Source organism: Streptomyces sp. cmx-18-6 (genome assembly GCF_046548915.1).
In the GTDB taxonomy this organism is placed as follows: Bacteria; Actinomycetota; Actinomycetes; order Streptomycetales; family Streptomycetaceae; genus Streptomyces.
Window position 1 is genome coordinate 172399 of the sequence record NZ_JAEBEP010000010.1, and the last position, 57671, is coordinate 230069.

44 protein-coding genes and 1 pseudogene (1 of these 45 running past the window's edge) are annotated in these 57671 nt (G+C 72.8%); 31 read left to right on the forward strand and 14 right to left on the reverse strand.

Features of this window, described 5'->3' with window-relative positions; all coding sequences use genetic code 11:
* The first annotated feature begins 76 nt into the window (after positions 1 to 76).
* Positions 77 to 676, forward strand: coding sequence for a DUF6328 family protein (locus ACLJPL_RS23580; protein ID WP_411082898.1), 600 nt, complete (start codon positions 77 to 79; stop codon positions 674 to 676).
* A 5-nt stretch (positions 677 to 681) separates the two neighbouring features.
* On the opposite strand, the gene ACLJPL_RS23585 is transcribed toward ACLJPL_RS23580, so the two are convergent.
* The 3 genes from ACLJPL_RS23585 to ACLJPL_RS23595 all read right to left on the reverse strand — a co-directional run bounded on the left by ACLJPL_RS23585 (position 682) and on the right by ACLJPL_RS23595 (position 2946).
* Positions 682 to 1509, reverse strand: coding sequence for a VOC family protein (locus ACLJPL_RS23585; protein WP_411082899.1), 828 nt, complete (start codon positions 1507 to 1509; stop codon positions 682 to 684).
* A 117-nt stretch (positions 1510 to 1626) separates the two neighbouring features.
* Positions 1627 to 2541: a cation diffusion facilitator family transporter gene (locus ACLJPL_RS23590; protein WP_411082900.1), complete on the reverse strand. Its 915-nt coding sequence runs from the start codon at positions 2539 to 2541 to the stop codon at positions 1627 to 1629.
* Positions 2542 to 2592: 51 nt separating this feature from the next.
* Complete coding sequence (locus ACLJPL_RS23595) at positions 2593 to 2946, reverse strand: DUF6479 family protein (RefSeq protein ID WP_411082901.1); 354 nt, start codon at positions 2944 to 2946, stop codon at positions 2593 to 2595.
* 88 nt (positions 2947 to 3034) lie between these two features.
* Here ACLJPL_RS23595 and ACLJPL_RS23600 point away from each other — a divergent pair, with 88 nt between their 5' ends.
* From ACLJPL_RS23600 to ACLJPL_RS23640, 9 genes and pseudogenes are all read left to right on the forward strand, one after another.
* On the forward strand, positions 3035 to 4000 hold the full coding sequence (locus ACLJPL_RS23600; protein ID WP_411082902.1) for an LLM class F420-dependent oxidoreductase: 966 nt from the start codon (positions 3035 to 3037) through the stop codon (positions 3998 to 4000).
* 119 nt (positions 4001 to 4119) lie between these two features.
* Positions 4120 to 4509, forward strand: a complete 390-nt coding sequence (locus ACLJPL_RS23605) for a hypothetical protein (RefSeq protein WP_411082903.1) — start codon at positions 4120 to 4122, stop codon at positions 4507 to 4509.
* An 87-nt stretch (positions 4510 to 4596) separates the two neighbouring features.
* Positions 4597 to 5160 (forward strand): 2Fe-2S iron-sulfur cluster-binding protein, encoded by a 564-nt coding sequence (locus ACLJPL_RS23610; protein ID WP_411082904.1) that lies wholly within the window; start codon positions 4597 to 4599, stop codon positions 5158 to 5160.
* Entirely contained in the window at positions 5157 to 6167 is a 1011-nt protein-coding gene (locus ACLJPL_RS23615; RefSeq protein WP_411082905.1) for an FAD binding domain-containing protein, read from the forward strand. The genes ACLJPL_RS23610 and ACLJPL_RS23615 overlap by 4 nt, the downstream gene beginning before the upstream one ends.
* 51 nt (positions 6168 to 6218) lie before the next feature.
* Positions 6219 to 8315 (forward strand): xanthine dehydrogenase family protein molybdopterin-binding subunit, encoded by a 2097-nt coding sequence (locus ACLJPL_RS23620; protein WP_411082906.1) that lies wholly within the window; start codon positions 6219 to 6221, stop codon positions 8313 to 8315.
* A 173-nt stretch (positions 8316 to 8488) separates the two neighbouring features.
* Positions 8489 to 8950 carry an ATP-binding protein gene (locus tag ACLJPL_RS23625; RefSeq protein ID WP_411082907.1) on the forward strand — a complete coding sequence of 154 codons (462 nt, stop codon included), beginning with the start codon at positions 8489 to 8491 and terminating at the stop codon, positions 8948 to 8950.
* 152 nt (positions 8951 to 9102) lie between these two features.
* The gene (locus ACLJPL_RS23630; RefSeq protein ID WP_411082908.1) at positions 9103 to 10515 is read left to right on the forward strand and encodes an NADP-dependent succinic semialdehyde dehydrogenase; all 1413 of its coding nucleotides are present in this window, start codon (positions 9103 to 9105) and stop codon (positions 10513 to 10515) included.
* Between the two features lie 57 nt (positions 10516 to 10572).
* Entirely contained in the window at positions 10573 to 12951 is a 2379-nt protein-coding gene (locus ACLJPL_RS23635; protein ID WP_411082909.1) for a phosphoketolase, read from the forward strand.
* A 98-nt stretch (positions 12952 to 13049) separates the two neighbouring features.
* Positions 13050 to 13408, forward strand: a pseudogene (locus ACLJPL_RS23640) (hypothetical protein); the annotation flags it as partial.
* A gap of 53 nt (positions 13409 to 13461) precedes the next feature.
* On the opposite strand, the gene ACLJPL_RS23645 reads toward ACLJPL_RS23640, so the two are convergent.
* On the reverse strand, positions 13462 to 14577 hold the full coding sequence (locus tag ACLJPL_RS23645; RefSeq protein WP_411082910.1) for a chemotaxis protein: 1116 nt from the start codon (positions 14575 to 14577) through the stop codon (positions 13462 to 13464).
* A 141-nt stretch (positions 14578 to 14718) separates the two neighbouring features.
* On the opposite strand from ACLJPL_RS23645, the gene ACLJPL_RS23650 reads away from it, so the two are divergent.
* On the forward strand, positions 14719 to 15306 hold the full coding sequence (locus tag ACLJPL_RS23650) for a hypothetical protein (protein ID WP_411082911.1): 588 nt from the start codon (positions 14719 to 14721) through the stop codon (positions 15304 to 15306).
* 12 nt (positions 15307 to 15318) lie between these two features.
* On the forward strand, positions 15319 to 16671 hold the full coding sequence (glsA, locus tag ACLJPL_RS23655; protein ID WP_411082912.1) for a glutaminase A: 1353 nt from the start codon (positions 15319 to 15321) through the stop codon (positions 16669 to 16671).
* 10 nt (positions 16672 to 16681) lie between these two features.
* Here glsA and ACLJPL_RS23660 read toward each other — a convergent pair whose 3' ends face one another.
* Positions 16682 to 17503: an endonuclease I family protein gene (locus ACLJPL_RS23660; protein WP_411082913.1), complete on the reverse strand. Its 822-nt coding sequence runs from the start codon at positions 17501 to 17503 to the stop codon at positions 16682 to 16684.
* 282 nt (positions 17504 to 17785) lie between these two features.
* Here ACLJPL_RS23660 and ACLJPL_RS23665 point away from each other — a divergent pair, with 282 nt between their 5' ends.
* Entirely contained in the window at positions 17786 to 18496 is a 711-nt protein-coding gene (locus ACLJPL_RS23665) for a hypothetical protein (RefSeq protein ID WP_411082914.1), read from the forward strand.
* A 36-nt stretch (positions 18497 to 18532) separates the two neighbouring features.
* Here ACLJPL_RS23665 and ACLJPL_RS23670 read toward each other — a convergent pair whose 3' ends face one another.
* Complete coding sequence (locus tag ACLJPL_RS23670) at positions 18533 to 19084, reverse strand: GH25 family lysozyme (protein ID WP_411082915.1); 552 nt, start codon at positions 19082 to 19084, stop codon at positions 18533 to 18535.
* A gap of 185 nt (positions 19085 to 19269) precedes the next feature.
* On the opposite strand from ACLJPL_RS23670, the gene ACLJPL_RS23675 reads away from it, so the two are divergent.
* From ACLJPL_RS23675 to ACLJPL_RS23725, 11 genes are all read left to right on the forward strand, one after another.
* Positions 19270 to 19482, forward strand: coding sequence for a hypothetical protein (locus tag ACLJPL_RS23675; protein WP_411082916.1), 213 nt, complete (start codon positions 19270 to 19272; stop codon positions 19480 to 19482).
* Positions 19483 to 19645: 163 nt separating this feature from the next.
* Positions 19646 to 20800, forward strand: a complete 1155-nt coding sequence (locus tag ACLJPL_RS23680; protein WP_411082917.1) for a methyltransferase — start codon at positions 19646 to 19648, stop codon at positions 20798 to 20800.
* 102 nt (positions 20801 to 20902) lie between these two features.
* Entirely contained in the window at positions 20903 to 22081 is a 1179-nt protein-coding gene (locus tag ACLJPL_RS23685; protein ID WP_411082918.1) for an acyl-CoA dehydrogenase family protein, read from the forward strand.
* Positions 22082 to 22411: 330 nt separating this feature from the next.
* A complete protein-coding gene (locus tag ACLJPL_RS23690) occupies positions 22412 to 24325 on the forward strand; it encodes an ATP-binding cassette domain-containing protein (RefSeq protein ID WP_411083019.1) in 1914 nt (637 codons plus the stop codon).
* 1103 nt (positions 24326 to 25428) lie between these two features.
* On the forward strand, positions 25429 to 26925 hold the full coding sequence (locus ACLJPL_RS23695) for an ATP-binding protein (RefSeq protein ID WP_411082919.1): 1497 nt from the start codon (positions 25429 to 25431) through the stop codon (positions 26923 to 26925).
* Entirely contained in the window at positions 26922 to 27359 is a 438-nt protein-coding gene (locus ACLJPL_RS23700) for a roadblock/LC7 domain-containing protein (protein ID WP_411082920.1), read from the forward strand. The genes ACLJPL_RS23695 and ACLJPL_RS23700 overlap by 4 nt, the downstream gene beginning before the upstream one ends.
* On the forward strand, positions 27346 to 27699 hold the full coding sequence (locus ACLJPL_RS23705) for a DUF742 domain-containing protein (RefSeq protein ID WP_411082921.1): 354 nt from the start codon (positions 27346 to 27348) through the stop codon (positions 27697 to 27699). Before ACLJPL_RS23700 ends, ACLJPL_RS23705 begins: the two co-directional genes overlap by 14 nt.
* A complete protein-coding gene (locus ACLJPL_RS23710; protein WP_411082922.1) occupies positions 27668 to 28288 on the forward strand; it encodes a GTP-binding protein in 621 nt (206 codons plus the stop codon). Before ACLJPL_RS23705 ends, ACLJPL_RS23710 begins: the two co-directional genes overlap by 32 nt.
* On the forward strand, positions 28288 to 29622 hold the full coding sequence (locus ACLJPL_RS23715; protein WP_411082923.1) for a cytochrome P450: 1335 nt from the start codon (positions 28288 to 28290) through the stop codon (positions 29620 to 29622). The genes ACLJPL_RS23710 and ACLJPL_RS23715 overlap by 1 nt, the downstream gene beginning before the upstream one ends.
* A gap of 54 nt (positions 29623 to 29676) precedes the next feature.
* Positions 29677 to 30915 carry a cytochrome P450 family protein gene (locus tag ACLJPL_RS23720; protein WP_411082924.1) on the forward strand — a complete coding sequence of 413 codons (1239 nt, stop codon included), beginning with the start codon at positions 29677 to 29679 and terminating at the stop codon, positions 30913 to 30915.
* A gap of 291 nt (positions 30916 to 31206) precedes the next feature.
* Positions 31207 to 33600: an ATP-binding cassette domain-containing protein gene (locus ACLJPL_RS23725; protein WP_411082925.1), complete on the forward strand. Its 2394-nt coding sequence runs from the start codon at positions 31207 to 31209 to the stop codon at positions 33598 to 33600.
* 102 nt (positions 33601 to 33702) lie between these two features.
* Here the strand turns inward: ACLJPL_RS23725 and ACLJPL_RS23730 are convergent, their stop codons facing one another.
* The 3 genes from ACLJPL_RS23730 to ACLJPL_RS23740 are packed head-to-tail and all read right to left on the reverse strand — an operon-like array spanning position 33703 to position 38135.
* Positions 33703 to 35397 (reverse strand): alpha-amylase family protein, encoded by a 1695-nt coding sequence (locus ACLJPL_RS23730; protein WP_411082926.1) that lies wholly within the window; start codon positions 35395 to 35397, stop codon positions 33703 to 33705.
* Positions 35394 to 36392, reverse strand: a complete 999-nt coding sequence (locus ACLJPL_RS23735) for a TIGR03885 family FMN-dependent LLM class oxidoreductase (protein WP_411082927.1) — start codon at positions 36390 to 36392, stop codon at positions 35394 to 35396. The genes ACLJPL_RS23730 and ACLJPL_RS23735 overlap by 4 nt, the downstream gene beginning before the upstream one ends.
* 42 nt (positions 36393 to 36434) lie before the next feature.
* Entirely contained in the window at positions 36435 to 38135 is a 1701-nt protein-coding gene (locus ACLJPL_RS23740) for a glycoside hydrolase family 13 protein (RefSeq protein WP_411082928.1), read from the reverse strand.
* 215 nt (positions 38136 to 38350) lie between these two features.
* Here ACLJPL_RS23740 and ACLJPL_RS23745 point away from each other — a divergent pair, with 215 nt between their 5' ends.
* Positions 38351 to 40678 (forward strand): tetratricopeptide repeat protein, encoded by a 2328-nt coding sequence (locus ACLJPL_RS23745; RefSeq protein WP_411082929.1) that lies wholly within the window; start codon positions 38351 to 38353, stop codon positions 40676 to 40678.
* 168 nt (positions 40679 to 40846) lie between these two features.
* Positions 40847 to 42439 (forward strand): phytoene desaturase family protein, encoded by a 1593-nt coding sequence (locus ACLJPL_RS23750; RefSeq protein WP_411082930.1) that lies wholly within the window; start codon positions 40847 to 40849, stop codon positions 42437 to 42439.
* 3 nt (positions 42440 to 42442) lie between these two features.
* Here ACLJPL_RS23750 and ACLJPL_RS23755 read toward each other — a convergent pair whose 3' ends face one another.
* Positions 42443 to 43600: an SGNH/GDSL hydrolase family protein gene (locus ACLJPL_RS23755; RefSeq protein ID WP_411083020.1), complete on the reverse strand. Its 1158-nt coding sequence runs from the start codon at positions 43598 to 43600 to the stop codon at positions 42443 to 42445.
* Positions 43601 to 43915: 315 nt separating this feature from the next.
* Positions 43916 to 45787, reverse strand: a complete 1872-nt coding sequence (locus ACLJPL_RS23760) for a serine hydrolase (RefSeq protein WP_411082931.1) — start codon at positions 45785 to 45787, stop codon at positions 43916 to 43918.
* Between the two features lie 223 nt (positions 45788 to 46010).
* On the opposite strand from ACLJPL_RS23760, the gene ACLJPL_RS23765 reads away from it, so the two are divergent.
* Together ACLJPL_RS23765 and ACLJPL_RS23770 are read left to right on the forward strand one after the other, a co-directional pair.
* The gene (locus ACLJPL_RS23765; protein WP_411082932.1) at positions 46011 to 47120 is read left to right on the forward strand and encodes an NAD(P)H-dependent flavin oxidoreductase; all 1110 of its coding nucleotides are present in this window, start codon (positions 46011 to 46013) and stop codon (positions 47118 to 47120) included.
* Positions 47117 to 48712 carry an acyl-CoA synthetase gene (locus tag ACLJPL_RS23770; protein ID WP_411082933.1) on the forward strand — a complete coding sequence of 532 codons (1596 nt, stop codon included), beginning with the start codon at positions 47117 to 47119 and terminating at the stop codon, positions 48710 to 48712. Before ACLJPL_RS23765 ends, ACLJPL_RS23770 begins: the two co-directional genes overlap by 4 nt.
* 60 nt (positions 48713 to 48772) lie before the next feature.
* Here the strand turns inward: ACLJPL_RS23770 and ACLJPL_RS23775 are convergent, their stop codons facing one another.
* Positions 48773 to 51208 (reverse strand): acylase, encoded by a 2436-nt coding sequence (locus ACLJPL_RS23775; RefSeq protein WP_411082934.1) that lies wholly within the window; start codon positions 51206 to 51208, stop codon positions 48773 to 48775.
* A 195-nt stretch (positions 51209 to 51403) separates the two neighbouring features.
* On the opposite strand from ACLJPL_RS23775, the gene ACLJPL_RS23780 reads away from it, so the two are divergent.
* Positions 51404 to 52903, forward strand: a complete 1500-nt coding sequence (locus tag ACLJPL_RS23780) for an acyl-CoA synthetase (RefSeq protein WP_411082935.1) — start codon at positions 51404 to 51406, stop codon at positions 52901 to 52903.
* 13 nt (positions 52904 to 52916) lie between these two features.
* Here the strand turns inward: ACLJPL_RS23780 and ACLJPL_RS23785 are convergent, their stop codons facing one another.
* On the reverse strand, positions 52917 to 55265 hold the full coding sequence (locus tag ACLJPL_RS23785; protein WP_411082936.1) for an ABC transporter permease: 2349 nt from the start codon (positions 55263 to 55265) through the stop codon (positions 52917 to 52919).
* A complete protein-coding gene (locus tag ACLJPL_RS23790; RefSeq protein WP_411082937.1) occupies positions 55262 to 55969 on the reverse strand; it encodes an ABC transporter ATP-binding protein in 708 nt (235 codons plus the stop codon). The genes ACLJPL_RS23785 and ACLJPL_RS23790 overlap by 4 nt, the downstream gene beginning before the upstream one ends.
* Before the next feature lie 233 nt (positions 55970 to 56202).
* On the opposite strand from ACLJPL_RS23790, the gene ACLJPL_RS23795 reads away from it, so the two are divergent.
* Together ACLJPL_RS23795 and ACLJPL_RS23800 are read left to right on the forward strand one after the other, a co-directional pair.
* A complete protein-coding gene (locus ACLJPL_RS23795) occupies positions 56203 to 57486 on the forward strand; it encodes a sensor histidine kinase (protein ID WP_411083021.1) in 1284 nt (427 codons plus the stop codon).
* On the forward strand, positions 57483 to 57671 hold the 5' portion of the coding sequence (locus tag ACLJPL_RS23800) for a response regulator (protein ID WP_411082938.1). Its footprint extends 552 nt past the window's final position; 189 of the gene's 741 nt are visible here — the first part of the coding sequence; its start codon is at positions 57483 to 57485; its stop codon lies off the right edge, out of view. The genes ACLJPL_RS23795 and ACLJPL_RS23800 overlap by 4 nt, the downstream gene beginning before the upstream one ends.

Here is a 57671-nt window from a genome sequence, read left to right on the forward strand (position 1 = left end):
GGGCCGGGGCACCAGTAGTCCCGGATCGAACGGGTGCGCCAGTGCGCCCGGTCATGTCGAGAAGAGGATGGCGCCCATGTCGGAGACCAACGGCAGAGGCCGCGAGGAGACCGCGGACGAGCGGGCGGACCGCCAGTGGGGGGAACTCCTCCAGGAACTGCGCGTCGCCCAGACCGGGGTGCAGATCCTCTTCGGCTTCCTCCTCGCCGTGGTGTTCCAGCCCAGGTTCGTCGACCTGCCCGACGTGGACCGCGACATCTACGTGATCACGGTCGTACTCGGCTCCGCCACCGCCGCCGCGCTGATCGGCCCCGTCTCGTACCACCGGCTGCTCACCGGCCGGCGGATGAAGCCGGAGACGGTCATCTGGGCCTCGCGCATGACCGTCTTGGGGCTGGGGCTGCTCTTCCTCACGATGTGCTCGACCCTGCTGCTGATCATGCGGGTCGCCCTCCACAACACGTTCGCCCTGTGGCTGGTCGCCGGGATAGCGCTGTGGTTCCTGGCCTGCTGGTTCATCTTCCCCCTCTGGGCGCTGGCCCGCGGCCGCTCCGGGCCGCGCACGGACGAGCCGCGCGAGGGGGAGTCGTCCAGCGGCGCGAAGGACCGCGAGGGAGAGTCGTCCGCCGGTGCCGAGGACCGCGACGGGAAGTCGTCCGCCGGCGCGAAGGACTGAACCGCTCAGCCCGCCGGAGGACCGACCGGACCGCGCACGTCGGTCACCGTGAACAGTGCGCCGTCCGGGTCCCGCAGGGTGACCTCCTTGCCGCCCAGCACCGACAGCTCCTCGACGTGGGCGCCGCCGTGCCGCTCGGCCGCCGCGACCGTTCCCGCGAGGTCCTCCACCGGGAACTGCACCTGCCAGCGCGGGCGCACCACCGGATCGACGGCGGCCTCCACCGCTCCGGAGCTGATCCGGGCCAGCGGGTGCCCCTCGCACCGCACGATGACCTCGTCACCCTCGTACGCGACGTCACAGGCTCCGGGGAGGCCGCTCGCCCAGTCGAGTACCTCCCCGTAGAAGATCGCCGCGTCGAAGGCGTCCCGGGTCCGCAGCCGCAGCCACGCGTGCGCGTGGTCGTCGGGGGCCGGCGGCGAGGCGGAGGGCTCGGTGCGCTCCCAGAGCCCGAAGGCGGCCCCGTCCCGGTCCGAGGCCAGCACACCGCGCCCCTTGCCCAGGGTCAGCGGCCCCACCGCCACCGTTCCGCTGCGCTCGCGCACCCGGGCCGCGGCCCGGTCCGCGTCCGACACCGAGAAGTACGGCGTCCAGGCCACCACGACCTGGTACGCGGACGACACGGCGAAGATCCCGGCGACCGGCACCTCGCCCCGGCGCGCCACGGAGAACTCCGCGCCCAGCCGGCCAGGGCGGAACGACCAGCCCAGGACCTCGGCGTAGAACCGTTGAGCGGCCTTGAGGTCCCGGGTCATCAGGGTGACCCAGCACGGTGCCGCCGGGCCGGTCAGAGGCGCCGCGGAGGGGGCCGTACGGGGCTCGCTTCCGGTCATGGTCCACTGCCTTCTCACGGGTGTGCGGCGCACGGGATCGGCTGCCGCGGTCCAGCACCCACCCTCGACCGGCCCGGCCCGTCCCGCAACGCGGGCCCGCTCGCCGTCCCCCCCCGCTCACAGTCCCCCGCGCAGCGGGGCGTTCGTGATGTCGAGGAAGACCTGGTCCGCCTGCGGCCACCGGTCGCACATGGCTTCCCTGATGCGCATCGAGACCTCCTCCACCCGCTCGCTGTCGATGCCGGGAGCGAGGTCGACGCGGGCCGCCACCAGCACGGAGTCCATGCCCAGGCGCATGGTGAGGAGTTCGGCCACGTTGTCGATCTCGTTCTGGCGCATGAGGAAGCCCACGAGATCGCGTTGCATGTCCGGATCGACCGACTCCCCGATGAGCTGGTCCCGGGCGTCCCGGCCGAGCCGGAAGGCGACGTACACCAGGAGCAGCCCGATGCCCAGGGAGGCGGCCGCCTCCCAGACCACGCTGCCCGTGGCCAGGTGCAGGGACATGCCCGCGATGGCCAGGCTGACGCCGAGCACGGCGGTGCTGTCCTCCGCGATGACCGTACGCAGCGCCGGGTCCAGGGCCGCGCCCTTCTCACCGCGCGCCTGGTGCAGGGCCCGGGCCAGTGAGGTGCTCTCCGCGACGAGGGCGACACCGAGCACGACCAGCCCGGCGGTGTAGCCGGTGGGCGACTCGTGGTCGTCCCGGCGCAACGCCGAAAGCCCCTGGTAGAACGAGAAGCAGCCGCCCATCACGAAGATGCCGACCGCGGCGAGCAGCGCCCAGAAGAAGCGCTCCTTGCCGTAGCCGAACGGGTGACGGGCATCGGCGGGGCGGCGGCTGCGCCGCAGGGCCGCGAGCAGGAAGATCTCATTGAGGCTGTCGGCGACCGAGTGGGCCGCCTCGGACAGCAGAGCGGGCGAGCCGGAGATCAGCCCGCCCACGGTCTTGGCTGCCGCGATCACGAGGTTGGCCGCGAGCGCGACCAGGACCGTGACGCGTGTTCGTCGGTCGGCGGCCGACCGGCTCATCACTACCTCCGGTGACGAGGGGGCCGCGGACCCGCCCCCGATGGGGGACGGTCAGCTGCGAGGGGGATCCGTGTCGGTGCGCGGACCGTCCTGATGGGGCGGCAACGGCGCGTTGCCGTGATCGTCCAGCTGATGCGGGTTGAGGGCACGGCCGTCGTCGGGGAAGCGGTCGGACGCGTGCGGGTCGTGGGCGTCGATGTGCGTGCGCCCCTCCGGCTTCCTCGGCTGTTCGTCGGGGCGCGGGGGCGGCGGTTCGGCGTCCTTCTTGCGCTTGCCCAGCAGGAATCCGCCGATCAGCAGACCCACCACGGCGAGCGCGGCGACGGGGAAGACGATGGCCAGCGCGCCCGTGCCGTCGGCGAGAGTGGCGGCCAGTGACTGCGTGGCTGCGTTCGTTACATCCATGCTTGCCGCATACCCCGGGGGAAGGCTGTCAGTCGGCTGTTCACATCAATTCATGTTTTATGAGTAGGTAACGGGAAAAGCGTTTCGCATGGTGCGAATCGGCTACACGATGATGACCGAGCAGACCGGGCCGCGAGAACTCGTGCGGGACGTGGTGGCGGCGGAGGCGGCGGGTTTCGACTTCTCCGTCACCTCCGACCACTACTTCCCCTGGCTGCGGGAGCAGGGGCACGCCCCGTACGCCTGGGCCGTCCTCGGCGCGGCGGCACAGGCCACCGAGCGCATCGGCCTGATGACGTACGTGACCTGTCCGACCACCCGGTACCACCCGGCGGTCGTCGCCCAGAAGGCCGCCACGCTCCAGATCCTCGCCGAGGGCCGGTTCCGGCTCGGCCTCGGCTCCGGCGAGAACCTCAACGAACACGTCGTCGGCGCGGGCTGGCCGGCCGCCCACGTACGGCTGGAGATGCTGGACGAGGCCATCGAGATCATCGGGGCGCTCTTCGACGGCGGTGACGTCAGCCACCACGGCGCCCACTACGACGTCGAGAACGCCCGGCTCTGGGACCTGCCCGAGCGCCGGGTGCCCATCGGCGTCGCGGTGTCCGGCCCGTCCTCCTGCGAGCTCGCCGGCCGCACTGCCGACCTGGTGATCGCCACCGAGGCCAAGAGCGGCCTGCTGGACGACTTCGACCGGCACGGAGGCGCGGGAAAGCCCCGGGTGGGCCAGCTCCCCGTCTGCTACGACACCGACCGGGACGCCGCGCTCGCCCGCGCCCACGAGCAGTTCCGCTGGTCGGTCGGCGGCTGGAAGGTCAACTCGGAGCTTCCCGGGCCCGCCGCCTTCGCCCAGGCCACCGAACTCGTCCGCCCCGAGGACGTCGCGGCGTCCATCCCGTGCGGACAGGACGTGGACGAGTTCGTCGACGCCGTACGCGCCTACAGCGACGCGGGCTTCACCGAGATCGCACTGGTCCAGGTGGGCGGCGAACATCAGCAGTCCTTCATCTCATGGGCGGAGAAGTCCCTCCTGCCCGCTCTCCGCGAGCTCTAGCCCTCCGGGCGGCGCCGGGCCCGGGCGACGCACCCCCGGCCCTTCCCGTGTCGCCGCCGGCCCGGCGCGGGGTCAGCCTGGAGAAGACCCGAAGGCCGGCACTCGATGGAAGGAACCCCGTGAACAGCACCCCGGAACGAAGCGGCGACGACTCCACAGCCGACCAGGAGGTGCTGGTGTCGCTGAGCCGGTGCGACCTCGCGGACGCGCGAACCGTGTTCCACGTCCTCGGCAGCGCCTTCGACTCCGACCGCGCCGCCGACGACGAACCCGAGCGGACTAGCGGCCCCCGCCCGACCGTCTGGGTCACCACCGTCGACGTGTCCGAACCGAAGGCCGCCGTCGAGCCCGCGACGCTCTCCGCACCGGTCACCGTGGACGCCCAGGGCGGCTACTGGGCCGTCGACCGGCTCCGCGACCACCTCACCGGCGCGTTCGCCGTACGCATCGTCGGCACCGCGGCGGGGGACCAGGAGCAGGAAGTCAGGCTGCGCCTGGAGAACCGCTGACACCCTCGTCGTCCCGGCCGCGCGCCGCAGACGACGAAACGGCTGTGAACAGGGTCAACACAGGCCCGTAGTGAAAGGTGTTCGAGCATGGATTCCCTCGCCCTGGGAGCGGTCACCGCGCCGGAGCCGGTCACCGTCGAACGTTCGAGCGTGACCCTGCACATCAACGGGGAGGAGACCCGGCTGACGCTCGACCACCGCACCACGGTCCTGGACCTGCTGCGGGAACAGCTGGGCCTGACCGGTGCGAAGAAGGGCTGCGACCACGGCCAGTGCGGAGCCTGCACCGTGCTCGTGGACGGCCGCCGCGCCAACAGCTGCCTGCTGCTCGCCGTCGCCCAGGACGGCTCGGCGATCACCACGGTGGAAGGGCTCGCGGACGGCGACACCCTGCACCCCGTGCAGGAGGCGTTCGTCGAGCGCGACGCCCTCCAGTGCGGCTACTGCACCCCCGGGCAGATCTGTTCGGCCGTCGGGATGCTGGCGGAGGCCGCGGACGGCTTCCCCTCCCACGCCACCCCGCCGGACGCCCTGACCGAGGAACCCGCCCCCCTCGGCCCGGACGAGATCCGCGAGCGGATGAGCGGCAACCTGTGCCGGTGCGGGGCCTACCCCCGGATCGTCGAAGCCATCGAGGACGTGACCCCGTGAAACCGTTCGGCTATGAGCGCCCCACCTCCACCGCCGAAGCCGTACGGCTCTGCGCGGCCGGCCCCGGAGCCCGGTTCCTGGGCGGCGGGACCAACCTCGTCGACCTGATGAAACTGGGCGTCGAGGAGCCCGGCCTCCTCATCGACGTCACCCGGCTGCCGCTGGACCGGGTGGCCCGGACCCCGGACGGCGGCCTGCGCATCGGCTCCACCGTCCGCAACAGCGACCTCGCCGCCCACCCCGACGTACGCCGTGACCATCCGGCGCTCTCCCAGGCGCTGCTGGCCGGGGCGTCGGGGCAGCTCCGCAACACCGCCACCACCGGCGGCAACCTCCTCCAGCGCACCCGCTGCTCCTACTTCCAGGACGTCTCCAAGCCCTGCAACAAGCGGCTTCCCGGCTCCGGCTGCCCCGCCCGCGAGGGCAACCACCGCGACCTGGCGATCCTCGGGCACTCGGCGGAGTGCGTGGCCACCAACCCCTCCGACATGGCCGTGGCCCTCGCCGCGCTCGACGCGACCGTGGTGCTGCTGGGACCCGAGGGCGAACGGACCGTCCCCGTCACCGATTTCCACCGGCTGCCGGGCGAGAACCCCGACCAGGACACCGTGATCAGGCCCGGCGAGCTGATCACCGAGGTGGTGCTCCCGCCGCCGGTCCCCGGCACGGTCTCCCGCTACCGCAAGGCCCGCGACCGGGCCAGCTACGCCTTCGCCCTGGTCTCCGTGGCCGCCACCGTCCGGGTGGACGCCGGCCGGATCGAACGGGCCACCCTCGCGTTCGGCGGCGTCGCCCACCGGCCGTGGCGCGCCCGCCGGGCCGAGGCCGAGCTGCTCGGCGCGCCCGCCACGGCCGCCGCCTTCCAGCACGCGCTGATCGCCGAGCTCGCCGAGGCGCGGCCCCTGCGCGACAACGCCTTCAAGGTGGACCTCGCCCGCCGCCTCGCCGTCGACGTGCTCGGCGAACTCACCGGGCCTCCGGGTCCGCGGACCGCCCCGAGCACCTGACCCCCGGGCCCGGCCCGACCCCCGCCCCACCGACCGGAGGACCCCGCCGCCATGACCCAAGCCCCGCAGCTCACCGGTGCGCCCGTCGTCCGCAGGGAGGCCCGGGACAAGGTCACCGGCGCCGCCCGGTACGCGGCCGAGCACACCCCGCCCGGCACTCTCCACGCCTGGCCCGTCCCGGCCACCGTCGCCTCCGGCCGGGTCGTCGCCGTACGCGCGGTCGACGCGCTCGCCGTCCCCGGCGTGCACACCGTCCTCACCCACGACAACGCGCCGAAGCTCGCCGAACCCGACGACCCGATCCTCGCCGTGCTCCAGAACGACCGGGTCCCGCACCACGGCTGGCCGATCGCCCTGGTCATCGCGGACACCCCCGAAGCGGCCCGGACGGGCGCGGGACTGCTGCTGATCGAGTACGAGAGCGCCCCGCACGACGTGACCCTCACCGAGGACCACCCGGGCCTCTACACCCCGGAAGAGGCCAACGGCGGCTTCCCCGCCGTCCGCAAACGCGGCGACTTCGAGCGGTCCTTCGCGGCCGCCCCCGTGCAGATCGACGCGACCTACCGCCTCAGCCCGCTCCACAACCACCCCATGGAGCCGCACGCCGCCACCGCGCGGTGGGCGGACGGACACCTCACCGTCCACGACTCCAGCCAGGGCTCCACCACCGTGCGCGACAGCCTCGCCCAGGCGTTCGCCCTCGACCCCGAGCACATCACCGTCGTCTCCGAACACGTCGGCGGCGGCTTCGGCTCCAAGGGCACGACCCGCCCCCAGGCGGTGCTGGCCGCCATGGCCGCCCGGCACACCGGCCACCCGGTCAAAATGGTCTTCCCGCGCAACCAGCTGGCGGAGGTCGTCGGCCACCGGGCCCCCACGGTGCAGCGGGTGCGCCTGGGAGCCGAGCCGGACGGCACGCTCGACGCCGTCTCCCACGAGATCGTCACCCACACCTCCACCCTCAAGGAGTTCGTCGAGCAGGCCGCCGTGCCCGCCCGCGTCATGTACGGGTCGCCGGACAGCACGACCGTCCACCGGGTGACCGTCCTCGACGTGCCCAGCCCCTCCTGGATGCGCGCACCGGGGGAGGCGTCGGGGATGTACGCCCTGGAGTCGGCCATGGACGAACTCGCCTGCGCGCTCGGCATGGACCCGATCGAGCTGCGGCTCCGCAACGACCCGGCCACCGAACCCGACAGCGGCCGCCCCTTCAGCAGCCGGGGCCTCGCCGCCTGCCTGCGCGAGGGCGCGACGCGCTTCGGCTGGCACGGCCGCGACCCCCGCCCCGCCGTCCGCCAGGAGGGCCGCTGGCTCCTCGGTACGGGCGTGGCCTCGGCGACGTACCCCGTCATGGCCTCCCGGTCCACCGCGCGCGCCCACGCGGCGGCGGACGGCTCCTTCCGGATCGAGGTCAACGCCACCGACATCGGCACCGGCGCCCGTACCGTCCTCGCCCAGATCGCCGCTTCCGCGCTCTCCGCGGACGTGGAGCGCGTCGAGGCCGTCATCGGCTCCACCGACCTGCCCACCGCCCCACTGGCCGGCGGCTCCTCCGGCACCGCCTCCTGGGGCTGGGCCGTGCACAAGGCCGCGACGGAGCTGGCCGTCCGCATCGCCGAACACCGGGGGCCGCTGCCCGCCGAAGGGCTCACCGCCAGCGGCGACACCGAGGAGGAGACCGCCGAGGAATCCCCGTACGCCCGGCACGCCTTCGGAGCCCACTTCGCCGAGACGGCCGTCGACTCCGTCACCGGGGAGGTCCGGGTGCGCCGGCTCCTCGGCGTGTACGCCGCCGGGAAGATCCTCAACGCCCGCACCGCCCGCTCCCAGTTCACCGGCGGCATGGTCATGGGCATCGGCATGGCGCTGACCGAGGGCTCCGCCATCGACCCGGCCTTCGGCGACTTCACCGCCAAGGACCTCGCCTCCTACCACGTGCCCGTCTGCGCCGACGCGCTCGACATCCAGGCGCACTGGATCGACGAGGACGACCGCCACCTCAACCCGATGGGCTCCAAGGGCATCGGGGAGATCGGCATCGTCGGCACCGCGGCCGCCATCGGGAACGCGGTCCGCCACGCCACCGGGGCCCGGCTCCGCGAACTGCCGCTGACCCCCGACCGGGTGCTGCCCTACCTCCCGTGACGACCGCGGCCGGCCGGTCCTCACCAGCGGCGACAGCTCATCTGTTGCGAGGACGGCACACCCGAGTCACCCTGTTGAGTGACCCAGAAGTGAACTGTGCTCACGCTTCGTGTTCGGGGGGTGTTGGTACGACGGGGTGAAGCTGGTGGGCCTCGCGGTGAGGAGCCTCGACGATGACCGTTCCACTCGACCGGCACTGTTCGGTCGAATTGCAGGTGTCGGCAGAGCGCGTTTCCCAGGTGCGGCGCATCGTCGCCGCACACCTTCGTCACTGGAGTCTCGAACTCCACATCCGGCCGGTGTGCCGGGCCATGGACGAACTCCTGACCAACGTCCGCCGGCACGTCGGCGACGGCGATGACTGCGTCGTCGAACTCCGCTGGACCGGACGGCACGTGACCGTGTCCGTCGCCGACGACAGTTCCCGGATGCCCCGGCTGCTGCCGGCCGGCGGCGGACTGAGCCGGGTGATGGCCCTCAGCGACAGCTGGGGGACCTGCCGGACCCCGGACGGCAAAGTGGTCTGGTTCACCCGCTACGCCGAGGCGGCGCAGACCGCGGGGCTGCTCCCGCACCCCCAGCCGCCCGGCGTCCGCGTGTCCCGGCGCACCCCGCTCGCGGTAGCGCTCGGGTAGCCCTCCACCGGACCGACACCCCCGGCCGACGCGGAACGTGCCCCACCCGGCACGCATGAACCGCGTCGGCCGGGTACGTGCGGAAGGGGCCGCGTTGCGCCCGACCACGCGGCGCGGCACCGTCGAAGTACCGATGCAAGGAGGCCACTGCCATGCCCATCGCGACGGTCAACCCCGCGAACGGCGAACTGATCAGGTCCTACGACGCCCTCGGCGAGGAGGAGACCGAACGCAGGATCGCCGCCGCCCACACCACCTTCCAGCAGTACCGCACCACCCCCTTCGAGCAGCGCGCCGCCTGGCTGAACCGGGCCGCCGAACTCCTGGAGGCGGACCGCGACGCCATCGCCCGCACCATGACCCTCGAAATGGGCAAGCCGGTGGCCGCCGCCCGCGCCGAGGCCGCCAAGTGCGCCAAGGCGATGCGCTGGTACGCGGCCAACGCCGAGCGGCTGCTCGCCGACGAGCACCCGGACCCCGACGACGTGACGGACTCCGGGGCGTCCCGGGCCCTGGTCCGCTACCGCCCGCTCGGCGTCGTCCTCGCCGTCATGCCGTGGAACTTCCCGCTCTGGCAGGTGGTGCGCTTCGCCGCCCCCGCGCTGATGGCGGGCAACGTCGGCCTCCTCAAGCACGCCTCGAACGTCCCGCAGACCGCGCTCTACCTGGAGGACCTGTTCCACCGGGCCGGATTCCCGGCGGGCTGCTTCCGTACGCTGCTGATCGGCTCGGGCGCGGTCGAAGCGGTCCTGCGCGACCCCCGGGTCGCCGCGGCCACCCTCACCGGCAGCGAGCCGGCGGGCCGCTCCGTCGCCTCCACCGCCGGCGACGAGGTCAAGAAGACGGTGCTGGAGCTCGGCGGCAGCGACCCGTATCTCGTGCTGCCCTCGGCGGACGTGGAGAAGGCCGCCGCCACCGCCGTCACCGCACGCGTCCAGAACAACGGCCAGTCCTGTATCGCCGCCAAGCGGTTCATCGTCCACGCGGAGGTGTACGACGCCTTCGCCGAGCACTTCACCGCGGGCATGCGGGCCCTCACGGTCGGGGACCCGCTGGAGGAGTCCACCGACGTCGGGCCGCTGGCCAGCGAGCAGGGCCGCACCGACCTGGAGGAGCTGGTCGACGACGCCGTCGAGCGCGGCGCGACCGTCCTCTGCGGCGGCGGCCGCCCCGACAAGCTCGAAGGCGGCCTGGAGAACGGCTGGTTCTACGAGCCCACCGTGCTCGCCGGGATCACCCCCGCCATGCGCATCCACCGCGAGGAGACCTTCGGCCCGGTCGCCACCCTCTACCGGGTCGCCGACCTCGACGAGGCCGTGCACCTGGCCAACGACACCCCGTTCGGGCTCAGTTCCAACGTCTGGACCCGGGACGCGGGGGAGCAGGAGCGCTGCGCCCGCGACCTGGAGGCCGGCGGGGTCTTCTTCAACGGGATGACCGCCTCGCACCCGGCCCTGCCCTTCGGCGGGATCAAGCGCTCCGGTTACGGGCGTGAGCTGGCCGGACACGGAATCCGCGAGTTCTGCAACGTAACCACCCTCTGGTACGGCCCTGAGAAGTCCTGACCAGGTTCCGGACTTCGCCCATCCGTTGCGCCGTCACCCCACGAGGAGACCAGCTCCGTGAGCGACACCCACACCCCGTCCACCCCCTCCGACGAGGAACTGGCCGCGCTCGACGCGCACTGGCGCGCGGCCAACTACCTCGCCGTGGGCCAGATCTACCTGATGGCCAACCCCCTGCTGACCCGGCCGCTCGCCCCCGAGGACATCAAGCCCCGGCTCCTCGGCCACTGGGGCACCTCGCCCGGGCTCAACCTGGTCCACACCCACGTCAACCGCGTCGTGAAGGACCGGGGCATCGAGGCGCTCTGCGTCTGGGGTCCCGGCCACGGCGGTCCGGCCGTCCTCGCCAACGCCTGGCTGGAGGGCAGCTACTCCGAGACGTATCCCGACGTCCCCCGGAACGCCGAGGGCATGGGCGTGCTCTTCAAGCAGTTCTCCTTCCCCGGCGGCGTGCCCAGCCACGTCGCCCCGGAGACCCCCGGCTCCATCCACGAGGGCGGCGAACTCGGCTACGCCCTCACCCACGCCTACGGGGCAGCCTTCGACCACCCCGGCCTGCTGGTGACCTGCGTGATCGGCGACGGCGAGGCGGAGACCGGGCCGCTCGCCGCGTCCTGGCACGCGAACAAGTTCCTCGACCCGGTCCACGACGGGGCCGTCCTGCCCGTCCTCCACCTCAACGGCTACAAGATCGCCAACCCCACGGTCCTGGCCCGGCTGCCCGAGGACGAGCTCGACCAGCTCCTGCGCGGCTACGGCCACGACCCGCTGTACGTCACGGGCGACGACCCGGCCGCCGTCCACCGGGCGATGGCCGTCGCGATGGACACCGCCGTGGACCGCATCACCGCCCACCAGCGCGCCGCGCGCGAGGACGGGGCCACCGAACGCCCCCGCTGGCCCATGATCGTGCTGCGCACCCCCAAGGGCTGGACCGGGCCCAAGGAGGTCGACGGGCTGCCCGTCGAGAACACCTGGCGCTCCCACCAGGTCCCGCTCTCCGGGGTCCGGGACAACCCGGAGCACCTGCGGCAGCTGGAGGCGTGGCTGCGCTCCTACCGTCCCGAGGAACTGTTCGACGCCGAGGGCCGACCGACCGAGCAGGTCCTCGCCTGCGTCCCCGAGGGCGACGCCCGGCTCGGCTCGACCCCGTACGCCAACGGCGGTCTGCTCCTGCGCGATCTGCCGCTGCCCGCGCTGGAGGACCACGCCGTACGCGTCGACAGGCCGGGTTCCTCCAGCCACTCGCCGACCCAGGTCCTCGGCGGACTCCTGGAGGGCGTCATGGCCGCGACGGCAGAACGCCGCGACTTCCGGGTGGTCGGCCCCGACGAGACCGCCTCCAACCGGCTCCAGGACCTCTACCGGGCGACCGGCAAGTCCTGGCAGGCGAAGACCCTGCCCACCGACGAATACCTCGCCCGCGACGGCCGGGTGATGGAAGTGCTCTCCGAACACCTCTGCCAGGGCTGGCTGGAGGGCTATCTCCTGACCGGACGGCACGGGCTGTTCTCCAGTTACGAGGCGTTCGCCCACATCGTCGACTCGATGGTCAACCAGCACATCAAGTGGCTGCGCACCTCGCGCCGGCTGCCCTGGCGCAGGCCCATCGCCTCGCTCAACTACCTGCTCACCTCGCACGTCTGGCGACAGGACCACAACGGCTTCTCGCACCAGGATCCCGGCTTCGTCGACCACATCCTGAACAAGAGCCCCGAGGTCGTACGGGTCTACCTCCCGCCGGACGCCAACACCCTGCTCTCCGTGGCCGATCACGCGCTCCGCAGCCGGGACTACGTCAACGTGATCGTGGCGGGCAAGCAGCCGGCCTTCGACTGGCTCACCCTGGAGGAGGCCCGCGCCCACTGCGCGCGGGGGGCCGGGGCCTGGGAGTGGGCCGGGACCGAGGACGGCGGCCGCGAGCCGGACGTGGTGCTCGGCTGCGCCGGGGACGTCCCCACCCAGGAGGTGCTGGCCGCCGCCGGCCTGCTCCGCCGCCATCTGCCGGATCTGGCCGTACGGGTGGTCAACGTCGTCGACATCGCCCGGATGATGCCGCACGAGGAGCACCCGCACGGCATGACGGACGCCGAGTACGACGCCCTGTTCACCCGCGACAAGCCGGTGATCTTCGCGTACCACGGCTACCCGTGGCTGATCCACCGGCTCGCCTACCGCCGCGCGGGCCACGCCCAACTGCATGTGCGCGGCTACAAGGAGGAGGGCACCACCACCACGCCCTTCGACATGGTGGTCCGCAACGACCTGGACCGCTACCGGCTGGTCATGGACGTCATCGACCGGGTGCCGGGGCTCGGCGTCCGCGCGGTCGCCGTGCGCCAGGCGATGGCCGACGTCCGCACCCGCCACCACGCCTGGATCCGCGAACACGGGGTCGACCTGCCCGAGGTGGCGGAGTGGAGCTGGGACGGCTGACCCGGCGTCCTTCGGCGGGGCCGTGACGCGCGTCGCCCCACGGGCGATCATGGGCGGCGTCCGCCCCGCCCCGCCGGAGAGAGCCCCGTACGAAGCCGCGCTGCGCCGTGATCGACTTCGCCGCCGCCGAGCGGCACGGCGTCACCGTCTGCGGCGCCGACAGCTCCTCCACCCGCCCGTCGAACTCACCTGGGCCCGGGGAAGATCGGCGGCCGGGTCGCCCGGGTGGGCCGGGCCTTCGGCATGGCGGTGCCGGCCCGGAGCCAGAACCTCGACGAGAGGCGCGCGCGAGGTCGAACCCTTCCCGGCCGGCCACCCGATGCGCACCGCCCCGCGCCTGCCGGCCACCCCGCACCTGGGGTATGCGTCCCGCGCCGACTACGCGACGTACTACGGCCAGGCGGTCGAGGACATCCGGGCGTTCCCCGACGGCGACCCGGTCCGCAGGATCGGCTGAGGCCGCCTCCGTACGAGTGCCGACGAAGACGGCCCGGGCGGGATCCGCGCCCGTCAGAACCGCAGCGCCGCCGCGATCCGCCCGTGCTCGGCCAGCGAGTCGTCCTCGACGAAGACCACGTCCGCGCCGCCGTCGAGGGCCGCCTCGATCAGCTCGTCGACGATGTCCTCGCGGATCTGCTCGTCCGCCGACCGCTCGGCCCCCTCGGGAACGGGCTCCAGGTGCTCGTCGGTCACCCGGACGGTCCTCTGGTAGTGCTCCTCCACCGCGACCAGCCCCACCCGGCCCTCCCGGACGGCCGCCCACACCTCGTCGAGCCCGCCGGCGAAGGAGTGCGCGCTGCGGGCGTTGTCCAGCCGCCTCTCCACGTCGGCCGTGGCCTGCCGGGCCCCTTCCTCCAGCGCGGGCCGCAGCTCCTTGAGGACCTCGGCGGGCGGCAGGTCGGCCGGCGCCCCCTTGGCGACGCGGCCCACGGCCGCCTTGGCGCTCGCGCCGACCTCGTCGAGGAGGGAGAGGGCGGGCGGCAGCCCCATCACGTACAGCGGGCGCGGGTCAGCGGCCAGCACGGCGCGCAGCTTCTCGTCGACGGTGCGGAAGAACTGCCGCGTGTCCTCGTAGCTGAACGTGCTCGGGGTGTCCCCGATCCGCTCCTCGCGCTGCGGGTTGGGCGGCTCCTTCGGGGCGGTCAGGGGGAAACCGCCCGTCTCCCGCACTTCGATGCCCTCGCCCGTGCCGTTCCACAGGGTGGCGTGGTCGGCGGCGACGGTCAGCGCCCAGAAGGGCCGGGCCAGGGCCTTCGCGGCGACGAGGTTGCGGGTGAGATAGCTGTCGCTCAGCACCACCCGTTCGGGTGCGGTGCGGGGAAGCTGCCAGATCTGGTGCTCACCGGCCGTGGCCAGGACGACCAGCGAGTCCAGGGCCCGGCGCGGGTCCACCTCGTCGACCGCCCGGTCCAGCTCGGCCCTGATGGCGGCGGCGGTCTCCCGGCTCACCCGCGGGTCGGCGTCCAGACGATGGACCGCCTCCGTCACCAGGTTGCGCAGCCGCACCGGGTCCTGGTTGTTGTCCGGGGCCGTGCGGTGGGTCGGCATGGTCAGGGACAGGGCCGGATAGGGCCGGGTCGCCCGCAGCTCCCGCAACAGGCCGGCGGTCAGGGCGTCCGTGTCCATCGTTCCCTCCCAGGGCTTCAGCCCGCTCCCGTATGAAGCGGACGCTTCGACGAGTCAATTCATACCGTTTGATTCTAATATGGGCGAGTTGGTGATCATTCTTGTCGTGCTCTTCTTCCCCCTCGATTGGACGGAATGTCCGTGAAAGCGAATCCCTTCCCGCGCGGGGCCCGTGTCCTGGTCCCCGCCGTGGCCGCCGCCCTCCTGGCCGCCACCACCGCGGCCTGCGACTCCGACACCACGAGCGAGGGCACCTCCCGCAGCGTGCGGACGCTCACGCCCGAGCATTCCGAGCACGCGGAGTCGCCCTCCGGGGCATCGCCCTCGGCGGAGGAATCGCCGTCCGGGGAGCAGAGCCCGCGCACCCAGGAGAGCTTCGCCGCCTCCGTCTCCGCCGAGACCGAACGCGTCCGGCAGCAGGCGGTCGAGCAGCTCGAAGGCGTGCAGGGCCGGGGGAACGCGGCCGGTGACGTCTCGGTGAACGGGCTTCCCGTCGCCGCCTCCGAGGAGGTCCGCAGCGCCCTCGTCCGCGTCACCAACTCCACGGACGAACCGGCCTTCTACGCCGTGAAGGTGGAGTTCGTCGACGCCGAGGACAAGGTCCTGGACACGGTGGTCGTCGGCGTCGAGGACGCGCCGCCGGACCGCACCGTCGACGTCCAGGCCAACAGCCGCAAGGCCGCCGGGGTCAAGACCTTCCCCCGGGTCGCCCAGGCCGAGCGCGGCTGAGGGGCGGCCCGGATGAGCGCCGCCGACGCGGTGACCGACTCGCTCAAGAGGATGCGCGCCGAATTCGGCGACCTGCCGGGCGGCCGTCCCGCCGACTACATCCCGCAGCTGGGCCTGGCCGACCCGGATGCCTTCGGGCTGGCCCTGGTCAGCATGGACGGGCACCGCTACAGCGCGGGCGAGGCCGAGATCCCCTTCACGCTCCAGTCGGTCTCCAAACCGTTCATCTACGCCTTCGCCCTGTCCGTCCTCGGCCTCGACGAGGTGAGCCGGTGGGTCGGCGCGGAGCCGAGCGGCGACGCGTTCAACGCCATCAGCCTCGAACCCGGCACCGGCCGGCCCGCCAACGCCATGGTCAACGCCGGGGCCATCGTCACCACCGCCCTGATCCCCGACGCCCCCGACGAGCCCGCCTTCGAACGCATCCTGCACTGCCTCGGACGGTTCGCCGGACGCGAACTGGACGTGGACGAGGAGGTGTTCGCCTCCGAGTCCATGACCGGCGACCGCAACCGGGCCCTCGCGTACCTGATCCGCTCCACCGGCACCATGCCCGTCGACCCGGTGCTCGCGGTGGACCGCTACTTCCGGCAGTGCGCGGTCCGCGTCACCGCGCTCGACCTCGCCACGATGGCCGCGACCCTCGCGTACGGCGGGGTCAACCCGGTCACCCGCGAACAGGTCGTCTCCGCGGAGGTCGCCGCCCGGGTGCTCGCCGTGATGGCCACCTGCGGCATGTACGACGGTTCGGGGGAGTGGCTGCTGCGCATCGGGCTGCCCGCCAAGAGCGGGGTCTCCGGCGGCCTCATCGCGGTCGGCCCCGCCCGCTTCGGCCTCGCCTCCTACAGTCCGCCGCTGGACGCCACCGGTACGTCGGTACGCGGCCACGCCGCACTCCGCGCGCTCTCGGAGCGCTACGGACTCCACCTGATGCTCAACCCCGCCCTGCCCGGCTCCACCGTCAGCCTCGTCACCACGGCGGACGACCTGCCGTCGGCCCCCTCGGCCGAGCACGAGAGGGTCCTCCACGAGAAGGTCGGCGTGGTCGTCGCGCAGGGGGCCATCGACTTCACGGCGGCCGAACGCGTGCTGTACGCGCTGGACGAGTCGGGGCCCGACCGCAGCGGCTCCGTCGTCCTGGACCTGCACGACGTCACCTCCGTCGACTCGGTCGCCCTGTCGATGCTCCACACCGGCCTCGCCCGCCTCTCCAGCGACGGCCGGCGCGCGGCGGTCGTCGACCCGCGCGACGTGCTGGGCCCGCCGGACGTCGTGCGGGAGGGGACCGGCCAGGACCTGCCGCGCTACGCCACCCGCGAGGCTGCCGTGGAAGGCTGCGCGAAGGCCCTGGCCGGGGAGGGGTGAGCGGGCCCGGCTACCAGATGGCCCCGACCCACTCGGGGTGGTCGATGAACGGGTTCCGGTTGTGCTGGAACCGCTCGAATATGACGTCGTTACGCCGCTTCTCGAAGGCGTCCGGCGGGTCCTCCTGGCTCCACCGCTTCAGCACGGACAGCTTGCCCATCTTCGGGGCGGAGCCGTTGTTCACCTTGTCGTTGGGTTCGAGGTCGGCGAACGAGTCGTTTCCCTCGTAGCGCACGGCCATGTAGAGGATCATGCGGGCGACGTCCCCCTTGACCGCGTCGCGCGGTTCGAAGGAGTCGCCGTCGGTGTAGTTGCCCGGGGCCTCGCCCAGTTGGCTGCCGCCGTTGTCGAAGTCCTTGTTGCCACGGGCTGAGTTGACCGAGACGTCCTCGGGCCGCAGGTGGTGGATGTCGGTGCCCGGGCCCGTGGCCGTGCCGAAGCCACCGTGCGACTTGGCCCAGACGTGCTCGCGGTTCCACTGGTCGGCGTTGCCGCCGTTGTCGCTCTTGGACTGGGAGCGCCCGGTGTAGAGCAGGATCACGTTGGAGGGCTTGGCGGGGTCCTCGTCGGTGGCCTTGAGCGCGTCCCACACCTGGCTGTAGGAGAGCTTGGTCTGGTCGCGGATGATCGTGTGCAGGGCCGCCTTGAGCTCGGCGCCGCTCTTGCCGAGGGCGTTCTTGTAGTACGTGTCGTCGAGTGCGGCGGCGAGGGCGGCGGGACGGTCGGGCGGAGTGTCGGCGGGCGCGGCCGCCGCGGTGCCCGCGAGCACGGCGACGGCGGCCGCTGTGGCCAGGAGTGGACGCGCGTAGAACGGAAGAGGGCGACGGGACATGTGGGGTGTCCTCTCGAAACGCGGCCACCGCAAGTCCGGCCCTGGGGAGGGCTCTTGCCGGGGTGGCCGGATGCGACCGGTTGGTACGCGGGAGCCTCCCACACGCACCGTGGCCCGCGTGTGAACGCGGTGTACCTATCATGTGCAGGTCAAAACCTCCCTGATCGTGCCGGAAACCGCCCGGTCGTACCGGAAGCGCCCCATGTCGCTCCGTGGCTCTGACACCCTGGTGGGGACCTTGCCGGCCCGTCCGGCGCCGATCGGGCATTTCCGGGAGACCTCGTGGACCGTGGGACCGCAGTGGACGCGACGGCGCGGCGCGTCGCGCGGTACGGGGAGCGGCCGGCCCGCCCCCTGACTCCCTGGCCCGCCCTGGACGAGGTCCTCGGCATGGAGATCGGGAGCAAGCGGTTCGCCGTGCTCGCCCTGCCCTGGGAGCCCGGCGGCGAGACCCCGTTCCACATCGCCCAGGCGGCGGCCAGGAGCGGTGCGAACCCGCTGTGCCTGCACCCCGGTTGGTCCCCGCACTGGGACGGCGCCCTGCGCGTACGGCGCACCGCCGAACTCCCCGCCGAAGTCGCCTACCGGGACCTGGCCGTCAGGGGCGGCGAGGTCGGGATGGTCCTCGTCGACCAGTTCTCCCGGCTGCACTGGGGGAGCGTCACCGGCCACCACGAGCGCGAGGACGTCGTGGGCGCGGCCGGCCGGGAGCTCCTCGAACTGGCGCTCAAGGCGTCCCTGCCGGTCCTGGTGCTGGTCCGGAGCAGGAAGGGCGGCCCGCTCGACTTCGAGGCGCTGCGGTCCGACGGGGCCCTCGAATACGACTGCGACGTCTTCGCGATGGCCGACCCGGACCACCGCACCGCGACGGCCCGGCTGAGGGTGGCCAAGAGCCGGTTCGGGCCCGCCGAGACGACCACCGTCGCCTGGGAGGTCCTGCCCCGGACCCACTACCGGGGCGCGGCGGGCCCCGGGCTGCCGGCGCAGGCGTAGAGCTCCCTCCCGCGCCCCGTGCATCGCGCGCCGCCGCTACCCGGCGGCCCAGTCGCGCAGGGCCCGGACCGACGCGAAGTCGGCCACGTTCCTGTCCAGAGGATCGTCGGTGTACTGGTGGATCCGCCACTTTGCCTCGATCCTGGGCCTGCCCGCGGAGACGTAGTCGGCGATCCACAGCCCGTCGCCCGCGTAGTCGCTGGTGTCATGGGTGCGCCAGAAGGCCCGGTTGCAGTAGAGGAGGACCCGGTGTCCGGGCCGCTCCCGTTTCACCTCGCGCAGGAAGCGGTCCTTCTCCGCGCTGCTCGCGCGCGTCCCTCCGCCGGTCTGCTCCCAGTCGACGGCGAGCAGGTCGCCCTCCTTCTCCGGGGTCTTGCTCAGGAAGTACGCCACCTGGTCCTTCACGTCCCCCGGCCACAGGAAGTGGTAGAAGCCGACGACGCACTCGGCGTCCCGCGCCCGCTTCACCTGGGCGTCGAGCCGTGGATTGACATAGGTGCGGCCTTCGGTGGACTTGACGAAGACGAAGTCGAGACCGTCCGTGTCGTAGGAGGGCTGATAGGCGCTGACGTCGACGCCGTGGAGCATGGGCACCGCCTCGAGAGGTGAGAAACGACGTTCCGGTTCTGCCCACTCCTCGGGCGGCCCAATGACCGGTTCACTCTCCCGGGTGGCGCGCCGGCCCCGGGGCCTTCGGGCGGGGTCCGGCCCGCCTCGGATGCGGTACGGCCCGTGCGGCGCGAGAATTGCCGCAAGGACGAGGAGGAGGCGGCATGAGCGAAGACCCCGAATCCGTATCCGCGACCCGCCCCGAGACGCGGGGCGTCACCCCCGACCGGCTGCTGCACACGGGCGCGAGCGACCGGCCGAGCGCGGAGGACCTGGTGCTCGCCTCAGGGCGGGACCTGTCACCGGAGACCTTGGAATGGGCCCGGCGCAAGCTGGCCGACGAGGGGCGGTCGGCCCTCGACAAGAAGCTGCCCTGACACGGCCCGCCCGCCGCGTGCGACGGCCGCGCGGGGCACGCGCCGCCGACGCGTCCGGGGAGGGGCCGGGGGCCGGCCGGCGAGGCGATGGGGAGGCGATACGGCCGGGGGACCGGGGAGCGTGTGGGGCGCTCCCCGGTCCCTCGGTTAGCCTGAGTGACATATGAACCGTTTGACGACCTCACAGGGCGCTTTCGAGCTTGCCCGCTTCCCCGAACACCCGAGCGATCCCTTTCGGGCATGGGACGCCGCCGACGAATACCTGCTCCGGCAGCTGACGGATCCCGAGACGGGTCCCGTCGACCTCTCGGGCACGGTCGCCGTCGTGGGGGACCGGTGGGGCGCCCTGGCGACCGCGCTGGCCGCCCACGAGCCCGTACAGATCAGTGACTCGTACCTGGCCCGGCGCGCCACCCTGGCCAACCTCGAACGCAACGGCCTGGACGCGGACGCCGTGACGCTGCTGTCCTCGCGCGACACCCCGCCGGACCGCGTCGACGTGCTGCTGGTCCGGGTGCCGAAGTCCCTGGCGTTCCTGGAGGACCAGCTCCACCGGATCGCCCCCGCCGTCCACGCGGGCACGGTGATCATCGGCACCGGCATGGTCAAGGAGATCCACACCTCCACCCTCAAGCTCTTCGAGCGGATCGTCGGGCCGACCCGCACTTCCCTCGCGGTGCGCAAGGCGCGGCTCATCTTCTGCACCCCGGACCCCGAGCTCGCGCGCACGCCGAGCCCCTGGCCGTACCGCTACGAGCTGCCCGCCGACGTGGGGCCCGCCTCCGGCCGCACCGCTGTCAACCACGCCGGGATCTTCTGCGCCGAGCGCCTGGACGTCGGCACCCGCTTCTTCCTGAAGCACCTGCCCACCCGCGGCGGATCCGTCAAGGTCGCCGACCTGGGCTGCGGCAACGGCGTTCTCGGCCTGTCCGCCGCGCTCGCCAACCCCGACGCGCACGTCACCTTCGTCGACGAGTCGTACGGAGCCGTCGCCTCCGCCGAAGAGACGTTCCGCCTGGGCGCGCCGGAGGGCGCGAAGGCCGACTTCCTGGTCGGCGACGGCCTGGCCGGCCTCGCCCCGGGCAGCGTGGACCTGGTGCTCAACAACCCGCCGTTCCACTCCCACATGGCCACCACCGACGCCACCGCCCGCACGATGTTCGTCAGCGCGCGCACCGCGCTGCGGCAGGGCGGCGAACTCTGGGTGGTCGGCAACCGGCACCTCTCGTACCACACCCATCTGCGCCGGATCTTCGGGAACTGCACCACGGTGGCGGGCGACGCGAAGTTCGTCGTCCTGCGCGCCGTCAAGCGCTGACGCGCAACCGCCGTCGCCCCGGCCCTTCCGGATTCTTGCAACACGTTCTACTGTGTGCGCCGCCGCACACGGGCGACGCTGAAGCGAGACTCTGGAGGGGCCGTGCACCTCGAATACACGCCTGAGCAGCAGCGGTTGCGCACCGAACTGCGCCACTACTTCGCCGGCCTGGTCCCCGGCAACGCCTACGCCCGCTACACGGAACCCGCCGCCCAGAAGCGCTTCTACCGTGAGACGATCCGCCGGCTCGGCGGCGACGGCTGGCTGGGGGTGGGCTGGCCGAAGGAGTACGGCGGCCGGGGCCTGACTCCGATGGAACAGTTCATCTTCTTCGACGAGGCGGCCCAGGCGGGCGTGCCGCTGCCGCTGATGGCGCTGAACACGGTCGGGCCCACGATCATGCGGTTCGGGACCGACGAGCAGAAGGCGTACTTCCTGCCGAAGATCCTCGCCGGGGAGACCGACTTCGCGATCGGCTACAGCGAGCCGGACGCGGGCACCGACCTGGCCGCCCTCAAGACGCGCGCGGTCCGCGACGGGGACGCGTACATCGTGAACGGCCAGAAGATCTGGACCACCAACGGCGACACCGCCGACTGGGTCTGGCTCGCCGTGCGCACCGACCCCGAAGCCCCGCCGCACAAGGGCATCACCATGCTCCTGGTCCCCACGAGCGACCCCGGCTACTCCTGCACCCTGATCAACACCCTCGCCTCGCACGACACGACGGCCAGCTACTACGAGAACATCCGGGTCCCCGTCTCCCGCCGGGTGGGCGAGGAGAACAAGGGCTGGCGGCTCATCACCAACCAGCTCAACCACGAACGCGTCACCCTCGCCGCCCACGGCACCATGGCGGTCCGCGCCCTGCACGACGTCCAGCGCTGGGTCGCCGGCGCCAAGCTCACGGACGGCCGCCGGGTCATCGACCTCGGCTGGGTCCGCGCCCTGCTCGCCCGCACCCACACCCGGCTGGACGCCATGAAACTGCTCAACTGGCAGATGGTCGCCGCCCTCCAGGACGCCACCCTCACCCCGCAGGACGCCTCGGCGGTCAAGGTCTACGGCTCCGAGGCCCGCCGCGACGCCTACGCCTGGCTGATGGAGATCGTCGGCTCGGCGGGCCCGCTGAAGGAGGGCTCCGCCGGCGCGGTGCTCCACGGCGAGCTGGAACGCGGCTACCGGTCGGCGGTGATCTTCACCTTCGGCGGCGGCAACAACGAGATCCAGCGGGAGATCATCTCCTGGATCGGACTGGGGATGCCCCGCGTACGGCGCTGACGCGCTGCCTCGGCCGACGCGTTGCTTCGGCGGACGCGGGCCGACACCGGTCGTCACCCGGAGCTTCCTCGGCCCACGCGTGCCGGTATCGGTCGTCACCCCTCCCCGGCCCGGTGACGGCTTTTCGGCCACCTCCGCGTCGCTCCGCCTCCCATGCGGCGCGGGGGTGGGTGTAACCCGCACGCTCGTTCGGTCCTTGTGGTGCACGGTTCGCGGTCCGGCCGAAACACACGTGTTCGAGTTCCGGCCGGGGTCGTTACACCTCATGACCCGTCCGCGACAGACGAACCATGAGGGGGCCATGTGACCTCGGCCGGAACGCCCGATCAGTTGGACGCGGGCACATCGACAGGACCGGGCTCCGCCGGGGCGAGCGCGAGCGGGGAGCCGGCGGAGGAGTTCTCGTACCGGGACGAGTCCCGGCTCAAGGCCGCCGCCCAGCTGACGACCGGCACGATGGCGCGGCGGCTGCCGGCGCTGGTGGTCCGGTCGCTGAGGATGGCCTGGCGGGTGGACCGGGCGGCGACGGCCGGGCTGCTGGTCTGCCAGATCGGCACCGGGGTGCTGGCCGCCCTCGGGCTGCTCGCCGTCACGGGGTCCATCAACGCGCTGATCGGGTCCGGCGAGATCACCGACCGGTTGTGGGACGCCGCCCCGCAGCTCGCCGTCATCGCCACCGCCGCAGGTCTGCGCGCCCTGCTGGGGATCATGGTGACCTGGCTGACCGGCCGGCTGCGGCCGGTGCTGGCCCGGGCGGCGGAGCTGACGATGATCGAGGCGGCGCTCGGCGCGGAGCTCGCGGCGAACAACCAGCCCGGCTACAACGACGCGTACGACATCGCCGACCGGGGCGCGCAGGTCACCCCCGACCTCGTGGCCGAGGCCCAGGACGTGCTGGCCGCCACGGCCACGCTCGGTGCGGGGGCGGCCGTGCTGACCGTCCTGCACCCCGTGCTGCTGCCGCTGCTCCTGGTGGCGTGCCTGCCGCAGGCCGCCGCGTACGTACGCGGCGCGCGCGTTCTGTACCTGGCGGGCCTGGAAACGTCCGGGCGACGCCGCATGCTGTCCAAACTGCGCTGGCACATGGCGTACATGGATTCGAGCGAGGAGATGCGGGCCTGCCTGGCCGGCCCGTTCCTCGTCCGCCGCTACCGGGGTCTCGCCGCCTCGGTCAACACCACCGAGCGCAGGGCCGCCGACACCGGCGCGTGGATGGGACTGGCCGGTGCGACGGTCGGCGGGATCGCGTCGGCCGCGGTATGGGCGGCGCTCCTCTACCTCCTGGCCTCCGGCCGCATGGACCTGGCAGCCGGGGGCGGGGCCGTCTTCGCCCTCCAGACGGCCACCGGATCCGTGCGCGGCATCATCAACGGCGGGGCCCGGCTGGTGCGCACCGGCTGGTACGTCCAGGACTGGCAGCGGTTCATCGACAACGCCCACGGCCAGGCCATGCGGGCGTCCCGCGGCGACAGGAAGCTGTCGGCCCCACCGGAGCGGTTCGAGGCCCGCGACATCACCTACCGGTACGACGGCGCTCCCGCCGAAAGCCTCAGCGACGTCTCCCTGCACGTGAAGCGCGGCGAGATCGTGGCCCTGGTCGGGGAGAACGGGTCGGGCAAGACCACCTTGTCCCGGCTGCTGTGCGGGCTGCTGCTGCCGACCACCGGGGCGGTGGCCTGGGACCACGCCACCACCACGGAGCTCAACCCGTGGGAAGCGTGGAAGAACGTCGCCCTGATCCCGCAGAACTACACCCACCTGCCCCTGACCATGCGGGACAACATCACCTTCGGCCAGGGCGACGACGGCGACGCGGCCGTCCTCGCCGCGTGCGAGGCATCCGGGGCGAGCGACATGCTGCCCGGGCTGCGCTCGGGGCTGGACACCCTGCTGACCGCCGAGTGGTTCGGCGGCCAGCAGCTGTCCGGCGGGCAGTGGCAGCGGATCGTCCTGACCCGGGCCTTCCACCGGCAGTCGGCCCTGCTGGTGATGGACGAGCCCACGGCCGCGCTCGACGCCCGCGCCGAGTACCGGATCTTCAGCGGGCTGCGGGAGCTGGCCAAGGACCGTGCCGTCGTGCTGATCACCCACCGGCTGGCCAACGTGAGCATCGCCGACAGGATCGTCGTCCTCGACCGGGGGCAGGTCGTCCAGGAGGGCTCCTACGAACAACTCACCCAGGAGCCCGGCCTGTTCCGGACTCTGTGGGAACTGCAGCGGCGTACGGGCGAAGCGCCCCGGTAGGGCCCGGCAGGCGACGTGATCCGCGAGCCGCAACTCGGCCCGGACCGGACTGACATCGGTCTTCTCGATCACCCTCCCTCGCCCCCGCCGACGCCCTCATGTTTGGATCGTGTGAACGTTCGGCTGGATCTACCGGTCGGCAGCGTAAGCGAATAGGCTCGTGCGTCTGAGCAAATAGTGGATTTGCTGACCGGCGCACGTTTTGATGTCGACAGGTCGATGGGCTGTGCGGAATCAGGATGCCGTCGATCCGGTGAGGGGGGCTTTCTGCGTGCAAAGCATGGGTTTGCTTCCCATGGCCCGCGGCATCGCTGACGGGCCGAAAGCCGCGAGGAGCCGCATCGGACCGCCGTCACTGACGGACCGTCCGGCGCGATCCTCGGCGAAGCCCCCGGGCCGGGCCGGCGGGGACCCTGCCGGCCTGGACGCTGCGACCGGAATCGACGCGTCGCATGGTGTTGATCGTTGTAGGGTGAGCGAACTGGTCTATCCACGCGGGTGGTTGAGACAGGTCGGCCCCAACAGGACCGGCCAGGTGCTCATGACGGCGTCACCACTGCCGTCCGGGCGCCCACCTCCGGTGACCTCGCGATGCCGGGCTGACCAAGGCGCCGGTGAGTACGGGGAGCCGCCCCGGCCGACCCGTGTCCGCCCCGTCGTCGGCGTCGCGGGTACACGTAACTACGGAGACGGATTCTCTTGTCTGCGCGTACACACGACTACGCACCTGTCGGGGACATGCTGACGGCTGCCCTGATCCGTCGTGACGCCGCCGTCCTCCCGCGCCGTGATGCGCGGGGGGCGCTATGCCTCGCCCGCCCCTCCCAGGGGCGATCCCCGGCCTTCAAACGATCTTTTGCGCCATTGTCGGGGCCACCCCCCTTCAAGGGTTGCCCACCGGCGGTGATTGACGGTTTCCTCGCCACAGCTTCTTCCGTCCCGCACACGCATGGACCTATGAGTCACGCCCGCCCCCGACGTGCCTCCTCCCCCCTGTCAACTGGAGATTTCGTGCAGTTCCACGGCCGTGGATTCCCCACGCCCCTCCCGCCCCGCCCACTCGCGACAGCCGGCGCCGACGCGCCCGTGGCCGGTGAGCGCTGATGTGGGTGTACGGCGTTCTGGCGCTCGCCCTGATAGCGGCGTCAGCCTGCGCAATAGCCGCCCGGCGGGCCCGGGGCTCCGCCCGCAGCCTCAAGGCGGACGCCGAACTTCAGCGGCAGCAGGCCGAACTGCACAGGCAGCAGGCCGAGTTGCAGAAGCGGCATGACGACAAGGCGGTCGAGGACCTGCGGGCGGAGGTGCGACGCCTGACGGCGGAGGCGGCCCGCGCGGACGAGTACGCCCAGGCCGCGGTGCGGGAGTTCGTGTATCTGGCGGAAACGCGGCTTCCCGCCATGGTGGGCGCGTTGCGCCACCCGGGCCGCCAGATGCCGGGCCCGGCCGACGCCGGTCTGATGACGACGCCGGTCAACGCCGCCTGCGACCAGGTGCTGAGGGCGGTCGTCGGCGCGCTGGAGGACGAGCGGATCCGCACCGACGAGGCGGCGCAGGCGGTTCTGCGCACGGTGATGGGGAGTTTCCGGGCGCAGGCCGCTCAGGCGGAGGTGCTGGCCGAGCGGGTCCAGCAGCAGATGGACGGTTCCGACCTGCTGAAGTCCATGTACGAGCTGGACGAGAACCTGGTGCTGATGCGCCGACTGGCCCAGCGTACGGCGGTGGCCTGTGGAGACGCGCCCGGCACCGCGCGCGAGAACACCCCCCTGGGCATCGCCGTGGCCACGGCCCAGTCCCGCGTGCGCGAGCATCGGCGGGTGTCCGTGGTGAACCACGTGCCGCGCGAGGCGGACGGCCAGATCCTGGCCCTCCAGGCCCCGGTCGCCGAGCCCTTGATCATGGTGTTCGCCGAACTGCTGGAGAACGCCGTGTACTGCTCGGTGGGCTCCACGCAGGTCCGAGCGGAGCTGCACCGCACGGCGACGGGCGTGCTCGTGATGATCTCCGACAGCGGTCCCGGACTGGACACCGTGGAGAAGCAGCGGTTCGTGCAGCTGATGCTGAACTCCGAACGCCGGCTGCTGCTGAGCGACCTCGGCTCTCCCCCTCGGCTCGGACTGGCCACCGTAGGACGCCTCGCGGCCCGATTCGACGGGCTGACCATCACCATGGACCCGTCGTCCGCCCGGGGGGTCTGCGTGAACGTCCACATCGACAACAGCCTCCTCGTCGCCGTCGACGAGCCGGCCAGGCCCGCGGCGTCGGGAGCGAAGCTCCAGCCGATCGCCTCGGCCAAGCCCGCCCCGGCCCAGCCGATCGCCCCGGTCCAGCAGCCCCGCCCGGTCGAGGAGCAGCAGCCCCGGGCCGCACTCCCGCCGCGGCCCACCACCGACGGGTTCCCCTCCCGCCGGCGGAAGTCCCCGGACACCGCCCCGTCCGCCGTGCCGGACGCACCCGAATCCGTGCCGGATCGGGACCCGGCGGCGGTTCGCTCCGCCTACGCGTCCATGCAGTCCGGCGCCCAGCGAGCCCGTACCGAACAGAAAGGACCGGACACCGCCGGTCCTGCCCCGACCTTCACCACCTCTTGGGAGACACCATGAGCAGCCCTGGCCGATACCGTGCAGCCGGCACGCCCCTGGCCGAGCGCAGGGACTACTCCGAGCACGCCCAGCGGCTGTTCGACGACACCGGGGCGCAGGCCGTCGTCCTGTTCACCGGTGACGGAATCATCGCCGGCAAGAACCAGGAAGCCAGTCAGGAACAGGGGGAGCAGGCGTCCGCGATCTGCACCTCCCTGTTCAGCACCGCCCTCACCGCGTCGGAGCTCTTCCCGGTGGACGGCGGGGGCGAACTGCCGCTGCGTCAGGTGACCGTGGAGGACGGCAACAGGTTCGTCATCGTCGCGCAGGCGGGCTGGAACGTGCGCGTGGTCGTGTACACGCACCCCAATGCCGACCTCGGCGCGGTGTCCTACAAGATCGCCCGTTTCGCCGAATACTTCGCGCCCAAGGTCGCCGGCCGTGCGCAGGCGTGAGCAGCCGCGCGAAGTCCCCGCGTATCTCGCGACCGGGGGGCGGACGCGGCCCCGGAAGGCGCTGCCGGACCTGCTGACCCGCCTGGTCTGGGCGCGGGTCGAGACCGACGGAGGTCTCGACCCGCCGCAGCAGGCCCTGCTCGACGCGGTCAAGGGAGGCTCCCTGACGCTGGCCGACGCCAGCGCCTACCTCCGTCTGCCTCCCACCGCGATCCGGGTCCTCACGTGCGACCTGCTGGATCTGGACCTGATCCAGGTCGTCCTTCCCGCCGCCCGCTCCGACATCTCACTCCTGGAGAACGTCCTCAATGGACTCCGCAATCTCAAGGACACCGCCTAGGTCTCCCGACTACGTGCCGCCGAGCTCTCCGCTCGTCAAACTGATCGTGGCGGGCGGGTTCGGCGTCGGCAAGACCACCTTGATCCAGTCCGTCTCGGAGGTCAGGTCCCTCCACACCGAGGAGGCGCTGACCGCGCCGAGCGCCGCCCTCGACCGCGTCGACTTCACCCCGGACAAGACCAGCACCACGGTCTCGATGGACTTCGGGCGCCTCACCCTCTCCACCGGCGCGGCGGACCCCCCGGTGCTCTACCTGTTCGGCACTCCGGGCCAGACCCGCTTCAAGCAGGTGTGGGAGGACCTGGCCTACGGGGCGCACGGCGCGCTGCTGATCCTGGATCTGCGGCGGCCGGACGACTCGTACGACGCCCTGGACCTGGTGGAACGCTCCGGCGTGCCCTACGTCGTCGCGGTGAACGACTTCCCCGACGCCCCGTACGTCTCCGACGAACAGGTACGGGCCGGTCTCGACCTGGCCGACCGGACACCGCTGATCCACTGCAACGCCCGGGACCGCAACTCCTCGATCGACGCCCTCATCGCCCTCGTCCGGCACGTACTGGACACCTACCGCCAGGACGCCGCCTGATGACCTCGCTACCGGCTCCGCCGTACTACAGCCTCTACACCGAGCATTTCGCCCAGGCGGCCAACCGGGCCACCTACTACTCGAACATGCGTGAGCACTACGGAGCCCTGGCCCCCGTGGAGATCGTGCCCGGCATCATGGGCTGGCTCGCCGTCTCCTACGACGCCGCGCAGCAGATCCTGCTGGACCAGGTGAACTTCCAGAAGAACCCGACCGGGTGGGCGTCCCGGCTTCCCGCGGACCACCCGGTGCTGGGCATGCTCGGCCCCCGGCCCAACCCGCTGTTCACCGACGGCGAGGAGCACGCCCGGTACCGCCAGGTCGTGTCCGACGCGTTCGCCGGCGTCGAGCCGCACCACCTCCGGGACGCCACCCGGGTGGTGGCCGACCACCTCATCGACCAGTTCGCCTCCGCGGGGGAGTGCGACCTGATCGGCCAGTACGCGCGACCGCTGCCCTCCTACCTGTTCAACCGGCTGTTCGGACAGTCCGACGACGACGCCCCCCGGCTCGTCGCGTCCCTGGCCGGCCTCATGGAGGGCGTGGACGCCGCGGCGGCCGCGACGGCGGAGTTCGAGCGGTACATGGGCGACCTGCTCGCCGCGAAGACGGCCCACCCCGGGCCTGACATGGCCACGGCGATGATCCAGCACCCCGCGGGCCTGACCCCGATGGAGCTCCTGCACAACTTCGTGCTGACCGTCGCCGCCGGGCAGGAACCCACGACGAACCTCATCGGCAACGGCCTGTTCGAGTACCTCATCGACGACGACCTCTACACCGAGGTCGTCAACGGAACCCTCGACGTACAGCCGCTGATCAACCGGGTTCTGGCCACCCGCCCGCCGATGGCGAACTACAGCGCCCACTACGCCCGTCACCCCATGCACTTCCACGGCCACAACCTGCCGGCCGACGTGCCCATCCTCATCTCCTACGAGGCGGTCGGCCAGGACCCCGCCGTGCTCGGCACCGGAGCCCACATGGCCTGGTCGCAGGGGCCGCACGCCTGCCCCGCCACCGGCATGGCCCAGTCCATCGCCACCATCGCCATCAGCCAGCTCATCCACCGACTGCCCGACCTGCAACTCGGCGTCCCCGCCGCCGAGATCCGCAACCGTCCCGGCCCCTACCACCACGCGCTGGCCGCCATGCCCGCCCGCTTCACCCCCGTCCGGGCGAGGACCCGCAGCGAACGGCCGTGGCCGTCGAACCCGTACACCCGGACGACCGTCGACGACCGCAGCCCCGAACCTCAGCCGCTCCCGCAGAACTGGCAGACCTGGCTGCCCGCCACCTGCCCTCTCGGGCACACCCAGCGACCACCCGTGTGACACCGCCCGCACCCGCCATCCCCCAGCGCTGAACTGTTCGAGGGAGTAAACACGATGGACGTCTTCAAGCTCGACCCCGCGGCCTCCGACCGGATCGGGGAGGACTCCGCACTGCGCGCCCGCGGCCCTCTCACCCAGGTCGACATCCTGGGCGTACAGGCGTGGGCTGTCAGCAACCCCCAGGTCCTCAAGGACCTGCTGACCGACAAGCGGGTCTCGAAGGACCCCCGCCAGCACTACGCCGAATTCGAGTCCGTGGCCGCCCGCTGGCCGCTGGCCATCTGGATCGTGGTGCAGAACATGTTCACCGCCTATGGAGGCGACCACCGCAAGCTGCGCAGGCTCGTCGCTCCCGCGTTCAGCGCGCGGCGCACCGAACAGATGATCCCCGTGATCCGGGACATCGCGGACGAGCTGCTCGACGCGATGCAGGAACGGGCGCGGCGCGGCGAGACCGTCGACGTGCGCGCGCAGTTCGCCCACAAGCTGCCGATCCAGGTGATCTTCCGGCTCATGGGCCTCGCCCCGGAGTGGGAGGCCCGACTGGCCGGGCCCGTCCACAACGTGTTCGCCACCACCCTCCCCGAGGAGGAGCAGCGGGCCAACTACCAGAACCTGGCCCAGCTTCTCTCCGAGTTCGTCGCGGAGAAGCGCGAGCGGCCCGGCGACGACCTGACCGGCGATCTGATCACGGCCAGTGACGAGGGGACGCAGCTGTCCGGGCAGCAGCTCGTCGACACCCTGATCCTCGTCATCAGCGCGGGCTTCGAGACCACCGTCGGCCTGATCACCAACGCTCTTCGCAACCTCCTCACCCACCCCGACGAGCTGCGCCGCGTCCAGCAGGGCCCGGCCGAGGGCTGGGACGCCGTGGTCGAGGAGACGCTGCGCCGGGACGCACCCGTCGCCTTCCTCCCGCTGCGGTACGCGGTCGAGGACATCGACATCGCGGGCGTCCGCATCGGAAAGGGAGAAGCGATTCTCGCCGCCTACAGCGCCACCGGACGCGACGCGACGGCCCACGAGAGGGCCGACGAGTTCGATGTGGGGCGGTCCGACAAGGCCCATCTCGCCTTCGGCCACGGCGTGCACTTCTGCATCGGCGCGCCACTGGCCCGCGCGGAGGGCCACATCGGGCTCTCGGCCTTCTTCGACCGCTTCCCCGACGCCCGGCTCGCCGATGGCGGAGCCGGTCTGGCGCCGATGGAGTCCATCATCAGCAACAGCCCCCGGGAGCTCCCCGTCGACCTGCTGCCGTCCGTCGAACGATCGAAGGCGGAAGCCCTCGCCTGATCCCCGCCCCTCCGCCGCCCCCGAGCCCTGCGCCTACCGACGCCCAGGGCCCGGGGGCGGTCGGCCGTCGCGCCGGTCCCATCGGGCCGACGCGCACGCCGGGCGCACACCGCATCCCGCTGAAACGGCGATCCCGGTGCCGGGCGGGGCCGGAGCGGCGAGAATGAGACGTACAGTCCGAGCCGCTGAGACCGAGTCGAGCCCGTGAGATCGAGCCGGGCCCCGGGCGCCAAGGTGGACGGGCCGCTCCGCGCACCGGGCGGGCGGCTCCGCGCAACAGATGGAGAGACGATGAGCAAGGCCGAAAGGACCGGATCGCGGTCGCCCGCGCAGCCGGTCGCCGACAGCCATGAGGTGATCCGTGTCCACGGGGCGCGCGAGAACAACCTCAAGGACGTCGACATCGAGATCCCGAAGCGCCGGCTGACGGTGTTCACCGGGGTCTCCGGCTCGGGCAAGAGCTCCCTGGTGTTCAACACGATCGCCGCGGAGTCGCAGCGGCTGATCAACGAGACCTACAGCGCCTTCGTCCAGGGCTTCATGCCGACGCAGGCGCGGCCCGAGGTCGACGTCCTCGAAGGGCTGACGACGGCGATCATCGTCGACCAGCAGCGGCTGGGCGCCGACCCCCGCTCCACGGTCGGGACCGCCACCGACGCGAACGCGATGCTGCGCATCCTCTTCAGCCGGCTCGGCGAGCCGCACATCGGCTCGCCCAACGCGTTCTCCTTCAACGTGGCCTCCGTCAAGGCCAGCGGCGCGATCACGGTCGAGCGCGGCTCCGGCACCAAGACCGAGAAGCAGACCTACACCCGTACCGGCGGCATGTGCACGCGCTGCGAGGGCCGGGGCACGGTCTCCGACATCGACCTCACCCAGCTCTACGACGACACCAAGTCGATCGCGGAGGGCGCGTTCACCATCCCCGGCTGGAAGTCGGACAGCTGGTGGACCGTGCGGACCTACGCCGAGTCGGGTTTCCTCGACCCGGACAAGCCGATCCGTGAGTACACCGAGAAGGAGATGCGGGACTTCCTCCACCGGGAGCCGACCAAGGTGAAGGTCGAGGGCGTCAACCTCACCTTCGAAGGGCTGATCCCCAAGATCCAGAAGTCGTTCCTGTCCAAGGACAAGGAGGCGATGCAGCCGCACATCCGCGCCTTCGTGGAGCGCGCGGTCACCTTCACCACCTGTCCCGAGTGCGACGGCAGCCGGCTCAGCGAGGGCGCCCGGTCCTCGAAGATCAAGAAGATCAACATCGCCGACGCCTGCGCGATGCAGATCAGCGACCTGGCCGACTGGGTCCGCGACCTCGACGAGCCGTCCGTGGCGCCGCTGCTCAGCGCGCTGCTGGGGACCCTCGAATCGTTCGTGGAGATCGGCCTCGGCTACCTCTCGCTCGACCGGCCCTCGGGCACCCTGTCGGGCGGCGAGGCGCAGCGCGTCAAGATGATCCGCCACCTCGGCTCCTCCCTCACGGATGTCACCTACGTCTTCGACGAGCCCACCATCGGCCTGCACCCGCACGACATCCAGCGGATGAACGACCTGCTGCTGAGGCTGCGGGACAAGGGCAACACCGTGCTCGTCGTCGAGCACAAGCCGGAGGCGATCGCCATCGCCGACCACGTCGTCGACCTCGGCCCCGGCGCGGGCAGCGCGGGCGGCACCGTCTGCTTCGAGGGCACCGTGGAAGGGCTGCGGGCCGGTGGGACCCTCACCGGCCGCCACCTGGACGACCGGGCCGTCCTCAAGGAGAAGGTCCGCACGCCCACCGGCACGCTGGAGATCCGCGGCGCGTCCGCGCACAACCTCCGGGACGTCGACGTGGACGTCCCGCTCGGGGTGCTCTGCGTGGTCACCGGGGTCGCCGGCTCGGGCAAGAGCTCGCTGATCCATGGGTCGATCCCGGCGGGCGAGGACGTCGTCTCGATCGACCAGAGCGCGATCCGCGGTTCCCGCCGCAGCAACCCGGCGACGTACACCGGACTGCTCGACCCGATCCGCAAGGCGTTCGCCAAGGCCAACGGCGTGAAGCCGGCGCTGTTCAGCGCCAACTCCGAGGGCGCCTGCCCCACCTGCAAGGGCGCCGGTGTCATCTTCACCGACCTGGCGATGATGGCGGGCATCGCCACCGTCTGCGAGGAGTGCGAGGGCAAGCGGTTCGAGGCGTCGGTGCTCGACCACCACCTCGGTGGCCGCGACATCAGCGAGGTGCTCGCGATGTCGGTGGACGAGGCGGAGACGTTCTTCGCCGAGGGCGAGGCCCGCACCCCCGCCGCGCACAGGATCCTCACCCGCCTCTCGGACGTCGGGCTCGGCTACCTCAGCCTCGGCCAGCCGCTCACCACGCTCTCCGGCGGCGAGCGCCAGCGGCTGAAGCTGGCCACCCACATGGGCGAGAAGGGCGGTGTGTACGTCCTCGACGAGCCGACCACCGGTCTGCACCTGGCCGACGTCGAGCAGCTGCTCGGACTGCTGGACCGGCTCGTCGAGTCCGGCAAGTCGGTGATCGTCATCGAGCACCACCAGGCGGTCATGGCGCACGCCGACTGGATCATCGACCTCGGCCCCGGCGCGGGCCACGACGGCGGCCGGATCGTCTTCGAGGGCACCCCGGCCGACCTCGTCGCCGACCGCTCCACCCTCACGGGCGAGCACCTCGCGGCGTACGTCGGGGGCTGAGAGGCCCCGCCCCGGCCACCGGGCCGGTGCCCCGGGAATCCCGCCCGTGCGCAGCGCGGGGACGGCGGCGCGGAGTCACCTCCGCGCCGCCGTCCCGGCCTCTCAGGCGGCGGTCGTGCGGTCCGGGTCGTCCAGCGGGGTGTTCACCCGCAGCCAGCGATAGCCGTACGGCTCCAGCTCGGTGCGGACCAGACCGCCGGCCGCGGCCTTCACCGTGTCGCCGGTGAAGACGTCGGTGAGCAGCCGGCCGCCCCTCAGCCCGGTGACCTTCGTGGTCGCGGTGAGGGCCCGGTCGGAGAAGTTGTGCACCGCCAGCACCGCCCCTTCCGGCAGCGAGCTGATGTGGGCCAGCACGCCGGGGTCGTCGGCGTCGAGCACCTCGTACGCGCCCCAGGCCAGTTCGGGCGTCTCGCGGTACCGCTCGATGAGCGCCCGCATCCGCCCGAGGAGCGAGTCCGGGTCGTGCGCCTGGTAGTGCACATTGACCCGCTTCGGCCCGAACGCGCCCTCCACGACCGGGTTGGGCAGCGCGCCGGCGTCCGCGGTGGAGAAGCCGCCGTCCTTGTCGGCGGTCCACTGCATCGGGGTGCGCACGGCCTGCCGGCCCTCGGCGGCGAGGTTCTCGCCCATCCCGATCTCCTCGCCGTAGAAGAGCACGGGGGTGCCCGGCAGGGTGAAGAGCAGGCTGTAGGCCAGCTCGACGCGGCGGCGGTCGCCGCCCACCATCGGCGGCAGCCTGCGGCGCAGGCCGCGGCCGTAGAGCTGCATGTCCTTCTCGGGGCCGAAGGCCGCGAACACCTCGGCGCGTTCGTCGTCGTCGAGCTTGTCGAGCGTCAGCTCGTCGTGGTTGCGGACGAAGGTCGCCCAGTGCGCGTCGCGGGGGGCGAGGGGGCGCTCGCGCAGGGCGTCGGCCAGCGGGCCCGCCTCGCCCCGGGCCATCGACAGGTACATCCGCTGCATGCCGATGAAGTCGAAGCACATGGTCAGCTCGTCGCCCCGGCCGGACTCCGGCTCCCCGAAGTAGGCGGCGGTGTCGGGATAGGGCAGATTGACCTCACCCAGCAGCACCGCCTCACCGTTGCGCCGACCGAGGAAGGCCCGTAGGTCGGCGAGGTACTCGTGCGGGTCGGGCAGTTGGCGCGCGTCCTCCTGGCCGTCCGTCTCCAGCAGGAAAGGGACCGCGTCGACACGGAAGCCCGACAGTCCCAACTGCGTCCAGAAACCCATGATGCGGGCTATCTCGTCGCGTACCGCGGGGTTGGCGACGTTGAGGTCGGGCTGCTGCCTGAAGAAGCGGTGCAGATAGTACTGGCCGGTGGTCTCGTCCAGCTCCCACACACTGCGCTCGGCATCGGGGAAGACCACGCCCTCGGGGCCGTCCTCGGGCGGCGTGTCGACCCAGACGTACCAGTCGCGGTGGGCGGAATTCCGGCTGGAGCGGGCGTCCTGGAACCACGGGTGGTGGTCGGAGGTGTGGTTGACCACCAGGTCCGCGATGACCCGGATGCCCCGGTCGCGGGCGGTCCGCACGAACTCGGTGAAGTCGCCGAGCGTGCCGAGGCGCGGGTCGACGCCGTAGAAGTCGGTGATGTCGTAGCCGTCATCGCGCTCCCGGGTCGGATAGAAGGGCATGAGCCACACACACGTGACGCCCAGGCGCGCCAGGTGGTCGATCCGCTGGGTCAGTCCGGCGAAGTCACCGGTCCCGTCGCCGTCGCCGTCCTGGTACGTCTCCACGTCCAGGCAGTACACGACGGCGTTCTTCCACCACAGGTCGGAGGTCCGGGTCAGCCTCATCGGGCACTCTCCGCGCGGTAGGCGTCGGGACGGGTCACATCGAGCCGGGGCAGCACCCTGTCGCCGAACGCGTCGAGGAAGGCGCTCTGTTCGCGGCCGACATGGTGCAGCATGACCGAGTCGAAGCCGAGGTCGGCGTACTCCTGGAGCCAGGCCGCGTGCCGGCCGAGGTCCGCCGAGACGTTGACGGACCCGGCGACCTGCCCGGGTGTGACGTGCTCGCTGACGCTGTCGAACAGCTCCGCCGAGTCCAGGTCCCAACTCACCGGCGGCCCGTGGACGTTGGTGCGCCACTGGTCGTGGGCCAGGGCGAGGGCGGTGTCCGGGTCGGGGTCCCAGCTGAGGTGGACCTGGAGGTGCAGCGGGCCGGGGCCGCCGGCGGAGCGGTACGCGTCCACGATCCGGCGCAGCTTCTCGTGCGGCGCGTTGACGGTGATCAGGCCGTCCGCCCACTCCGCGCACCAGCGGGCGGTGGCCTCGCTGCACGCCGCGCCCACCAGCGGCGGCACGGCCTCGGGGCGGGTCCACAGCCGGGCCCGGTCCACGGTCACCAGCCCGTCGTGGCTCACCTCCTCGCCGTGCAGCAGCGCCCGGATGACGTCGACGCACTCGCGCAGCCGGGCGTTGCGGACGTCCTTGCGCGGCCAACGCCCGCCGGTGATGTGCTCGTTGGACGCCTCCCCGCTGCCCAGCGCCGCCCAGAAGCGGCCGGGGTACATGGCGGCCAGGCTGCCGATGGCCTGGGCGACGATCGCCGGGTGGTACCGCTGGCCCGGCGCGTTGACGACTCCGAACGGGATGCGGTCGGTGGCCTGGAGGGCGGAGCCGAGCCAGGACCACGCGAAGCCCGACTCGCCCTGCCGGACGCTCCAGGGCGAGAAGTGGTCCGAGCACATCGCGGCGGTGAAGCCGGCGCGCTCCGCGTGGACGGCCGCGGCCAACAGGTCGGCGGGCGGCACCTGTTCGTGCGAGGCATGGAATCCGTAGACGGTCATGCGGTGCGCGTACCCGGTGCCACCGGGATCATCGACGCCGAGTCACAGCGTCCGCCGGTGCACCCTCGCCTCCCACGGGGCGAGCACCAGCCGGCCGGGCGAGGGGGGAGCGGACGGGCCGTTGCCCAGGACGAGTTCGGCGTCCTCCCAGCCCTCGGGCATGTCCACCGCGACCGTCTCACCGGTGAAGTTCCCGGCGACGAGCAGCGTCGTCGGGCCGTGGCGGCGGGTGAAGACGTACATCCGCTCGTCGTCCGGCAGCAGCATGGTGAAGTCGCCGTGCACGACGGCCGGTTCACTGCGGCGCAGCGCGATCAGCCGCCGGTAGTGGTGGAAGACGGAGTCGGGATCCGCCCGGGCCGCGGTGGCGTTGACCTCGGCGTGGTCGGGGTTGACCGGCAGCCAGGGAGTGCCGGTGGTGAAGCCCGCGTGCGGCGAGGCGTCCCACTGCATGGGCGTACGGGCGTTGTCCCGGCCCATCGCCCGCAGACCGGGCAGGACGTCCTCGGGCTCCGCTCCGTCGCGCAGCGCCTGCGCGTAGTGGTTCAGGGACTCGATGTCCCGGAAGTCCTCGATGGCGCGCAGGGGCGCGTTCGCCATGCCGAGTTCCTCGCCCTGGTAGACGTACGGCGTGCCCCGGTGCAGATGCAGCACGGTGGCCAGCATCTTCGCGGACCGCGTCCGGTGGCGGGGACCGTCGTCGCCGAACCGGGAGACCGCCCGGGGCTGATCGTGGTTGTTCCAGTACAGGCTGTTCCACCCGACCTCGGCCAGGCCGGTCTGCCAGCGGCCCAGGGACGCCTTGAGGTCGGTCAGCCGCAACGGCCGCGGATCGAACTTGCCGTCGCCGTGGTCGAGTCCGACGTGCTCGAACTGGAACACCATGTCGAGTTCGGCGCGCCGGGGGTCGGTGAACAGCCGGGCCTCCTCGACGGTCACCCCGGGCATCTCGCCCACGGTGAGCAGCCGGCCGGGATACCGGGCCATCACCTCACGGTGCATCTCCTGGAGGAATTCGTGGACGCGCGGGCCGCAGACGTAGTGGGGGGAGCCGTCGCCGTACGGCCCGTCGCCGCGCAGTTCGCCGTCCGGCAGCTCCGGATCCTTGGAGATGAGATTGACGACGTCCATCCGGAAGCCGTCCACGCCGCGCTCCAGCCACCAGCGCATCATGGCGTACACGGCCTGCCGCAGACCGGGGTTCTCCCAGTTGAGATCCGGCTGCTTCGGGGAGAAGAGATGGAGGTGGTACGCGTCGCTCGCGGCGTCGTACGCCCAGGCCGGGCCGGAGAAGAACGAGCCCCAGTTGTTGGGCTCACCGCCCTCACGCGGCGGCCGCCACCAGTACCAGTCGCGTTTCGGGCTGTCCGGATCGCGTGACTCCTGGAACCAGGGGTGCTCGTCGGAGGTGTGATTGACGACCAGGTCCATGACCAGCTTCATCCCGCGCTCGTGCACGGCCGCGAGCAGCCGGTCGAAGGCCGCCAGATCACCGAACACGGGGTCGATGTCCTGGTAGTCGCTGATGTCGTAGCCGTTGTCGTCCTGCGGCGACGGGTAGACCGGGGACAGCCACAGCACGTCGACGCCCAGCTCCGCGAGGTGGTCCAGCCGGCCAGTGAGGCCGGCCAGGTCGCCGACCCCGTCGCCGTCCGAGTCGGCGAAGCTGCGGGGATAGACCTGGTAGACGACCGAGGACTTCCACCACGCACCGTCGTCCTGCGCCTTGCTGTCGGCCGCCATAGGAGGTCTCTCTCGCCTCGGGGAACACGGGACGTGCATTCCCTTCCCCGGACACGGCGGTTGTACCGGGCCCCCGGGCACGCCGGTCGTACCGGAGGGCCGACCACCGGCGTACGCCACGCCGCGTACCGACTCCGGAAGGAGGCCGCCATACTGGACGGGCCGGGGAGGGCGCAGCGGTGGCAGCGGGGACCAACGGGGGCGAGAAACGACAGATGGGCGACACCAGGCTGATCCAGAGCCGCTACCGGCTGCTCGATCTGATCGGGCGCGGCGGCATGGGCGAGGTATGGCGGGCCCGCGACGAGTCACTGGGCCGGCACGTCGCCGTGAAATGTCTCAAACCCATGGGCCCCCAGCACGACCGGGCGCTCACCCGCGTCGTGCGCGAACGCTTCCGCCGCGAGGCGCGGGTCGCCGCCTCCCTCCAGCACCGGGGCGTCACCGTCGTCCACGACTTCGGCGAGCACGAGGGCGTCCTCTACCTCGTGATGGAGCTGCTGGACGGGCACAACCTGAGCCAGCTCCTCGAGGAGAACCAGCAGCGTCCGCTCCCCGTCGACCACGTGGTCGACATCGCCGAACAGGTCGCCGACGCCCTCGGCTACACCCACCGGCAGGGCGTCGTCCACCGCGATCTGAAGCCCGCCAACATCATGCGGCTGTCCGACGGGACGGTGAAGATCTGCGACTTCGGCATAGCGCGCCTCGGCCACGACATCGGCGTCACCTCCCGTCTCACCACCGCCAGCATCGCCATGGGCACCCCGCACTACATGTCGCCCGAGCAGATCGGCGGGAAGGAGGTCGACCACCGCAGCGACCTCTACTCGCTGGGCTGTGTGCTGTACGAGATCGCCACCGGCGTACCGCCGTTCGACCTGGACGACGCCTGGGCCGTACTGGTGGGACACCGCGACACCCAGCCCGAACCCCCGCGCACCCACCGCGCCGAACTCCCCGGCTTCTTCGACCGGGTCGTCCTGGACCTGCTGGCCAAGGCCCCCGACGAGCGGCCCGCCGACGCCGGCGACCTGCGCCGCCGCATCGTGCTCGGTCGCACCGGCGAGCAGACGGCGACCGGCCCCGCGTACCCCGCGACGGCCCCGGCCGGCACGCACCCGGGCCCGGCGGCTGTCCCGCGCCCGGAAGCCGAACTGCCCGCCTGGGCCGGGAACATGACCGCCGGACACAAGGCGACCGGCGCGCTGGGCGCACTCGCCGACCCCGCCGCCGGACTCACCGCCCGGTGGACCACGGCCGCGAGCACCGCCCCCGCCTCCCCGCCCGGCACCGATGGCTCCGCCGCCCTCCCGCCCGCGCACCCCGCCCCGCCGACGACGCCCGCACGCCCCGCCCTCGCGTCCACGCGCCCCTCCGCGCACCCCGCCCCCACGGCCGGGCTGCTCGCCGAGCTCGCCGGCCGCCACAGCGAGGGCGTCGACCTGGGACGCCTGGGCCGCTGGGAGGAGGCGCGCGACGTGCACCGCGCGGTCGCCGCCCGGCGGGAGAGCGTCCTCGGCCCCGACCACCCCGACACCCTCGCCAGCCGGTACGAGGTCGGCTTCGCCCTCAGCCGCACCGGCCGGGCCGCCGACGCGCTGCGCGAGTTCGGCCAGGTCGCCGCCGGCCGCGAACGCACCCTGGGCCCCGACCATCCGCAGACCCTGGCCGCCCGCCAGGAGACCGCGTACGTCCTCGGGCAGCTCGGCCGCCACTTCGAGGCCCATCAGGTGTACGCGGCGGTCCTCGCCGCCCGGACCCGCTCCATGGGCCCCGACCACCCCGACACCCTGCGCTGCCGCCACAACCTGGCGTTCAACCTCAGCCGGCTCGGGCGGCCCGAGGAGTCCTGGCAGCTGGCCCGCGAAGTAGCCGCCGACCGGGCCAGGCTGCTCGGCGCGAGGCACCCCGACACGCTCGCCACCCGGTACGAGGTGGCGTACACCCTGGGCCGGCTCGGGCGCTGGGCGGAGGCCCTGGAGACCTACCAGGACGTCGCCCGGGCCCGCGCCGACACCCTCGGCCCCGACCACCCCGACACCCTCGCCGCCCGCTACGAGGCCGGCATCAGCCTCGGCCGGCTCGGCCGCAGCGCCGAGGCCCTGGAGCTGTACCGCATCCTGGTCGCCGACCGCACCCGGGCGGGCGGCCCGGCCGACGCCGAGACGCTGCGCGCCCGCCACGGCCTGGGCGTCAACCTGGGGCGGATGGGCCGCTGGGAGGAGGCCCTCACCGAAGCGCGTGAGGTGTGCGCGATCCGGGAGCGCACCCTTGGCCCCGACCATCCGGAGACCGTGATCAGCTGCCGCGAGGTCGCCGTCGCCCTCGGCTGGCTCGGCCGGTGGACCGAGGCCCTCACCGTGTACCGGCGGGTCGCTGAGACGCGCGGCCGGGTGCTGGGCCCCGACCACGCGGAGACCCTGGCCGCCCGCCACGACGAGGCGCACTGCCTGGAGCGGCTGGGGCGGACCGAGGAGGCCGCCGAGCTGTACCGCACCCTCGCCGCGCACCGGGCCCAGAACGCGCTGCCGCCGCACTGACCTGCCGCCGGCCGCACCGAGTTGCTCCCACCCCCGAGGGGACGCCGCCCTGAGCCGCTGCCGCACCGGGAGGACGCCGCACCGGGAGGCCGCCACCCCGAGGGGACGCCGATGCCGCGCCGGGGGCGGCCTCTGGCAGGGGCGGACCCTCCCGTGTTACGAAGGTGCATGCCCGCACCCGATCCGTCCGCGTCCCACTCGCCCGCAGGTCAGCCCGGCGCGCCCGCCCGGGGCCGCTACGACGCCGTGATCGTGGGCGGCGGCCACAACGGTCTGGTCGCCGCCGCCTACCTCGCCCGCGCCGGACAGTCCGTCCTCGTCCTGGAACGCCTGGACGCCACCGGGGGAGCGGCCGTCTCGACCCGCCCCTTCGCCGGGGTCGACGCCCGCCTCTCGCGCTACTCCTATCTGGTCTCCCTGCTGCCGCGGAAGATCGTCCGCGATCTCGGCCTCGACTTCGCCGTACGCAAGCGGACCGTCTCCTCCTATACCCCGGCCGTCCGCGACGGACGCCCCACCGGCCTCCTCGTCGGCGGCGACCGGACCCGGGAGTCCTTCGCCGCGCTGACCGGAGGGGAGCGGGAGTACGCGGCGTGGCAGCGTTTCTACGCGATGACCCAGCGCGTCGCGGAACGCGTCTTCCCGACCCTGACCGAGCCGCTGCCCGCGCGGGACGAACTGCGGGCCCGGATCGACGACGCGGACGCCTGGCGGGACCTGTTCGAGGAGCCCATCGGGGTGGCCGTCGAGCGGAACTTCACCGACGACCTGGTACGCGGCGTGGTGCTGACCGACGCCCTCATCGGCACCTTCGCCGACGCCCACGACGCCTCACTGCTCCAGAACCGGTGCTTCCTGTACCACGTGATCGGCGGCGGCACCGGCGACTGGGACGTCCCGGTCGGCGGCATGGGGGCCCTCACGGACGCCCTCGCCGGGGCCGCCCGTGCGGCGGGAGCCGAGATCCGCGTACGGCACGAGGCGACCCGCATCGAGACGGACGGAACCCACGCCGAGGTCACCGTGCGCACCCCGGACGGCGAACGCGTCGTCGCCGCCCGCCGGGTGCTCGTCAACGCCTCCCCGCAGGCGCTCGCCGCCCTCCTCGGTGACACCCCGCCCGCCCCGGCAGAGGGAGCCCAGCTCAAGGTGAACATGCTGCTCACCCGGCTCCCGAAGCTCCGCGACCGGTCGGTGGACCCCCGGCGGGCGTTCGCCGGTACGTTCCACATCGCCGAGGGGTACGGGCAGTTGGCCGACGCCTACCGGCAGGCGGTGGCCGGACGGCTGCCCGCCGCACCGCCGTCCGAGATCTACTGCCACTCGCTGACCGACCCCTCGATCCTCGGCCCCGACCTCGCCGCTCGCGGCTACCAGACCCTCACCCTCTTCGGGCTGCACACCCCCGCCCGGCTCTTCGCCGCCGACAACGACGCCGCCCGCACCGCCCTCCTCAAGGCCACCCTCGCGGAACTGGACGCCCACCTGGAGGAGCCGGTCACCGACTGCCTGGCCCTCGACGAGCGGGGCGAACCCTGCATCGAGGCCAAGACACCGCTCGACCTGGAGCGCGATCTGCGCCTGCCCGGCGGCCACATCTTCCACCGCGACCTCTCCTTCCCGTACGCCACCGAGGCCACCGGCCGGTGGGGCGTGGAGACCGCCCACGCCAACGTCCTGCTCTGCGGGGCGGGCGCGGTGCGCGGCGGCGGGGTCAGCGGGGTCCCCGGCCACAACGCGGCGATGGCCGTGCTGGGTTAGCCGCTACCGCAGGTCCCGGCGCTCGACGGCGGCGGCGAGCGCCGTATGACCGGCGGGCCCCGGGTGCAGGCCGTCGCCGCTGTCGTACGCCGGCAGCAGCCGGGAGGGGCGGCCGGGGTCGCGGAGCGCCGCGTCGAAGTCCGCGACGGCATCGAAGACCCGCCCGTCGCGCACGGCCTCGTTGACCTGCCGGCGTACCGCGTCCTGCTCCGGCGTCCAGCGCTTCCACCCCTCGAACGGGGCGATGGTGCCGCCCACCACCCGCAGCCCGGCCGACCGGGCCCGCAGGGCCAGTTGGCGGTAGCCGGCCAGCAGGCGGGACGGGTCCCGCTCGACGGGCTCGTGATGCAGGTCGTTGACGCCCAGGTGCACCAGGACCGTCCGCAGCCCGGGCAGCGACAGCACGTCCCGGTCGAAGCGGGCCTGACCGCCCGGCCCGAAGCGTACGGAGTCGAGCAGCAGCCGGTTGCCGCTGACGCCGAGGTTGGCGACGGCGGAGCCGGGCAGCCGGCGGGCCAGTTGGTCGGGCCAGCGCAGGTCCGCGTCGGCGGGCGTGCCGACGCCCTCCGCGATGGAGTCGCCCAGCACGGCGATGACCGGGCCGCGCGCCCCGGTCGTCTCGACGCCCGTGAGGAGCAGGACGGACCGGGTCCGGACGCCGTCGACGGTGTGCCAGGCGTGGGTGTCGCGGTGGAGGGACAGCGGGCCGGTGGGGCCCGGGAGCCGCGTTTCCACGGTCAGTACGGCCCCCTCCGGCACCCGCAGGCCGGGGACCGCGTCACTGGTGAGGGACCCGCCCGCCGCCAGCCACTCCTGCCGCCTTCCCGCGAAGGCGACCGGCCGCCCCTCGGCGGTCACCGGGCCCACCAGCACCGGCGCGGCCCCGAAGGCGTGCGCGTACCGCAGCCTCACCCGACCGCCCGCCGAGAGCCTCAGCCGCGCGGTGCAGAGCCCGTCGGTGAGACCGGCCGCGACCGGGTCGGCCGGGGTCGGGGCGGTCTGCGCGGTGGCCCAGGAGGTGGTCCAGGGCGTGGCCGGCGGTGCGTGGCCGGGCTGAGTCGCCGTCGCCCGCGCGTCCGGGGCGGTGAGGGCCGCCGTGACGCCGGTCGCCGCCGCGTACAGCAGACTCCGCCGCGCAGGCCCGGGGACCCGGCCGGTCACCGGGAGGACGGCCGGGGTGAGGGGGCGGTGCGCCTGACGCTGCTCACGGGTATCGGCCTCCTGGAAGCGACTACGGGGAAGGGGCGCGCCGAGCGGCTGTGTCATCCAACGACCCCCGGAAGAACCGGTGATGACGCCGTCCCGCTCCGGGCGCGACGCCATTGTGGCGGCAGCGCCCGGCGGACGACGGGCCACCACGCACGCCGCCGCCCGCCTGCCGCTCAGTCGGCCGAGGTCACCGCGCACAGCGCTGCCCGCCCGCCGCTCATTCGGCCGAGGGGTCACCGAGCACAGCGCCGCCCCCCGGCCCGCCGCTCAGTCCGCCGACAGCACCCAGCCCGCCGCCCCGATCCGCCCCGCGTCCCGGGGCCGGCCGGAGTCGAAGACCGTGACGCGGCCGTCCCGCACCCTCAGGGCGTCCACATACGCGCCGCGCCCCACGTACAGCTGGTCCGTGGTGTAGCGCCACCGCAGTCGGACGCTCTTGCCGCGCCAGGCCGACAGGTCCGCCTCCAGCCGGTGCCAGACCCGCCCCGACCAGCCGGAGACCCAGCCCTCCGGGTGCGTCCGGGGGTCCGGGCGGTGACGGCCCGGGCCCACCGTGGTGAACGGCACCGGCTGCCACTCCGGCCCCGCCGACGCCTCCAGCACCAGCCGGTCGGAGCCGGGTTCGGTGTCCCACCACAGGGCGCACTCCAGCCGGGAGCGCCCGGAGTCCAGGCGCAGCGCGGGCAGGGTCAGGGTGGCGCTCGACGCGCTCGCCATCCCGGAGAACCAGGCCGTACGCCCCCGCTCCGGCCGGACCGGGACGGCCCGGGCCAGCTGGTTGGCCGTCGCCACCCGGGGCGCGCTGCCCGAGCGCCAGCTCCGTACGGGATGGACCGAGTTGCCCAGCACCACCAGGAACGTGTCGGTCGACGGGTCGAGCACCAGGCTGGTCCCGGTGAACCCGGTGTGGCCGGCCGTGCGCGGGGTGGCCATCGCGCCCATGTACCAGTGCTGGTACAGCTCGAAGCCGAGGCCGTGCTCGTCGCCGGGGAACGCGGTGTTGAAGTCGGTGAAGAGGAGGTCGACCGATTCCTCGGACAGGATGCGGGCGCGCCCGTAGACGCCGCCGTTGAGGAGGGTGCGGGCGAGGACCGCCAGGTCCCAGGCGCAGGAGAACACCCCGGCGTGCCCGGCCACCCCGTCCAGGCTGTAGGCGTTCTCGTCGTGCACCTCGCCCCAGACCAGGCCCCGTTCGAGGCCGGACCACGGGAGGCGGGCGTCCTCGGTGGCCGCGATCTTCGGCTTCCAGGAGGCGGGCGGGTTGTAGCGCGTACGGTGCATCCCGAGCGGGGCGGTGATCTCGTCGCGGAGCAGGGCGTCCAGCGGGCGGCCGGTGATCCGTTCCAGGATCAGTTGCAGCGAGATCAGGTTGAGGTCGGAGTAGAGGTAGGCGCTGCCCGGGGCGGACGCCGGGACCTCGTTCCACAGCATCCGGAGCTTCCCCTCCCGGGTCGGCTCCCGGTAGAGCGGGATCCAGGCCCGGAACCCCGAGGTGTGGGTGAGCAGTTGGCGTACCGTGATGTCCTGCTTGCCGCCGCCCGCGAAGTCGGGGAGGTACGAGGCCACGGCGGCCTCCAGCTCCAGCGCGCCGCGCTCGATCTGCTGCACCGCCAGGATCGACGTGAACAGCTTGGAGATCGAGGCCAGGTCGAAGACGGTGTCCTCGGCCATCGCGATCTGCCGGTCCGCCGGGAACTCCACCCCGGTGTCCGTCGCCTCGTCGTACGCCGCGTAGCGCACCGCCTTGCCGATCGGCCGGTGCAGCGCCACCGTGCCGCCCCGCCCGGCGAGGAGCACCGCGCCCGCGTACCAGGGGTGCTTGGGGGAGTCCGCGAGATACGCCTCCGCCTCCCGGACCAGCTGGTCCAGCGGCCCCTGGAGCAGCCCGGCGCGCGCGGCGCTGCCGCGCCGGAGCGTGGGCCGGTGCGCCCCTGGTCCCATGCTCGCTCCCGTGTCCGCCGTCGCCGGGCCCGTGCCCGGTGCGCCCCGTTCGGCCGCCCCCGCCAGGGGGATCGGCGCCAGGGCGAGCGCGCCGCCCAGCGCCAGTATCCCGCCGCCCAGCCTCCGGCGGCCGATGCCGCTCCCGGTGGCGGCCCCACCGTCTTCCGCCCGCCCGTTCCCCGCCGCGTACCCGGTCATCCGCAACCCCTTCCCGTGCCCCGAGCCGCCCCCGAGGGCTGAGCCGCGTGAGCGCCCCGGCGCGAAAGTAACTTCCGAAATCTCGCCGAGCAGTGAAAGTTCCTGCCGCCGCAGAGATTACTGTCGCGCCCGCCCTCCCGTACGCCTCCGGGCCCGCAAAGAATCTGACACTGCATCAGAAAATCTCTTCCCTCGGCCGTCCGGCTGCGGCATCCTGCCGCCCATGGAGACGGAGCTGAGCAGAGAACTGGGCATCGAGCACGCCATCTTCGGCTTCACGCCGTTCCCCGCCGTCGCCGCGGCCATCAGCAGAGCCGGTGGCTTCGGCGTGCTCGGAGCGGTCCGCTACACCGACCCGCGGGAGCTGGCGCGCGACCTCGACCGGCTGGACGAGCTTGCGGACGGCACGCCGTACGGACTCGACGTCGTCATGCCGGCCAAGAAGGTCGAGGGGGTCACCGAGGCGGACGTCGAGGCGATGATCCCGGCCGGGCACCGGGGCTTCGTCCAGGACCTCCTCACCCGCCACGGCGTACCCGAACTCGCGCAGGGGGAGACGTCCGGCTGGCGCATCACCGGCTGGATGGAGGAGGTCGCCCGGGGCCAGCTCGACGTGGCCTTCGACTACCCGGTCAAGCTCCTCGCCAACGCCCTCGGCTCCCCGCCCGCCGACGTCATCGAGCGCGCCCACGCCCATGGAGTCCTGGTCGCGGCCCTCGCCGGCAGCGCCGAACACGCCCGCCGGCACGCGGCGGCGGGCATCGACGTCGTCGTCGCCCAGGGGTACGAGGCGGGCGGCCACACCGGCGAGATCGGCTCGATGGTGCTGGTCCCCGAAGTCGTCGAGGCCGTCGCCCCGCTGCCCGTGCTCGCCGCCGGAGGCATCGGCAGCGGCGAACAGGCCGCCGCCGGACTCGCCCTCGGCGCGCAGGGCGTCTGGCTCGGCTCCCTCTGGCTCACCACCGAGGAGGCCGACCTCCACTCGGAGGCCCTCACCCGCAAGCTCCTCGCCGCCGGCTCCGGCGACACCGTCCGCTCCCGCGCCCTCACCGGGAAACCCGCACGCCAGCTCCGTACCGCGTGGACGGACGCCTGGGACGACCCGGCCGGACCCGGCACGCTCCCCATGCCGCTCCAGGGGCTGCTGGTCGCCGAGGCGGTCTCCCGGATCCAGAAGTACGAGGTCGGGGAGCTGCTGGGCACCCCCGTGGGGCAGATCGTCGGCCGGATGACCAGCGAACGCAGCGTCCAGGCGGTCGTCGACGACCTGACGCGCGGCTTCGAACGGGCCGTCACCCGCATCAACCGCATCGCCGGAAGGAGCGCCACGTGAACCAGCCGCGCCAGGTCGACCAGCCGGACCGGCCGCGCCCCGGGAAGCAGCCGCCCAACGGCTTCTGGGCCCAGGCCGCCGCCGACCCCGACCGGATCGTGCTCGTCGCGCCCGGCGGCGAGGAGTGGAGCGCGGGGCGGCTGCACGCCGACGTCAACCGCCTGGTCCACGGGCTGCGCGCGGCCGGGATGCGCGAGGGGGACGCGTTCGCCGTCGTCCTGCCCAACGGGGCCGAGCTGCTGACCGCCCATCTCGCCGCGTCCCAGGCTGGCTTCTACCTGGTGCCGGTCAACCACCACCTCATCGGCCCCGAGATCGCCTGGATCGTCGCCGACTCGGGCGCCCGTGTCCTCATCACCCACGAACGCTTCGCGGCCGCCGCGACCTCGGCCGCCGAGGAGGCCGGACTCCCGGAGAGCCACCGCTACGCCGTGGGCCCCGTGCCCGGCTGCCGCCCGTACGCCGACCTGCTCGACGGCCACCCCGCCGCCCCGCCGGAGAACCGCACGCTCGGCTGGGTCATGAACTACACCTCGGGCACCACCGGCCGCCCGCGCGGCATCCGCCGCCCCTTGCCCGGCAAGCTCCCGGAGGAGACGTACCTCGGCGGATTCCTGGGCATCTTCGGCATCCGGCCGTTCGACGACAACGTCCACCTGGTGTGCTCGCCGCTCTACCACACGGCCGTCCTCCAGTTCGCGAGCGCCGCGCTGCACATCGGCCACCCGCTCGTCCTCATGGACGGCTGGACGCCGCAGGAGATGCTCCGGCTGATCGACGCCCACCGCTGCACCCACACGCACATGGTCCCCACCCAGTTCCACCGGCTCCTCGCGCTCCCCGACGAGGTGAGGAGCCGTTACGACGTCTCCTCCATGCGCCACGCCATCCACGGGGCCGCGCCCTGCCCCGACCATGTCAAACGCGCCATGATCGACTGGTGGGGGAGCTGCGTCGAGGAGTACTACGCGGCCAGCGAGGGCGGCGGCGCGTTCGCCACCGCCGAGGACTGGCTCAAGAAGCCCGGCACGGTCGGCAAGGCTTGGCCGATCAGTGAGCTCGCCGTCTTCGACGACGACGGCAACCGGCTGCCGGCAGGTCGGCTCGGCACGGTCTACATGAAGATGAGCACCGGCGGCTTCAGCTACCACAAGGACGAGACCAAGACCCGCAAGAACCGCATCGGCGACTTCTTCACCGTGGGCGACCTCGGGGTCCTGGACGCGGACGGCTACCTCTTCCTCCGCGACCGGAAGATCGACATGATCATCGCGGGTGGCGTGAACATCTACCCCGCCGAGATCGAGTCCGCCCTCCTCACCCACCCCGCCGTCGCGGACGCCGCCGCCTTCGGCATCCCGCACCCCGACCGGGGCGAGGAGGTCAAGGCCGTCGTCGAACCGGCCGAGGGGCACGAGGCGGGCGACGCGCTCGCCGCCGAGATCCTCGCCCACTGCGAGGAGCGGCTCGCCGGCTACAAACGGCCGCGCTCCATCGACTTCATCGCCGCGATGCCCCGCGACCCCAACGGCAAGCTGTACAAGAGGCGGCTGCGCGAACCCTACTGGGAGGGGCGCCGGCGACCTCTGTGACCGGGCGGAGGTCCGTGGGGTCCGTGAGGGGATGGCGTCCCTCACGGACCCACGGAGCACCTACCGCCGCTCGTGCACCCGCACCACCCGCAGGTGCGGCGAGCGGGCGATGTCCTTCTCGCAGAACCGGGACGTCACCCAGCGCTCACCCGAGAACAGCCGCGTCTGGTCGCTGTAGTGCGGCGAGTTCGGGTTCGACGACTGGGAGTACGTGAGCAGCGTCCGGGCCACCGGGCACCGGCTGCCGTCCCAGCCCACCGCCTGGATGTAGCTGGAACCGGCCGACACCTCGGTGTAGCCGCCCGCCGCCGGGTTCCACACCGGCTCGATCTTGTTCCAGATGCCGAGCGACTCCGTGCCGCCGCCGACCGGGATGCGCTTCCCGTTCCGTACGACGAACTGGTGCTCGCCCAAGGGCGCGTCCAGCGCGATGCCCGCCGCCCGCAGCTCCGTCACCGCGTCGGCCAGGGCCCTGCCCACACCGGGCGCGCCGGTGTTCAGGCCGCGCGGGGTGCGCACCGGGTCGGCCGCGTCGAACGGCGTCCTCCACAGCTCCGCCGCGGGCACGACCGCCGCCTTGCGCCAGAACCGGTCGAAGAGCAGCGCGCCCCGGCTGTCGCTGTCCACGCTCCGGTCCCACCGCCGCAGCACCGGGCAGGCCGCCGACACGTCGACCGCCGTCCCGCCGCTGCCCACGGCCGTGCCGCCGGGCAGCGCGGCGCACCACTGCGCCACGTCGGCCGCGACCAGATCCCCGGCCGGGGCCCGGTTCGCGAGCTGCTGGCGCTCCAGGTCGCCGACGCGCAGCCGCCCGCGCTCCGCCATCGCCGCGACGTCCTCGACCGCGCCCCGGGTCCGCATCGACCGCTGGGTGTCCACCGTGCCGAAGACCCGCTCGTAGCCGGTCAGCGGCCGGTCGGCGTTGGTCAGCCAGGCGCTGTCGTTGGAGTTCTCGACGTACGGGGCGTTCTTCAGCGTCGGCATCCGGCCCGGCCCGAAGATCCCGGGCTGCACCGCGTCCCGGTCGCTCCCGAGGGCGCAGTCCGCCTTCGACCCGTCCAGCACCGCGAGCCCGGCGGACGGGTAGGTGGCCCGGCCCAGCGGGGTCGAGCAGCGGGCCGCCAGCTCGTCCGTGATCCTCGGCAGCACCTGGGACTGGGAGAAGAAGGAGTTCCCCGACCGGTCGGCGGCGATCGTGTTCACCCACGGCAGGCCCTGCGAGCGGTGCAGCGCCCGCTGGATCCCGGCGGTGGAGCGGGCCTTGCTGAAGCCGAGCGAGGTGTCGGCGCTGCGCAGATTCGTCGCGTTCGGGTCGTTGAGCGCGTACGCGGTGCTCGCCGACCAGGGCAGCGGCAGTCCCGCGCCGAGCGAGGTGACGACCGGGCCGTAGCGGGTCCACCACTGGGTCCGGGTCACCGGGGCCGCGCCCTTCACCGGGACGGTGACCGTGCGCTGCGTCATCCGCCGCGGCTTCCCATCCACCAGATAGAGGGTGGGGTCGGCCGGATCCAGGGTCAGCTGATGCAGGTTCAGCGTGACGCCGGTCGCCACGGTGTGGCTCCACGCCACGTCCGCGTTGTGCCCGATCGAGACGGTCGTCGAGCCGAGCAGCGAACCGCCCGCCACGTTCAGCTCGCCGGGGATCGTCTGCTGCGACTGCCAGAAGCGGCGGCCGCCGTCCCACGGGTAGTGCGGGTTGCCGAGGAGCAGCCCGCGCCCGTTCGCCGTCGTGGACCCACGGAAGGCGACCGCGTTGGAGCCCATGTCCGCGTTCTGCGTCGACAGGAGCCGCTGGGCCGCCGCTGCCGCCTCCTCAGGGGTGACCGGGGCGACCGACGCGGTCCCGGCCCCGGAGGCGGGCGTCGGCGGCCGGGCGGCCGTGATGCCGTCGATGCCGCGCCCCTGGCCGCCGAGCACGGCCAGGGCGAAGCCCCGTACCGCCACGTCCAGCGTGGTGACCGGCCGCACCCAGGAGGCTCCCCGGCAGGCGGGGTCGGTGATGCGGTCGCGGTTCTGCTCGATCCACGCGTTGTAGCCGGCGGCGAACCCCCGCATCGACTCCTTGGCGTCCCGGCTCGGACCCGCCGGGGCTGGGACCTTCAGCAGCTTCTCCACCGTCCCGCTGTCCCGGACGCCCCGGAAGTACAGGTCGCTGGACAGGTTCTTCGTCGCGGAGGAGAGCGAACCGTCCGGCGCCGCGTCCGGGCCGAAGAACGCCGAGCGCTCCCCGCGGACCGTCAGGAACCCGTCCGCCAGCGTGCACACCTGGTCGGCGGCCTGCGCCCAGCCGGTGCCGAAGCCCAGATTCGCGTAGTCCTTCGCCACGATGTGCGGAATGCCGTACTCCGTGTACCGGACGACGGCGGACAGCCCGCCGCCCGAGGGGTGCCGGGCCTCCGGGGCTCCGGACGCGGCGGCGGGCGGCAGCGACGCCGACGCGGTGAACAGGGCGAGACCGGAGACCGCGAACAGTCTCAGGCGGTTACGGAAGGTCAAGGGTGTTCCTCCCAACAAGGCGGGTGACCGGGGCGGTTGCCCGGACCCGCCGGGCAGCCACGCGCCACTCAGCCAGGGTGCTCCCGCATCTGTCAACCGTCTGGTCGGTATCCGGCCGCCGAACGCCCACGGCCACTCCCCGACACTCCCCGACAGCCCCTTGACCCGCCGGGCCGGGCCGCACAGGATCACGCCATGACCGGTGTACGCAGCAGCACAGTCGACGGAGTCCTCACCCGCAGCGCCCGCCGCACCCCGGAGGGGACCGCCGTGCGCTACGGCGACCGGGCGTGGACCTACCGCTCGCTCGACGCCGCGGTCTCCACCGCCGCCGCCGTCCTGACCGGTGAGCACGCCCTGCGCCCCGGCGACCGGGTGGCGTCGTACGCCCACAACTCCGACGTCTACCTGATCGCCTTCCTCGCCTGCGCCCGGGCCGGACTCGTCCACGTCCCCGTCAACCAGAACCTCACCGGCGACGACCTGGCCTACCTCCTGGACCAGTCCGGCTCCGCCCTCGTCCTCACCGACCCGGACCTCGCGGACCGCGTCCCCGCGGGCCGTCCCGTACGCCCCCTGCGCGACGCCCCGGGCTCGCTGCTCGACGCCCTGGACACCGAGCGGCCCTTCACCCCGGAGCGCGCGCCCGGCGCGGACGACCTCGTGCAACTGCTGTACACCTCCGGGACGACAGCCCTCCCCAAGGGCGCGATGATGACGCACGGGGCGCTGGTCCACGAGTACGTCAGCGCGATCACCGCCCTCGGCCTGGCCCCCGGCGACCGGCCGGTCCACTCGCTGCCGCTCTACCACTCCGCCCAGATGCACGTGTTCCTGCTGCCGTATCTGGCGGTCGGCGCGGACAACACGATCCTGGACGCGCCCGACGCCGGCCGGATCTTCGACCTGGTCGAAGCGGGCCTGGCCGACAGCCTGTTCGCCCCGCCCACCGTCTGGATCGGCCTCTCCAACCACCCGGACTTCGCCACCCGCGACCTCACCGGCCTCCGCAAGGCGTACTACGGGGCGTCGATCATGCCCGTACCCGTCCTGGAACGCCTCCGCGCCCGTCTGCCGGACCTGGCCTTCCACAACTGCTTCGGCCAGAGCGAGATCGGCCCGCTCGCCCTCGTCCTCGGCCCCGACGAGCACGAGGGCCGGATGGAGTCCTGCGGCCGCCCCGTCCTCTTCGTGGAGGCCCGCGTCGTCGACGAGGCGGGCCGCGAGGTCCCGGACGGCGCCCCGGGCGAGGTGGTCTACCGCTCACCCCAACTCTGCACCGGCTACTGGGACAAGCCCGAGGAGACGGCCGAGGCGTTCCGCGACGGCTGGTTCCGCTCCGGCGACCTCGCGGTCCGCGACGCCGAGGGCTACTTCACCGTCGTCGACCGGGTGAAGGACGTCATCAACTCCGGCGGCGTCCTGGTCGCATCCCGCCAGGTGGAGGACGCCCTCTACACCCACCCCGCCGTCGCCGAGACAGCGGTCGTCGGCCTGCCCGACGACCGCTGGATCGAAGCCGTCACCGCCGTCGTCGTCCTGCGCGCCGAGGCGAGCGACACCGAACTGATCGACCACGCCCGGGAGAAGCTCCCCCACTTCAAGGCCCCCAAGCGGGTCGTGTTCGTGGACGAGCTTCCCCGCAACGCCAGCGGGAAGATCCTCAAGCGGGAACTCCGGGACCGGCTGGCCTGACGGACCGCGCCCCCTATTCGGTGCGCAGGGCCGTGGCCGTTCGGGCCCTGGCGGCCCAGCCGGCGGGCAGGAGCGCGCCCAGGGCGGCGATGAGCAGCCCGCCGAGCGCGAGCGGCAACAGTCCGGCCGGGTGGTAGACGGCGAGGACGGATGCGGGGAGGCGGAGCCCCACGCTGTCGCCCATCGCGGGGACGACCCAGCCGTGCAGGGCCATCCCGAGGGGCACGCCCAGAGCGCCCGCGACCAGGCCGGTCACGACGACCGAGGTGAGGACCATCGCGATGGTCTGGCGAGGCGTCATGCCGAGGGCCTTGTGGACGCCGATCTCCCGTACGCGCTCGCGGGTGTCGAGCAGCACGCCGTTGAGCACGCCGAGCGCGGCGACGGCGACGAGCATCAGCGCGAGGAACCCGGACAGCGCGTTGAGCGTGACGACCATTTCGCTTCCGGAGTCGGCCCCGCCGACCCGTGCGTGGACCCCCAGCGGCGCCAGGTGCTCGTTCAGCGCGTCGGCGTAATCGGAGCTGTCGGTGCCCGGCACGACCGCGATGTGATGGCTCCTCTCCGTCAGGTCCGGGTGTCCGGCCGTGAGGGTCGAGGCGTCGGTGAAGACCTGCCTGCCGTCCCTGCGGGGGTCGAGGACCTCCCCGACGATCCGGACCGTCACCGGCACTGCCAGGCCGCTCAGGGTGACGTCATCGCCGATACGGGTGCCGGTGGCGGCCAGGAAGGGGGTCGGGACCACGGCCTCGCCCGGCTCGTCGATCCAGCGGCCCGAGACCATGGTGTAGCCGCCCCAGGAGGCGTCGCCGGTGAAGGCGATCACGTCGACGGTGCCGGTCAGGCCGGACACGGTGGCCCGGACCGTCGCGGCGCTGTAGTGCTTCCCGGTTCCGGCACTGCCCTCGATGGCCGTGGCGACCGCGGCGGGATCGGGCTCTGGTCTCTTGTCTGCGTCCGGGGCTTCGGGGCCGAAGTCCGGCAGGGGCGCGGGCACGGTGACATCGGCGGCGTCATGGGCCCTGGCCTTCACCACCTCGCCGAGCGAGGCGCCCATCCCCACGGTGAACGTGACGGCGGCGGCCCCGAACAGGATCGCCGCGCCCATGGCCAGCGCACGGGCGGGCCGCGCGAAGGGCCTGGCCAGGCCCAGGGCCACCGGCTGCGGCAACGGCAGCCGTCCGGCCAGGCGGGCCGCCCGTCTGCCCCGCCCCGCCGCGGTCGTACGTCCCACGGCGAGCGCGTCGACCGTGCGCAGTCGGCCCGCCCGCCATGCGCTCGCCCACGCGGTCGCCGCCACCAGGCCGAGCACCCCGGCGACCACCGGCAGGTCGACCCAGGGGGCGATGGCCAGGGACGAGGCGCCATAGACCTCTTCGGCCTCGGCCAGCACGGGGACGGCGAGCAGGTGGCCGGCCAGTACACCGAGTGCTGTGCCGGCCGCGGCCGGGATCAGCGCCTGGCCGACGTAGGCCCCCATGACCTGGGCCGGGGTGAAGCCGATGGCCTTGAGGACGCCGATGCGGCGGGTACCCGTACCGACGGCCGACGCGACGACGTTGCCGACGACGAGCACCGACATGACCAGGCCCAGAGCCCCGAACGCGACGAGGAACGGGACGTAGAGGGCCGTGTCGCGCTCTGCGCTCTTCCTGACGGTGAGCCAGGACTGTTCGCCGACGACGGCTCCCGGCGGCAGGGCCCGCGTCACGGCCTCGCGGCCCGCGGCGATCCGCTCGGCGGTGCCCGCGTCGGTGAACCGGTAGAGCATCTGGTGGCCGCCGCTGCCGGGCGCGGTGAGCGCCGCCATCTGGGACGGGACCACCCAGGCGTCGGCGGTTCCGGTGACCGAACGGGCCACGCCGACGACTCCCAGCGTCGGATCGCCGGGCAGATCGGGGAAGACGATCCGCATGCCCATGGTCGGCACGAGCGCGGATCCGGCGGACAGCACGATCTCGCCGGGGCGCTCGGGCCACCGCCCGTCGAGCAGCGCCACCTCGTCCACACCCCGGCCGGGGTCGTCCCGGCCGACCACGGTCATGGGCCACCCGGGGTTGGGCCCGTCCGCTCGCGGGGTGACCGTCGCCGTACGGAACGGCCCGGCCGCCCCGCTCACCCCCTCCACGTCCTTGGACTCCGACAACTGCGCGGCGCTCACCGCGTCCGCGTCGAACTGGACCGACAGATGCGCACCGATCTGTCGGGCGAAGGCGTCGTCGAAGGGCGCGCCGGAGACCACGAGCAGCGACCCGCCGAGGATGGAGGCGGCCACCGCCATCAGCGTGGTGAGCCCGATCACCAGCGTCTGCACCCGCCGCCGCCCCACCCCCGAGCGCACCACCTTGCCGAGCGCGTTCATCGGGTGGCCTCCGGGGCCGCGACGTGCGGCCGGACGTCTTCGGCGATCCGGCCGTCGGCGATCCTGACCGTACGACGGGTACAGGCCCGGGCCAGGGCCAGGTCGTGGGTGACGACGACGATGGTCTGGCCCTCGGCGTTGAGCCGGGTGAGCAGTCCGCTGACGTCCTGTCCGGCGGCCGCGTCCAGGGCCCCGGTCGGCTCGTCGGCCAGGAGCAGCGGCGGCCGGTTCATCAACGCCCGCGCCACGGCGACGCGTTGCCGCTCGCCGCCGGACAGCCGCCCGGGGTAGGCGCGGGCGTGCCGGTCGATGCCGAGGAGTTCCAGGAGTTCGGCCGCCCGCCGGGCGGCTTCGCCCCGTGCCGTGCCCGAAAGCCGCGCGGGCAGGATGACGTTGTCGGCGACGGTCAGATCATCGAGCAGGTTGAAGAACTGGAAGACCATGCCGATCTTCGATCGCCGGTAGAGCGCGGATCCGGCCTCGCCCAGCCCGTCCACCCGCACCCCGTCCACGGTGACGGTCCCCGTGTCCGGCCGGTCCAGGCCCGCGACCAGGTTGAGCAGCGTGGACTTGCCGCTGCCGGAAGGGCCGAGGATCGCGACGGCCTCGCCGGGCCGGACGGTCAGGGACACGTCGTCCAGAGCGGGCGGGCCGTCGTCGTATCGGCGGCTCACCCCGCGCAGTTCGATCACGGGCGTGGTCATGGAAGGGCTCCTCGGGTACGGGTACCGGACCCCTCGGACGCTAGGAGCGCGCCCGGCCGCCGCGCGTCGCCCGCCCGGCCCCTTCGCCGTACCGCGCCGGGATGAACCGCCGAAACGTCATCCTCGCGATGTAGGCGCGCGACGCAGATGAGGCGCGGAGAACGACCGCTGAGGAGGGTTCCCGGGGTCGGCGCGGCGGCGACAATGAACCGGTGACGAATGTGCGTACGATCATGGAGCGGCTGCGGGCCCTGGCCCGCGAGGCGATCCGCGACGCCGGGTCCCCGGTCGGGCCACTGCCACGGCTCGGCCGTCGCGCCTGGCAGTTCGACATCCTGCTGGCGCTGGCGCTGGGAATCACCACGGTCTACTACGGCATCGACAACGTGGGCGCCGTCGTGGTGCGGCAGATCGCACCCGGCGTGGAACACGTCGTGCCGCGCCCGTCCGGCCCCGGGGGCCTGGCCCTCATGGTGACCCTCGCGGTCATCGCCTCGGGCGCTCTGGCGCTGCGCCGCCGCTATCCCCTCGCCGTGCTGTGCGTCGTGACGGCCGCGGTGCTGGCCACACCGCACAGTGTTCTGCGGCTGACGTTCTACGCGTTCGTGATCGCCGTCTACAGCGCCGCCGTGCACAGCCCGTACCGGGTGGCGACCTTCGCGGCGCTGCCGGTGTCGGTCCTGCTGGTCGGCGCCTCGGGGAACTCGGTGACACCGATCGTCCCCTACCAGTACGTCGCCCTGCTGATCCTCGGTCCGATGGCGGGAGCCGCTCTCGGGCTGCGCAACTGGAAACTCCAAAGTGAGGAAGGCCGTAGCCGGCTCTCCCGTCTGGAACGCGACCAGGCCGAGGCACTGCGCCGGGCCGTCGAGCACGAGCGGGCCAGGATCGCCCGCGAACTGCACGACGTCGTCACGCACAACGTCAGCGTGATGATCATCCAGGCGGGGGCCGCCCGCACGATCATGCGGACCTCGCCCGCGCGGGCCGGGGAGGCGCTGCTCGCCGTCGAGGCGGGTGGGCGGGCGGCCATGACCGAGCTGCGCCACGTCATGGGACTGCTCACCGCGGACGGCGAAGGGGCCGGCGAAGGCGCGGACCCGGCGGCCGGTACGGGGACGCAACTGGCCCCGCAGCCGGGCCTGGACCAGCTGGGAACGCTGGTCGCCCGGGTCAGGGGCGCCGGGCTGCCCGTCGCCCTGAAGGTGACCGGGCCGCCGTGCCCCCTGCCGCTCGGCGTCGAACTCGCCGCCTATCGCGTGGTCCAGGAAGCCCTGACCAACACGGTGAAGCACGCGTCCGGGGCAACCGCGGCCGTGACCGTCGCCTACGGCGCGGACCGGCTCCGGGTAGAGGTCACCGACACCGGGGGACAGGCCGGTGCGGTCGCCGGCAACGGCCGGGGCCTCATCGGCCTGCGCGAGCGCCTGGCCCTCTACGACGGCACCCTGAACACTGGCCGGCTCCTGACCGGCGGCTATCGTGTGGAGGCCCTGATCCCCCTGGAGACACCGTGACCGAGCCGCTGCGTGTGCTGGTCGCCGACGACCAGACCCTGGTCCGCACCGGATTCCGGCTGATCCTCGGCGCGGACGGCATCGACGTCGTCGCCGAGGCCACCAACGGGATCGAAGCGGTCGAAGCGGTCCGCCGCACCCGTCCCGACGTGGTGCTGATGGACGTCCGGATGCCCGAGATGGAC

Coding starts and splice junctions, on each gene's coding strand:
- ACLJPL_RS23585 (WP_411082899.1), bottom strand. CDS start 1,509: ATGACCGGAAGCGAGCCCCGTACGGCCCCCTCCGCGGCGCCTCTGACC.
- ACLJPL_RS23725 (WP_411082925.1), top strand. CDS start 31,207: ATGAGCAAGGCCGAAAGGACCGGATCGCGGTCGCCCGCGCAGCCGGTC.
- ACLJPL_RS23750 (WP_411082930.1), top strand. CDS start 40,847: ATGCCCGCACCCGATCCGTCCGCGTCCCACTCGCCCGCAGGTCAGCCC.
- ACLJPL_RS23670 (WP_411082915.1), bottom strand. CDS start 19,084: ATGCTCCACGGCGTCGACGTCAGCGCCTATCAGCCCTCCTACGACACG.
- ACLJPL_RS23645 (WP_411082910.1), bottom strand. CDS start 14,577: ATGGACACGGACGCCCTGACCGCCGGCCTGTTGCGGGAGCTGCGGGCG.
- ACLJPL_RS23620 (WP_411082906.1), top strand. CDS start 6,219: ATGACCCAAGCCCCGCAGCTCACCGGTGCGCCCGTCGTCCGCAGGGAG.
- ACLJPL_RS23700 (WP_411082920.1), top strand. CDS start 26,922: ATGAGCAGCCCTGGCCGATACCGTGCAGCCGGCACGCCCCTGGCCGAG.
- ACLJPL_RS23780 (WP_411082935.1), top strand. CDS start 51,404: ATGACCGGTGTACGCAGCAGCACAGTCGACGGAGTCCTCACCCGCAGC.
- ACLJPL_RS23710 (WP_411082922.1), top strand. CDS start 27,668: ATGGACTCCGCAATCTCAAGGACACCGCCTAGGTCTCCCGACTACGTG.
- ACLJPL_RS23735 (WP_411082927.1), bottom strand. CDS start 36,392: ATGACCGTCTACGGATTCCATGCCTCGCACGAACAGGTGCCGCCCGCC.
- ACLJPL_RS23680 (WP_411082917.1), top strand. CDS start 19,646: ATGAACCGTTTGACGACCTCACAGGGCGCTTTCGAGCTTGCCCGCTTC.
- ACLJPL_RS23740 (WP_411082928.1), bottom strand. CDS start 38,135: ATGGCGGCCGACAGCAAGGCGCAGGACGACGGTGCGTGGTGGAAGTCC.
- ACLJPL_RS23795 (WP_411083021.1), top strand. CDS start 56,203: ATGGAGCGGCTGCGGGCCCTGGCCCGCGAGGCGATCCGCGACGCCGGG.
- ACLJPL_RS23610 (WP_411082904.1), top strand. CDS start 4,597: ATGGATTCCCTCGCCCTGGGAGCGGTCACCGCGCCGGAGCCGGTCACC.
- ACLJPL_RS23745 (WP_411082929.1), top strand. CDS start 38,351: ATGGGCGACACCAGGCTGATCCAGAGCCGCTACCGGCTGCTCGATCTG.
- ACLJPL_RS23660 (WP_411082913.1), bottom strand. CDS start 17,503: ATGTCCCGTCGCCCTCTTCCGTTCTACGCGCGTCCACTCCTGGCCACA.
- ACLJPL_RS23595 (WP_411082901.1), bottom strand. CDS start 2,946: ATGGATGTAACGAACGCAGCCACGCAGTCACTGGCCGCCACTCTCGCC.
- ACLJPL_RS23600 (WP_411082902.1), top strand. CDS start 3,035: ATGGTGCGAATCGGCTACACGATGATGACCGAGCAGACCGGGCCGCGA.
- ACLJPL_RS23785 (WP_411082936.1), bottom strand. CDS start 55,265: ATGAACGCGCTCGGCAAGGTGGTGCGCTCGGGGGTGGGGCGGCGGCGG.
- ACLJPL_RS23580 (WP_411082898.1), top strand. CDS start 77: ATGTCGGAGACCAACGGCAGAGGCCGCGAGGAGACCGCGGACGAGCGG.
- ACLJPL_RS23625 (WP_411082907.1), top strand. CDS start 8,489: ATGACCGTTCCACTCGACCGGCACTGTTCGGTCGAATTGCAGGTGTCG.
- ACLJPL_RS23695 (WP_411082919.1), top strand. CDS start 25,429: ATGTGGGTGTACGGCGTTCTGGCGCTCGCCCTGATAGCGGCGTCAGCC.
- ACLJPL_RS23675 (WP_411082916.1), top strand. CDS start 19,270: ATGAGCGAAGACCCCGAATCCGTATCCGCGACCCGCCCCGAGACGCGG.
- ACLJPL_RS23590 (WP_411082900.1), bottom strand. CDS start 2,541: ATGAGCCGGTCGGCCGCCGACCGACGAACACGCGTCACGGTCCTGGTC.
- ACLJPL_RS23730 (WP_411082926.1), bottom strand. CDS start 35,397: ATGAGGCTGACCCGGACCTCCGACCTGTGGTGGAAGAACGCCGTCGTG.
- ACLJPL_RS23765 (WP_411082932.1), top strand. CDS start 46,011: ATGGAGACGGAGCTGAGCAGAGAACTGGGCATCGAGCACGCCATCTTC.
- ACLJPL_RS23715 (WP_411082923.1), top strand. CDS start 28,288: ATGACCTCGCTACCGGCTCCGCCGTACTACAGCCTCTACACCGAGCAT.
- ACLJPL_RS23790 (WP_411082937.1), bottom strand. CDS start 55,969: ATGACCACGCCCGTGATCGAACTGCGCGGGGTGAGCCGCCGATACGAC.
- glsA (WP_411082912.1), top strand. CDS start 15,319: ATGAGCGCCGCCGACGCGGTGACCGACTCGCTCAAGAGGATGCGCGCC.
- ACLJPL_RS23720 (WP_411082924.1), top strand. CDS start 29,677: ATGGACGTCTTCAAGCTCGACCCCGCGGCCTCCGACCGGATCGGGGAG.
- ACLJPL_RS23630 (WP_411082908.1), top strand. CDS start 9,103: ATGCCCATCGCGACGGTCAACCCCGCGAACGGCGAACTGATCAGGTCC.
- ACLJPL_RS23760 (WP_411082931.1), bottom strand. CDS start 45,787: ATGACCGGGTACGCGGCGGGGAACGGGCGGGCGGAAGACGGTGGGGCC.